This window comes from Mycobacterium lehmannii, assembly GCF_001499925.1.
In the GTDB taxonomy this organism is placed as follows: domain Bacteria; phylum Actinomycetota; class Actinomycetes; order Mycobacteriales; family Mycobacteriaceae; genus Mycobacterium; species Mycobacterium lehmannii.
The window spans coordinates 1-57,671 of sequence record NZ_LQIR01000023.1 but is presented as its reverse complement, the minus strand read 5'-3'; the positions used below and the strand labels follow the sequence as shown (position 1 = coordinate 57,671).

At 68.5% G+C, this 57,671-nt stretch carries 47 protein-coding genes (1 of these 47 running past the window's edge); 34 read left to right on the top strand and 13 right to left on the bottom strand.

Features of this window, described 5'->3' with window-relative positions; translation table 11 throughout:
- From octT to AU192_RS13180, 5 genes are all read left to right on the top strand, one after another.
- On the top strand, window positions 1-581 hold the 3' portion of the coding sequence (gene octT / locus AU192_RS13200) for a diglucosylglycerate octanoyltransferase (RefSeq protein WP_064396803.1). The gene continues 142 nt to the left of window position 1, outside the view; only the last 581 of its 723 coding nucleotides appear in the window; its start codon lies beyond the left edge, outside the window; it ends in the stop codon at window positions 579-581.
- Complete coding sequence (locus AU192_RS13195) at window positions 572-1,408, top strand: DegV family protein (protein WP_064396801.1); 837 nt, start codon at window positions 572-574, stop codon at window positions 1,406-1,408. The genes octT and AU192_RS13195 overlap by 10 nt, the downstream gene beginning before the upstream one ends.
- 134 nt (window positions 1,409-1,542) lie before the next feature.
- A complete protein-coding gene (locus tag AU192_RS13190; RefSeq protein WP_064397379.1) occupies window positions 1,543-1,827 on the top strand; it encodes an ArsR/SmtB family transcription factor in 285 nt (94 codons plus the stop codon).
- Window positions 1,824-2,309 carry an SRPBCC family protein gene (locus tag AU192_RS13185; RefSeq protein WP_064396799.1) on the top strand — a complete coding sequence of 162 codons (486 nt, stop codon included), beginning with the start codon at window positions 1,824-1,826 and terminating at the stop codon, window positions 2,307-2,309. The genes AU192_RS13190 and AU192_RS13185 overlap by 4 nt, the downstream gene beginning before the upstream one ends.
- On the top strand, window positions 2,306-2,926 hold the full coding sequence (locus AU192_RS13180; RefSeq protein WP_064396797.1) for a maleylpyruvate isomerase family mycothiol-dependent enzyme: 621 nt from the start codon (window positions 2,306-2,308) through the stop codon (window positions 2,924-2,926). Before AU192_RS13185 ends, AU192_RS13180 begins: the two co-directional genes overlap by 4 nt.
- A 19-nt stretch (window positions 2,927-2,945) precedes the next feature.
- On the opposite strand, the gene AU192_RS13175 is transcribed toward AU192_RS13180, so the two are convergent.
- Genes AU192_RS13175 through AU192_RS13165 form a run of 3 tightly spaced genes read right to left on the bottom strand, consistent with a single transcriptional unit; the run spans window position 2,946 to window position 5,600 of the window.
- Complete coding sequence (locus AU192_RS13175) at window positions 2,946-3,998, bottom strand: NAD(P)H-dependent amine dehydrogenase family protein (RefSeq protein ID WP_064396795.1); 1,053 nt, start codon at window positions 3,996-3,998, stop codon at window positions 2,946-2,948.
- 23 nt (window positions 3,999-4,021) lie between these two features.
- Window positions 4,022-4,828 carry an SDR family NAD(P)-dependent oxidoreductase gene (locus AU192_RS13170; protein WP_082695011.1) on the bottom strand — a complete coding sequence of 269 codons (807 nt, stop codon included), beginning with the start codon at window positions 4,826-4,828 and terminating at the stop codon, window positions 4,022-4,024.
- A 37-nt stretch (window positions 4,829-4,865) separates the two neighbouring features.
- Window positions 4,866-5,600: a hypothetical protein gene (locus tag AU192_RS13165; protein ID WP_064396794.1), complete on the bottom strand. Its 735-nt coding sequence runs from the start codon at window positions 5,598-5,600 to the stop codon at window positions 4,866-4,868.
- A 112-nt stretch (window positions 5,601-5,712) separates the two neighbouring features.
- Between AU192_RS13165 and AU192_RS13160 the strand changes: the two genes are divergently transcribed.
- From AU192_RS13160 to holA, 3 genes are read left to right on the top strand one after another with little or no spacing between them, the layout of a single operon-like run.
- Window positions 5,713-6,534 (top strand): ComEA family DNA-binding protein, encoded by an 822-nt coding sequence (locus AU192_RS13160; RefSeq protein WP_064396791.1) that lies wholly within the window; start codon window positions 5,713-5,715, stop codon window positions 6,532-6,534.
- Between the two features lie 5 nt (window positions 6,535-6,539).
- Window positions 6,540-8,084, top strand: a complete 1,545-nt coding sequence (locus tag AU192_RS13155; protein ID WP_064397374.1) for a ComEC/Rec2 family competence protein — start codon at window positions 6,540-6,542, stop codon at window positions 8,082-8,084.
- 5 nt (window positions 8,085-8,089) lie between these two features.
- Entirely contained in the window at window positions 8,090-9,040 is a 951-nt protein-coding gene (holA, locus tag AU192_RS13150; protein WP_423202689.1) for a DNA polymerase III subunit delta, read from the top strand.
- A gap of 16 nt (window positions 9,041-9,056) precedes the next feature.
- On the opposite strand, the gene rpsT is transcribed toward holA, so the two are convergent.
- On the bottom strand, window positions 9,057-9,317 hold the full coding sequence (gene rpsT, locus AU192_RS13145; protein WP_064396786.1) for a 30S ribosomal protein S20: 261 nt from the start codon (window positions 9,315-9,317) through the stop codon (window positions 9,057-9,059).
- Between the two features lie 157 nt (window positions 9,318-9,474).
- Here rpsT and AU192_RS13140 point away from each other — a divergent pair, with 157 nt between their 5' ends.
- Genes AU192_RS13140 through AU192_RS13130 form a run of 3 tightly spaced genes read left to right on the top strand, consistent with a single transcriptional unit; the run spans window position 9,475 to window position 12,937 of the window.
- Complete coding sequence (locus tag AU192_RS13140) at window positions 9,475-11,112, top strand: circularly permuted type 2 ATP-grasp protein (protein WP_174522784.1); 1,638 nt, start codon at window positions 9,475-9,477, stop codon at window positions 11,110-11,112.
- Between the two features lie 14 nt (window positions 11,113-11,126).
- A complete protein-coding gene (locus AU192_RS13135; RefSeq protein WP_064396784.1) occupies window positions 11,127-12,098 on the top strand; it encodes an alpha-E domain-containing protein in 972 nt (323 codons plus the stop codon).
- Window positions 12,098-12,937, top strand: coding sequence for a transglutaminase family protein (locus tag AU192_RS13130; RefSeq protein WP_064396783.1), 840 nt, complete (start codon window positions 12,098-12,100; stop codon window positions 12,935-12,937). The genes AU192_RS13135 and AU192_RS13130 overlap by 1 nt, the downstream gene beginning before the upstream one ends.
- Window positions 12,938-12,941: 4 nt before the next feature.
- On the opposite strand, the gene AU192_RS13125 is transcribed toward AU192_RS13130, so the two are convergent.
- Entirely contained in the window at window positions 12,942-13,802 is an 861-nt protein-coding gene (locus AU192_RS13125) for a ribonuclease Z (RefSeq protein WP_064396781.1), read from the bottom strand.
- A gap of 198 nt (window positions 13,803-14,000) precedes the next feature.
- Between AU192_RS13125 and AU192_RS13120 the strand changes: the two genes are divergently transcribed.
- Together AU192_RS13120 and AU192_RS13115 are read left to right on the top strand one after the other, a co-directional pair.
- Window positions 14,001-14,429, top strand: a complete 429-nt coding sequence (locus tag AU192_RS13120) for a CBS domain-containing protein (RefSeq protein ID WP_064396778.1) — start codon at window positions 14,001-14,003, stop codon at window positions 14,427-14,429.
- Window positions 14,422-15,027 carry a GNAT family N-acetyltransferase gene (locus AU192_RS13115; protein WP_064396777.1) on the top strand — a complete coding sequence of 202 codons (606 nt, stop codon included), beginning with the start codon at window positions 14,422-14,424 and terminating at the stop codon, window positions 15,025-15,027. Before AU192_RS13120 ends, AU192_RS13115 begins: the two co-directional genes overlap by 8 nt.
- Window positions 15,028-15,106: 79 nt before the next feature.
- Here AU192_RS13115 and AU192_RS13110 read toward each other — a convergent pair whose 3' ends face one another.
- A complete protein-coding gene (locus tag AU192_RS13110) occupies window positions 15,107-15,718 on the bottom strand; it encodes a type II toxin-antitoxin system PemK/MazF family toxin (RefSeq protein WP_064396775.1) in 612 nt (203 codons plus the stop codon).
- A gap of 21 nt (window positions 15,719-15,739) precedes the next feature.
- Between AU192_RS13110 and lepA the strand changes: the two genes are divergently transcribed.
- From lepA to AU192_RS13095, 3 genes are all read left to right on the top strand, one after another.
- Window positions 15,740-17,653, top strand: coding sequence for a translation elongation factor 4 (gene lepA, locus AU192_RS13105; protein WP_233151300.1), 1,914 nt, complete (start codon window positions 15,740-15,742; stop codon window positions 17,651-17,653).
- Window positions 17,654-17,659: 6 nt separating this feature from the next.
- A complete protein-coding gene (locus AU192_RS13100; protein ID WP_066808373.1) occupies window positions 17,660-18,379 on the top strand; it encodes a sensor domain-containing protein in 720 nt (239 codons plus the stop codon).
- Between the two features lie 61 nt (window positions 18,380-18,440).
- The gene (locus tag AU192_RS13095; RefSeq protein ID WP_233151297.1) at window positions 18,441-19,142 is read left to right on the top strand and encodes a sensor domain-containing protein; all 702 of its coding nucleotides are present in this window, start codon (window positions 18,441-18,443) and stop codon (window positions 19,140-19,142) included.
- Window positions 19,143-19,241: 99 nt separating this feature from the next.
- Here AU192_RS13095 and AU192_RS13090 read toward each other — a convergent pair whose 3' ends face one another.
- Window positions 19,242-21,278, bottom strand: a complete 2,037-nt coding sequence (locus tag AU192_RS13090) for a glycoside hydrolase family 15 protein (protein ID WP_064396771.1) — start codon at window positions 21,276-21,278, stop codon at window positions 19,242-19,244.
- 57 nt (window positions 21,279-21,335) lie between these two features.
- Window positions 21,336-22,577: an FAD-dependent oxidoreductase gene (locus AU192_RS13085; RefSeq protein WP_278183966.1), complete on the bottom strand. Its 1,242-nt coding sequence runs from the start codon at window positions 22,575-22,577 to the stop codon at window positions 21,336-21,338.
- Window positions 22,578-22,609: 32 nt separating this feature from the next.
- Here AU192_RS13085 and AU192_RS13080 point away from each other — a divergent pair, with 32 nt between their 5' ends.
- The 7 genes from AU192_RS13080 to AU192_RS13055 all read left to right on the top strand — a co-directional run bounded on the left by AU192_RS13080 (window position 22,610) and on the right by AU192_RS13055 (window position 28,051).
- On the top strand, window positions 22,610-22,807 hold the full coding sequence (locus AU192_RS13080) for a hypothetical protein (protein WP_064396769.1): 198 nt from the start codon (window positions 22,610-22,612) through the stop codon (window positions 22,805-22,807).
- A 140-nt stretch (window positions 22,808-22,947) separates the two neighbouring features.
- Entirely contained in the window at window positions 22,948-23,040 is a 93-nt protein-coding gene (locus tag AU192_RS26280; protein WP_353612094.1) for an Ms4533A family Cys-rich leader peptide, read from the top strand.
- A gap of 117 nt (window positions 23,041-23,157) precedes the next feature.
- Window positions 23,158-24,171 (top strand): sulfate ABC transporter substrate-binding protein, encoded by a 1,014-nt coding sequence (locus AU192_RS13075; RefSeq protein WP_064396767.1) that lies wholly within the window; start codon window positions 23,158-23,160, stop codon window positions 24,169-24,171.
- On the top strand, window positions 24,168-25,034 hold the full coding sequence (gene cysT, locus AU192_RS13070) for a sulfate ABC transporter permease subunit CysT (RefSeq protein ID WP_064396766.1): 867 nt from the start codon (window positions 24,168-24,170) through the stop codon (window positions 25,032-25,034). Before AU192_RS13075 ends, cysT begins: the two co-directional genes overlap by 4 nt.
- Window positions 25,031-25,843: a sulfate ABC transporter permease subunit CysW gene (gene cysW, locus AU192_RS13065; protein ID WP_064396763.1), complete on the top strand. Its 813-nt coding sequence runs from the start codon at window positions 25,031-25,033 to the stop codon at window positions 25,841-25,843. Before cysT ends, cysW begins: the two co-directional genes overlap by 4 nt.
- A gap of 15 nt (window positions 25,844-25,858) precedes the next feature.
- Window positions 25,859-26,914, top strand: a complete 1,056-nt coding sequence (locus AU192_RS13060; RefSeq protein WP_064396761.1) for a sulfate/molybdate ABC transporter ATP-binding protein — start codon at window positions 25,859-25,861, stop codon at window positions 26,912-26,914.
- Window positions 26,915-26,983: 69 nt separating this feature from the next.
- The gene (locus tag AU192_RS13055; RefSeq protein WP_064396760.1) at window positions 26,984-28,051 is read left to right on the top strand and encodes a class I SAM-dependent methyltransferase; all 1,068 of its coding nucleotides are present in this window, start codon (window positions 26,984-26,986) and stop codon (window positions 28,049-28,051) included.
- Between the two features lie 3 nt (window positions 28,052-28,054).
- On the opposite strand, the gene AU192_RS13050 is transcribed toward AU192_RS13055, so the two are convergent.
- Genes AU192_RS13050 through AU192_RS13040 form a run of 3 tightly spaced genes read right to left on the bottom strand, consistent with a single transcriptional unit; the run spans window position 28,055 to window position 31,153 of the window.
- Window positions 28,055-28,762 (bottom strand): sirohydrochlorin chelatase, encoded by a 708-nt coding sequence (locus AU192_RS13050; RefSeq protein WP_064396758.1) that lies wholly within the window; start codon window positions 28,760-28,762, stop codon window positions 28,055-28,057.
- A gap of 7 nt (window positions 28,763-28,769) precedes the next feature.
- The gene (locus AU192_RS13045) at window positions 28,770-29,474 is read right to left on the bottom strand and encodes a phosphoadenylyl-sulfate reductase (protein WP_064396756.1); all 705 of its coding nucleotides are present in this window, start codon (window positions 29,472-29,474) and stop codon (window positions 28,770-28,772) included.
- Entirely contained in the window at window positions 29,471-31,153 is a 1,683-nt protein-coding gene (locus tag AU192_RS13040; RefSeq protein ID WP_064396755.1) for a nitrite/sulfite reductase, read from the bottom strand. The genes AU192_RS13045 and AU192_RS13040 overlap by 4 nt, the downstream gene beginning before the upstream one ends.
- Window positions 31,154-31,561: 408 nt before the next feature.
- Here AU192_RS13040 and hemW point away from each other — a divergent pair, with 408 nt between their 5' ends.
- The 4 genes from hemW to AU192_RS13020 all read left to right on the top strand — a co-directional run bounded on the left by hemW (window position 31,562) and on the right by AU192_RS13020 (window position 39,403).
- Entirely contained in the window at window positions 31,562-32,701 is a 1,140-nt protein-coding gene (hemW, locus tag AU192_RS13035; protein ID WP_242656952.1) for a radical SAM family heme chaperone HemW, read from the top strand.
- 118 nt (window positions 32,702-32,819) lie between these two features.
- Complete coding sequence (locus AU192_RS13030) at window positions 32,820-33,335, top strand: sigma-70 family RNA polymerase sigma factor (protein ID WP_064396751.1); 516 nt, start codon at window positions 32,820-32,822, stop codon at window positions 33,333-33,335.
- Window positions 33,332-34,039, top strand: a complete 708-nt coding sequence (locus tag AU192_RS13025) for an anti-sigma factor family protein (protein WP_064396748.1) — start codon at window positions 33,332-33,334, stop codon at window positions 34,037-34,039. Before AU192_RS13030 ends, AU192_RS13025 begins: the two co-directional genes overlap by 4 nt.
- 180 nt (window positions 34,040-34,219) lie before the next feature.
- Entirely contained in the window at window positions 34,220-39,403 is a 5,184-nt protein-coding gene (locus AU192_RS13020) for a type I polyketide synthase (protein ID WP_064396745.1), read from the top strand.
- 20 nt (window positions 39,404-39,423) lie between these two features.
- On the opposite strand, the gene AU192_RS13015 is transcribed toward AU192_RS13020, so the two are convergent.
- Window positions 39,424-41,106 (bottom strand): (2,3-dihydroxybenzoyl)adenylate synthase, encoded by a 1,683-nt coding sequence (locus AU192_RS13015; protein WP_064396744.1) that lies wholly within the window; start codon window positions 41,104-41,106, stop codon window positions 39,424-39,426.
- A gap of 102 nt (window positions 41,107-41,208) precedes the next feature.
- Between AU192_RS13015 and AU192_RS13010 the strand changes: the two genes are divergently transcribed.
- Window positions 41,209-44,694: a non-ribosomal peptide synthetase gene (locus tag AU192_RS13010; RefSeq protein WP_064396742.1), complete on the top strand. Its 3,486-nt coding sequence runs from the start codon at window positions 41,209-41,211 to the stop codon at window positions 44,692-44,694.
- Window positions 44,695-44,698: 4 nt separating this feature from the next.
- On the opposite strand, the gene AU192_RS13005 is transcribed toward AU192_RS13010, so the two are convergent.
- Window positions 44,699-45,559, bottom strand: a complete 861-nt coding sequence (locus AU192_RS13005; protein ID WP_064396739.1) for an LLM class F420-dependent oxidoreductase — start codon at window positions 45,557-45,559, stop codon at window positions 44,699-44,701.
- A 122-nt stretch (window positions 45,560-45,681) separates the two neighbouring features.
- Between AU192_RS13005 and AU192_RS13000 the strand changes: the two genes are divergently transcribed.
- From AU192_RS13000 to AU192_RS12975, 6 genes are all read left to right on the top strand, one after another.
- Entirely contained in the window at window positions 45,682-47,508 is a 1,827-nt protein-coding gene (locus tag AU192_RS13000) for an ABC transporter ATP-binding protein (protein ID WP_064396738.1), read from the top strand.
- The gene (locus AU192_RS12995; protein WP_064397364.1) at window positions 47,505-49,241 is read left to right on the top strand and encodes an ABC transporter ATP-binding protein; all 1,737 of its coding nucleotides are present in this window, start codon (window positions 47,505-47,507) and stop codon (window positions 49,239-49,241) included. Before AU192_RS13000 ends, AU192_RS12995 begins: the two co-directional genes overlap by 4 nt.
- Window positions 49,242-49,489: 248 nt before the next feature.
- A complete protein-coding gene (locus AU192_RS12990; protein ID WP_064396736.1) occupies window positions 49,490-50,236 on the top strand; it encodes a thioesterase II family protein in 747 nt (248 codons plus the stop codon).
- On the top strand, window positions 50,226-51,557 hold the full coding sequence (locus tag AU192_RS12985) for a beta-ketoacyl [acyl carrier protein] synthase domain-containing protein (RefSeq protein ID WP_064396734.1): 1,332 nt from the start codon (window positions 50,226-50,228) through the stop codon (window positions 51,555-51,557). The genes AU192_RS12990 and AU192_RS12985 overlap by 11 nt, the downstream gene beginning before the upstream one ends.
- Window positions 51,554-54,496 carry a mycobactin polyketide synthase MbtD gene (gene mbtD, locus AU192_RS12980; protein ID WP_064396733.1) on the top strand — a complete coding sequence of 981 codons (2,943 nt, stop codon included), beginning with the start codon at window positions 51,554-51,556 and terminating at the stop codon, window positions 54,494-54,496. Before AU192_RS12985 ends, mbtD begins: the two co-directional genes overlap by 4 nt.
- On the top strand, window positions 54,493-57,671 hold a 3,179-nt coding region (locus AU192_RS12975; RefSeq protein ID WP_120275620.1), incomplete at its 3' end, for a non-ribosomal peptide synthetase. The genes mbtD and AU192_RS12975, both read left to right, overlap by 4 nt.

Genomic DNA, 57,671 nt, shown 5'->3' with positions numbered 1-57,671 from the left:
GACGGATCGGCTGGACGTGTCGCGACGTGTGGTGGGCGGCCACACAGGATCCGCGGGCCTGGGCGGCGCTGCCACGGGCCGGTGCGGTCGTGTTCGCCACGGGCGGGATGGATTCGCTGCCATCGCCGCTGCCGACCGCGCTGCGCGAACTCATCCGCTACGTGCGCCCGCCGTTGCTGCGGCGCTGGGTGCGTGACGGGTACTGCTGGGTGCAGCCGCGCCTGTCGCCGGTGGCGCGAGCGGCGCTGCCCCCGCACCTGTCCGCCGAGTACCTCGAGATGACGCGTGGCGCGATCGACTTCAACCGCCCCGGGATTCCCGTCGTCGCGTGCCTGCCCTCGGTGCACATCGCCGACACGTACGGCAGGGCGCACCACGGTCGCGCGGGCACGGTCAAGGCGCTCACCGAATGGGCTGGGCAGCATGATGTTCCGCTCGTCGACCTCAAGGCGGCGGTCGGTGAGTACGTCATGAGCGGACAGGGCAACCCCGACGGGATCCACTGGAACTTCGAAGCCCATCAGGCCGTCGCGGACTCGATGCTCAAAGCGCTCGCCGAAGCCGGCGTGCCATGTCGGTGATCGTGGTGACCGACTCGTCGTCGCGGTTGGCGCCCGACGAGTTGAAACAGTGGGACATCCGGCAGGTGCCGTTGCATGTGCTGGTCGATGTGATCGATCTGCGGGACGGGATCGACGAGGTGCCCTACGACATCCACGACGTACCGCGCGCCAGCACCGCCGGGGCGGCGCCCGCCGACCTCGTCGACACTTACCGGCAAGCGCTTCGGGACAGTGGCGGCGACGGCGTGGTCGCGGTGCACCTGTCGTCGGCGCTGTCGAGCAGTTACAGTTCGGCGGTCCAGGCGGCCCGCGAGTTCGGATCGTTGGTGCGGGTGGTGAACTCGCGGTCGGCGGCGATGGGGGTGGGCTTCACGGCCGTGGCGGCGGCCAAGGCCGCGGTGTCCGGCTCGGACTTGGATTCGGTTGAGGCCGTTGCTCGTTCGGCGGCTCAGCGCACCCATGCGTTCATCGTGGTGCACCGGCTGGACAACCTGCGGCGAAGCGGGCGGATCGGGACCGCGGCGTCGTGGTTGGGGACTGCGCTGTCGCTCAAACCGCTGCTGCGCCTCGATGTCGACGGCCGGCTCGTACTCGATCAGCGGATCCGGACGATCACCAAGGCACACGCCGCGATGGTGGACCGCATCGCCGAGCTCGTCGGTGAGCGTCAGGCCTCGATCGCCGTGCACCATGTCGACAACCACGACGGCGCCGACCAGGTCGGCGCCGCGCTGACCGATCGGCTTCCGCAGCTCCAATCGCTCACCGTCACCGATATGGGGCCGGTGCTGGCGATTCATCTCGGCGCCGGTGCGATCGGCGTCGTCGTCCAACTGGCCGAATAACGTCCGCCGAGCGCACGCTTTCCACCTGTGTTTCGCGTACACAACCGTGCGCGCGACGGGCCTTGTGAGACAGATTGGTAAGTGGTAGCTTACCGTTCGTGCTGGCTTACCAAGAGGGTGACGCTTGGGTGGCGATGGCCGACCGCACCCGGCGGTCGATCGTCGAACGCCTCGCGCACCGGCCGATGGCGGTGGGCGAACTGGCGCGCGAACTTCCGGTCAGCAGGCCGGCGGTGTCGCAGCACCTCAAGGTGCTCAAGCTCGCGGGCTTGGTGTGCGACCACGCCGACGGCACCCGCCGCGTCTATCAACTGGAGCCCGCGGGCTTGGCCGCGATGCGGGCCGAACTCGATCGGTTCTGGATGCAGGCGTTGGCCGGTTTCAAGGAGATAGTCGAGAGCGAAGGAGATCCACCATGACCTCAGCCCGGTCCGCGGTCATCCGCCACGACATCACGGTCAAAGCTCCTCTGGCGCGAGCGTTTCAGGTGTTCACCGAGAGATTCGGCGACTTCAAGCCCCGCGAGCACAACCTGCTGGGCGTGCCGATCGCGGAGACGGTGTTGGAACCCCGCGCCGGCGGTCGCATCTACGACCGCGGTGTCGACGACAGCGTGTGCGTGTGGGCGCGGGTGCTCGTCGTCGAGCCTCCGCGCCGCCTCGTCTTCTCGTGGGACATCGGCGCGACGTGGCAGGTCGAATCGGATCCGACGCGGTGCAGCGAGGTGGAGGTGCTGTTCACCGCCGAGGCGGACGGTGGCACGCGCGTCACCCTCGAGCATCGCCACATCGAACGGCACGGTGACGGTTGGGATTCCGTGGCTTCCGGTGTCGGCGGGGATGCGGGTTGGCCGTTGTACCTGCGCCGGTTCGGTGAGCTGCTGGAGGGCGAGGCGCAATGACGGCCCCAATGCAGATGGCACGCGAGGAGCGCGAGGATTTCGCCGCGCTGCTCGACCAGTTGACCCCGGAGCAATGGGATCAGCCGAGTTTGTGCACGGACTGGCGGGTTCGCGATGTGGTCGCCCACGTCATCAGTTACGAGGATCTGAGCCGGCCCCAAGCAGTGGCCCGCATGGCATTGGGCCTACTGCGCCACAGGAATCCGAACGCGATCGGGGTCGCGCTGAACGCGGACAAGTCTCCGTCCGAACTCACCGCGCTGATGCGCAAGTACGCCCGGCCGCGCGGCAGCACGGCCGGATTCGACGGACGGATCGCGCTCACCGACGGGATGGTCCACCAACAGGACATCCGGCGACCGCTCGACATGCCCCGCCTGATCAAACCCGAAAGACTGGTCGTTGCATTGGAATTCACCAAGTACGCGCCCTTCTTGAGGGGAGCGTGGCGGGCGCGCGGGCTACGACTCGTCGCGACGGATCTCGACTGGACTCACGGCAGCGGCCCGGAGGTGCGGGGTAGCGGGGAGGCGCTGCTGATGGCGATGGCTGGGCGAGGCGCTGCGCTCAGCGATCTCGACGGACCCGGCAAAGCGAGACTGGCGCAGCGGCTCTGAGCGTGCGGCACCGTTGAGTTCACACCGCCGCGCGCCCGGTGATCGGCGGAAGGTCCTTGAGCGTCACGATGCCGGCCGGCGCCGCCACCACTGCGGGTACGGCGTTGGTCACCGGCAGCGCGGTGTAGATCATGCCCAGGCCCATGAAGCCGGGTTCGGTCCAGTCCCTGGGCGGCAGGCAATGCAGCACCGTGCGCATATTGGGCAGTCCGAACACCTGGATCACATGGCCGTGTTCGAGGGGCTTCGGCGGGGTGACGTGCTCGCCCATGATCCAGTTGAATCCGACGCTGACGACGTTCTTTTCACCCACCCAACCGCGGTGGTAACCGTGGACCCCGGCGACCGTGCCCTCGGGAATCCGCATGAACCCGAGATCGGAATCGCCGGTGGCCGCGGTGAACGTGACGTCGAAGGTCATCCGGTCGAGCGTTGCGCCGATCGCGTCGGCCATCATCGCCGCCGACTCGGCGAACACCTCGCTTTCGCGCCGCACGCTCTCGGCCAGCCCGGGGGTGGCCGGATCCTGCGAAAAGCCCATCGCGGTCTGCGTTCCCGCCGACTCATAGGTCGAACAATCCACCGACTCGGTGATACGGATCTCGTCGACGCGTTCGCAGGCGCCCGAGAGCACCATCCCCACCATGTTGCTCATACCGGGATGCGCACCGCTGCCGAAGATCGTCGAATTGCCTTTTTCGCAGGCCTTTCGAATCCGGTCGAGGTCCTCGGGCGACTGCTTGCCGCCGGTGATCCACGCCGCGCTCGAGCAGACGTTGACGCCTGCCTCGAGAAGCCGGGCCAACTCGTCGATGTCGGGCCACAACGGGTTGTAGCAGCAGGCGTCGGGCCGTTGGGCCAGAAGCGCATCGATGTCGTTGGTAGCCGTCACTCCGGTGGGTTCGGGCCAGCCGGCCAGTTCCGCCGCGTCGACGCCGACCTTGTCGGCGCCGTGGGCGTAGACACCGACGAGCTCCATATCGTCTCGCCCGATGATCGCGTGCAGCGACCGGCGGCCGATGTTGCCGGTCGTCCACTGGATGACCCGCAGCGGCCGGTCAGCTGTCGTCACGAAAACTCCTCGGTGTCGGCGATTCACATGTGGGTGCCGCCGTCGACGCGGACCTCGGTACCGGTGACGAAGTAGGCCTCCGGCGCAGCGAGCATGGCGACGACGGCCGCGACGGCGTCGGGTTTGGCGAACATCCCGTCACCGTCGACGGGCAGTGTCGGCATGATCTTGCCGAACAGCGTGTAGTCGGCGTCCTCCGGCAGGCCGGGTCCGACGCTCTGGCCGGATCGCCCTGTGCCATCGGTCATTCCCGATGAGATCGACCCCGGCTGGACGCAGTTGAACCTGATGCCCTGCTTGCTGAACTCCAGTGCCAACGTGTGCGTCATCGCCTGGATGCCGCCCTTGGACGCCGCGTAGGCCGACATGTAGGGATGTGCGAAGCTCGCCGACGTCGAGCTGAAGTTGACCACTGCCGGGGCAGTGCCGATGCGCAGCGCGGGCAGGGCCTCGCGGGTGACCAGAAACGTCCCGATGAGGTTGATGCGCAAAACCTGTTCGAAGTCGGCAAGCGTGGTGTCGGCAAAGTGAGACGACCGGAGGATGCCCGCGGCGTTGACGAGCGCATCGAGACCGCCCATCGCGGCGACGGCGCGTGCGACCCCGGCTTGCACCGAATCCTCGCTGCCGACGTCCATCACCACGGTGGTGAGCCCGGCGGTCGTCTCACCGGCCTTGGCCTCGGTGTCGGCCAACCCGGCCTCGCTGACGTCGGCGGCGACCACGGTGCCGCCCTCGTCGAGGATCCGCAGGACCGTCGCCTGACCGATACCGGATCCCCCTCCGGTGATCAGCACCCGACGGTCGGTGAACCGCTGCAACGTCGCCACCGGGGGAATGCTAGTGCGTTGGCGCGGCGCGGCTGGGCTATTCCGGGTCGCGCTCGGCGGGGTCTTCGGAGGCGGATGCGTCGGCGTCGTCGGCAGGCCCGCTGGCGACGGTATCGGCCCCGGCAGGCAACGCCGGAGTTTCGGGTTCGTCGGGCAACGACAGCGCCACCCCGAGCGCGAGGAAGAACAGGATGAACAACGGCCCGCCGAGGTACGTGTTCATCGGGCCTCCCGGGGAGATGAAGCTTCCCGGCGGCCCGATGATCGTGATGGTCTCGATCAGCTGCTCGACGGCGAAGACCGCGGCGACGATGCCGAGCCAACGGGGGAAGCGTCCCTCGTTGGCCGCCAACAGGATCGGGGCGGCGACCATGATGTTCGCCACGGTCAGCAGGGGTCCGAACATCGTGACCACGTCGGCGAGTGCCCGCGCGGTTCCGGAGCCGAGATCGCCGGGATGCAGCGATAACCCTGCGGTGAACCAGGTCGCGATGCTGATCTGGACGAGGGCGACGGCCGACCCGATGGTGAACACGAACGCGTACGGTCCCGCGAGTCGGTCGCGGGCATGGCCGAGCACCACCACCAGAGCCAGCGCGCCGAACGCCAGCAACAGCGCCTGGGTGCGCATCGCGCCGGAGTGTTCGTTGAGATGGGTGACGATGTCGAGGCCCGGGTGGTCGATGCCGGGCAGCGCCGGAACCGTCAGCAGCGCAACGGCGTACAGCACCGCGAACGCGATGGCCGCGACCATCGGCACTCGACGATCCACAGCAACACTGTAGACATCGGCCCTATCCCCAACGCTCATTTCATCCACAGGGCGAGTCGCCGGCCGCCGCTGGCGAGTCCCGCGGTCGGTTCCCGCACCTAGCTTCACATGCATGCGGACTGAATTGCCTGCCGAGCGCGTGCAGCGCAGGCTGAGTGGGGAAGTGGAGCCCGAACCGGGCGATGAGGATCGGCGACCGGACACGTCGTTGACGCGCTGGTTGCCGGAATCCGCAGGCAGCGGCGCGGCCGGTTGGATCGCCGCGGTCCGCGCAGATCCCGGTCGCGCCGGGGTTATGGCGCTCGGTGGTGTCGGTCTCATTGCCGTGCTGGTGACGGTGTTCGTGCTGCTGCGCGACGACAACCCAGCGGTGGCGGCGGCCAAACTGCCGCCGGTGCAGATGGTTTCGTCGGCCAGCCCGACACCCGATGGCGCGCCGCCGGAGCCGGGAGCCCCCGTCGTCGTCAGCGTCGTGGGCCTGGTCCACAAGCCGGGACTGGTCACGCTGGCTCAAGGCGCTCGGATCGCCGACGCGCTCACCGCGGCGGGCGGGCCGCTGGACGGCGCCGACCTGGTGGGGCTCAACATGGCCAGACGGATCGCCGACGGTGAACAGATCGTCGTGGGCATCGCGCCTGCGGCGGGTGAACCGGCCGCCATGGGGAGCTCGGTCAGCACGGGCGTCGCGGCGCCCGCGTCGACGAACACGCCGTCGACGGGGGACGGCGGTGCACCGGCGGGCGGCACGGTGGACCTGAACACCGCGACCGTCGAGCAGCTCGACACGCTGCCCGGCATCGGGCCGGTGACCGCCGCGGCGATCGTGGCCTGGCGCGACGCCAACGGCCGGTTCACCAGCGTCGACCAGCTCGGCGACGTCGACGGCATCGGACCGGCGCGGCTGGAGAAGCTGCGTGACCTCGTGCATGTGTGACTCCGGTGGCGGACGCCGACGCGGCCCCACTGGATCTGCGCCTGGTCCCGGCGGCGCTGACCGGCTGGGCGGTGACCGGCGCCGGAATCCTGTGGCCGGTCGGGGGTTCGGCAATCGCCGCCGTCGGCGCGGTGGCGGCCACCGCGGCGCTGGGGTGGTGGGGTAGTGGACGGCGAGCGGCGACCGACGGCAATGGTGTCGGCGCGAGCCTGCTGGCGGTCGGGTTGGTGGCGGCGGGTTTCGCGATCGCGATCGGTTTGCGGGTCGACGAGGTGCGCGAGCATCCGGTCACCCAGCGTTACGGCACGGCCGCCGCCGTCGTGGTCACCCCGACGGAAAGTCCGCGTGCGCTCAGCGGCAACCGGACGATGTTCCGTGGGGCCCTCGTGGTGCTGGATGGACACGAGATATCTGGCCGCGTCGTGGTTTTCGCGTCGACCAGTCGCATCGGCGAGCTGACCGCAGGCACACCGGTGGCGTTTCGGGCTCGCATCGGGCGGCCCACGCGGCGCGATCTCAGCGTGGCGGTGCTGTCGGCGATCGGCGGTCCCACCTACGGCGAGGCGTCCGCCGTCCAACGTGCGGCCGCTGAGGTCCGCGCCGGATTCGCCGAGGCCGCGCGCCGGTCGCTGCCCGCCGATCAGGCGGCGATGCTGCCCGCGCTCGTGCTCGGCGACACGTCGAGTGTGCCTCGCCAGACGACGGCCGACTTTCGTGCAGCGGGCTTGACCCATCTCACCGCGGTGTCCGGGGCGAACGTGACGATCGTGTGCGGCGCCGTGCTGTTGACCGCGGGTCTCGTCGGGCCACGGGCGGCCGTCGGCCTTGCGGCGGTCGCACTACTGGCGTTCGTGGTGGTGGTGCAGCCGACCGCCAGCGTGCTGCGCGCCGCGGTGATGGGGGCGATCACGTTGTTGGCGGTGTTGTCGCACCGGCGCCGCCAGGCCATTCCCGCGTTGTCGGCCAGCGTGCTGGCGTTGATGATCGGATCGCCGGAGTTGGCCGTCGACGTCGGGTTCGCGCTGTCGGTGTCGGCGACGGCGGCCCTCGTCGTGGTCGCGCCGGTGTGGTCGCGGCGCCTCGTCGGTAGGGGCTGGCCCAAGCCCGCCGCCGACGCGCTCAGCGTGGCCGCCGCCGCGCAACTGGTCACCGCACCGCTGGTGGCCGGGATGGCCGGGACGTTCAGCGTCGTATCGGTGGCCGCCAATGTCGCGGTGGCTCCGGTGATTCCACCGATCACCGTGCTCGGCACCGCCGCCGCCGCGCTGGGTGGGATCTGGCCCACAGGCGCCGACCTGCTGATCCGGTTCACCGGCCCGGAGGTGTGGTGGCTACTGCACGTGGCTCGCTGGGCGGCGGGTATGCCGGCGTCGACGGTTTCGGTGCCGTCCGGGCTACCGGGCGTGGCGCTGACCGCGGGCGTAGGAGTCGCGGTCGTCCTCGCGTGGCGCTTCCGCTTCGTGCGGATCGCGGCGGGCGCCGCCGCGGTGTGCCTGCTGGCGTGGACGGTGTCGGGGCTGTCGGCTGGCCGTGACACGATCGTGGGGTGAGCGAAGTGTCGCAGTTGCATCTGGTGCTCGGGGACGAGGAGTTGCTGGTCGAACGGGCGGTGGCGGCGGTTCTTCGGGATGTGCGCAAACAGGCGGATGTCCATGACATTCCGGTCGATCGCCTGCGTGCCGGTGAGGTCAGCACCAGCGAACTGGCCGAATTGTTGAGCCCGTCGCTGTTCGCCGAGGAGCGGGTGGTGGTGTTGGAGGCGGCGGCCGAGGCGGGCAAGGATGCGGCCGCGCTCATCGCCGAGTCTGCGGCGGACCTGCCGCCGGGCACCATGCTCGTCGTCGTGCATTCGGGTGGTGGGCGCGCCAAGGCGCTGGCCGATCAGCTCAAGAAGCTCGGCGCGCAAGTGCATCCATGCGCGCGTATCACCAAGGCCGCCGACCGTGCCGACTTCGTCCGCCGCGAGTTCCGCGCGTTGAAGGTGAAGGTCGGCGAGGACACCGTCACCGCGGTGCTGGACGCGATCGGCTCCGACATCCGGGAGCTGGCGGCGGCCTGTTCGCAGTTGGTGACCGATACCGGCGGGGCGGTCGACGCGGAGGCGGTGCGCCGCTACCACTCGGGCAAGGCCGAGGTGAAGGGGTTCGACGTCGCCGACAAGGCGGTCGTCGGAGATGTGGCCGGGGCGGCCGAGGCGCTGCGGTGGGCGATGATGCGCGGCGAACCACACGTCGTGCTGGCCGACGCCCTCGCCGAAGCGGTGCACACCATCGCGCGGGTGCGGCCGCTGTCGGGGGACCCTTACCGGCTGGCGTCAGAGCTGGGCATGCCGCCGTGGCGGGTGCAGAAGGCGCAGAAGCAGGCGCGACGATGGTCGACCACCACCGTCGCCGAGGCGATGCGGTTGGTGGCCGCGCTCAATGCGGATGTCAAAGGTGCCGCAGCGGACGCGGACTACGCATTGGAGGCGACGGTGCGGCGCGTCGCCGAGCTCATAGAAGACTGAGCGAAGTCGAACGAACTCAGAGCTTGTTGAACGCGGAAGCCAGCCCCGACTTGCGGTTCGCGGCCTGGTTCTTGTGGATGACGCCCTTGCTGGCAGCCTTGTCCAGCTGACGGCTGGTCGACGCCAGCAGCTCCTGGGCCTTGTCCTTGTCGCCGGCCTCCACGGCCGCCCGGAAGCCGCGCACCGCCGTGTGGAGCGACGACTTGACCGACTTGTTGCGCAACCTGCGGCGCTCGTTGGTCCGGTTGCGCTTCTCCTGCGACTTGATGTTGGCCACGCGTGTAGTCCTTCGTAAATCCTGTAGGGGTTTCTCAAAGTCTGATAGGCGCCCGGCACGCGGGCAGCGAGGGTTCAGGTTACCAGCGGAGTGGGTAAATGCCCAAAGTGAGTCCTCTGGCCTGCCGAAACGTCCGAAGTGTTGCAGCATGGCAGGGATGAGCCTGCGTACCCTGCCGACCGAGTCTGCGCGACAATCGCGGAGCCCACGTAGGCAGGACAAGCGATATCAGGGCGTCTTCGCCGGATACAGCGACCTCGGTAGCTACGCCGAAGCCTTCGACGAGATGTTCGACGCCCAGGGCAACGTGCGGGGCCCCTACAAGGGCATCTACACCGAGCTCGCCCCGTCGGACGCCTCCGAGCTCGAAGCTCGCGCCGAGGCGCTCGGCCGCGCCTTCATCGACCAGGGCATCACGTTCTCGCTGTCGGGCCAGGAACGTCCCTTTCCGCTCGACCTGGTTCCGCGAGTCATCTCCGCGGCGGAGTGGACGCGCCTGGAACGCGGCATCATCCAGCGCGTGAAGGCGCTCGAGCTCTACCTCGACGACATCTACGGCGAGCAGGAGATCCTGCGCGACGGCGTCATCCCGCGCCGGCTGATCACCTCCTGCGAGCACTTCCACCGCGAGGCCGCGGGCATCGTTCCGCCCAACGGCGTGCGCATCCACGTCGCGGGCATCGACCTCATCCGCGACGCCAAGGGTGACTTCCGCGTGCTTGAGGACAACCTGCGCTCACCGTCCGGGGTGTCGTACGTGATGGAGAACCGCCGCACCATGGCGCGGGTGTTTCCGAACCTGTTCGCCACCCATCGGGTGCGCGCCGTCGGCGACTACTCGTCGCATCTGCTGCGGTCGCTGCGCAACGCCGCGGCCAACAACGTCGCCGACCCGACCGTCGTCGTGCTCACACCGGGCGTCTACAACTCGGCGTACTTCGAGCATTCGTTGCTGGCCCGGCAGATGGGTGTTGAGCTGGTGGAGGGCCGCGACCTGTTCTGTCGCGACAACGCCGTCTACATGCGCACCACCGAGGGGGAGCGGCAGGTCGACGTCATCTACCGCCGCATCGACGACGCGTTCCTCGACCCGATGCAGTTCCGGCCGGACTCGGTGCTCGGCGTCGCCGGGCTTCTCAATGCGGCCAGGGCCGGCAACGTCGTGATCTCCAGTGCCGTCGGCAACGGCATCGGCGACGACAAACTCGTCTACACCTACGTGCCGACGATCATCGAGTACTACCTCGGCGAGAAACCTCTGCTGGGTAACGTCGACACGTTTCGGTGCTGGCTCGACGACGAACGCGAGGAAGTGCTCGACCGCATCGACGAACTCGTCATCAAACCGGTCGAGGGCTCCGGCGGCTACGGCATCGTGTTCGGTCCGGACGCCTCGGAAAAAGAGCTCGCCGCCGTCGCCAAGAAGATCCGCAACGACCCGCGCGGCTGGATCGCCCAGCCCGTCATGCAGCTCTCGACCGTGCCCACCCAGATCGGCGACCAGCTGGTGCCGCGGCACGTCGACCTGCGCCCGTTCGCGGTCAACGACGGCGACGACGTGTGGGTGCTGCCCGGCGGACTCACCCGCGTCGCGCTGCCCGAGGGCTCGCTGGTGGTCAACTCGAGTCAGGGCGGCGGGTCGAAGGACACCTGGGTGCTGGCCTCGCGCACCTCGGTCGCCGACCGCGAGCTCGGCGCCGCCGAAGTGGTGCGCAAGCTGCCCAAGTCCGCGCGTGGGCCCAAGGCCGAAAGCAGCGACGGGCAGACCCAAGACCAACAGCAACAGCAGCAGTAAGGGGTGGTGCGCTGATGTTGGCCCGCAACGCCGAATCCTTGTACTGGATCGGACGGTACGTCGAACGCGCGGACGACACCGCCCGCATCCTCGACGTGACCGTGCATCAACTGCTCGAGGACTCCAGCGTCGACCCCGACCAGGCTTCGCGGACGCTGCTGCGGGTGCTGGGGATGGAGGCTCCCGACGCACCGCTGGATGTGTGGTCGCTGACCGACATCGTCGCCTTCAGCCGAGGCACCCAGGGGTCAATCGTCGACGCTATCTCGGCGGCCCGCGAAAACGCCCGCGGCGCACGCGAAGTCACGTCCACCGAGATCTGGGAATGCCTCAACACCACATACAACGCGCTGGCCGAGCGGGAACGAGCCGCCAAACGTCTCGGACCGCACGAGTTTCTCTCGTTCGTCGAGGGCCGCGCCGCGATGTTCGCCGGGTTGGCCGACTCGACGCTGTCGCGCGATGACGGTTACCGCTTCATGGTGCTCGGCCGGGCCATCGAACGGGTGGACATGACTGTGCGACTGCTGCTTTCGCGGGTCGGGGACAGCGCGTCGTCACCGGCGTGGGTGACGTTGCTGCGGTCGGCAGGCGCACACGACACCTATCTGCGCACCTACCGCGGTGTGCTCGACGCCGGTCGCGTGGTCGAATTCATGCTGCTGGACCGGCTTTTCCCCCGGTCGATCTTCTATTCGCTGCGGCTTGCCGAACACAGCCTCGACGAGTTGATGAACCGACCCCACAGTCGCCTCGGCGCCACGGCCGAGGCGCAGCGGCTACTCGGCAGGGCCCGCAGCGAGCTGGAGTTCCTGCGCCCCGGTGTGCTGCTCGAGTCGCTGGAACAGCGGCTGGCCGGCCTGCAGAAGACCTGCTTCGATGTCGGTGAAGCGTTGGCGCTGCAGTACTTTCACTCCGCACCGTGGGTGGCGTGGCACGACGCGGGTCACAACGGCACGCTCGTCGTCGAAGAAGGTGAACTCTGATGTGGCGGATGCGGGTCGTGCATTCGACCGGATACGCATACAAGTCGCCGGTCACGGCGTCGTTCAACGAGGCGCGGCTGACGCCGCGATCGGACTCGCGGCAGAACGTGATCCTCAATCGCGTGGAAACCGTCCCGGCCACCCGCAACTACCGCTACGTCGACTACTGGGGGACGGCGGTCACGGCGTTCGACCTGCACGCACCGCACACCGAGTTGGAGGTGACGTCGTCGTCGGTCGTGGAGACCGACGTCGACCAAATGTCCGAACGCGAAGTGACATGGGAGGACTTGGACTCCGAGGCCGTCGTCGACAGGTTCGACGAGGTCCTTGCGCCCACTCACTACACGCCCGCGAGCAAGCGCATCCGCCGGGTCGGTCAGCGCATCATCAAGGACCACGCGCCGCACGAGGCCGTCACCGCCGCCGCGTCGTGGGTGAGCAGCGAGTTGGCGTACGTCGCGGGCACCACCGGAGTGCACTCGTCGGGGCTGGACGCGTTGCGCGAGGGCAAGGGCGTCTGTCAGGACTTCGCCCACCTGACGCTGATCCTGTTGCGCTCCATGGGCATTCCCGCTCGCTACGTGTCGGGGTATCTGCATCCCAACCACAAGGCGGTGATCGGCGACACAATCGACGGACAGAGCCATGCCTGGGTGCAGGCCTGGACCGGCGGTTGGTGGAATTACGACCCCACCAACGACGTCCCGATCAACGAGCAGTACATCAGCGTGGGTGTGGGCCGGGACTACTCCGATGTCACCCCGCTGAAGGGGATCTACTCCGGAGAGGGCTCGACCGACCTCGACGTCGTCGTCGAGATCACCCGGTTGGCCTGACCGGTCAGCCGGCCGGCTTCGCCGAGATGCCGGGATGCACCTCGACGCGCAGCAGATCGTCACCGAGTTCGATCTGCCGGTCGAAGACCGACGCGGCGAGTGCGCGCCAGTCCTCTTGTTGTCCGGGTTCGATTGCGGGCACGTAGTGGGTGAGGATCAAGATCCCCACTCCCGCGCGCGCCGCGGTCTCCGCCGCTTCCTCGACCGAGGAGTGGTAGTCGCAGATGTCGCGGATGCGCTGCATCGGCATCCTGTCGACGAGATCCTTGCGGATCACGGTGTGCACCAACGCCCCTGCGCCTGCCGCCAGTTGGTCGAGGCTCTCGCACGGGACGGTATCGCCGGCCAGCACCACCGAAGCGTCGGCGTGCTCGACGCGGAAGCCGATCGTCGGGGCGACCGGGCGGTGGTCGGTGGGCGCGACCCGGATCGTCACGCCGTCGCGGTTCCACACCTCACCGTCGGTGTACTCGTGCACCTCCACCGGGGGCGGGGCCGTCAGGTCGGCGTGGTGGGCGATGCGGTATCCGATGTCGAAGCCGAACGCCTTGAGGGTGTGCTCGACCACCTCGGCGGTGCCCGGCGGCCCGATGATCTGCAGCGGCGTCTGCTCGGGCGTGAACGTCGACACCCAACGGCTGATGATCACGTCACCCAAATCCGCGATGTGGTCGCTGTGCAGATGTGTCAACAGCAGCGCCGATAATCCGTTCGCCGGCGCTCCCGCGGCCGTCAGACGTTGCTGTACACCTCGACCGCAGTCGATCAGAAACGTCTGCCCGCCCGCGCGCACGAGCGTCGACGGGCCCGCCCGGCGGGCGTCGGGGATGGGACTTCCAGTGCCAAGCAGTGTGACCTCGATCATGGCCCCACATATACCCGAGGGCCTCGTCGAATTGGCTCCGAAACGGTATTCCGACAGTCGTGTACTCGACTTTGCGCTGCTGAAATGCCGTTTTCGCGACGTTGCGCCCCGAGTGTGACCGGGTTGCAACATGGCAAAGCCTTCCGCGGCGAGTCAGTCCAACCTAGCCTGTGAGGAAGATCACGAGCGGAGGCAAGGATGCGGATCGCGGACGTGTTGCGGAGCAAGGGCGCCGCGGTGGCCACGATAACTCCGGAGACGTCGGTCTCGGGATTGCTCACCGAACTGGCGGTGCACAACATCGGCGCCATGCTCGTGGTGTCGCCCGACGGTCTGATGGGTATCGTCTCCGAGCGCGACGTCGTGCGCGCGCTGCACCGACGGGGCGGCGAACTGCTCACCAAGCCGGTGTCGGAGATCATGACCACGCTGGTGGCGACCTGCGCTCCGGACGATTCGGTCGACAGCCTGAGCGCCCTGATGACGACGAATCGGGTGCGGCACGTGCCGGTGATGGAGAACGGCAGGCTGGTCGGCATCGTCAGCATCGGCGACGTCGTCAAGACCCGGATGGAAGAGCTCGAAACGCAGCAGGAGCAGCTGCAGGCCTACATCACCCGTGGCTGACGTCGAGGTCGCTCCGGCTGCGCGGCAGCACGTGCGCCAGATGTCGGGGGTGCTGGCGCGCGCGTTCTACGACGATCCGGTGATGAAGTGGATGCTGCCGAACGACGCCGCGCGGGAGCGAGCCCTGTCGCGGGTGTTCGCCACAATGATCCGCCACCACTTCCTGCGCACCGAAGGAGTCGAGGTGGCGGGCGGCCAGCGCATCGGGGCCGCCGCGCTGTGGGACCCGCCCGGCGAGTGGCGGCAGACCGGGCTCCAAGAGTTGCGGATGATGCCCGCGTTCATCCGGGCGATGGGAGCCAATGTGCGGCGCGGCCAGGCGATGGCCGAGCTGATGAAGCAGCACCACCCCGAGGAGCCGCACTGGTATCTGGGGGTGATCGGCAGCGATCCGACGGTGCGCGGCACCGGATACGGGCAGGCGCTGATGCGCTCGCGCCTGGACCGCTGCGACGCCGAGCACGCGCCCGCGTACCTCGAGTCCAGCAACCCCGACAACATCGCCTACTACCGGCGCTTCGGGTTCGACGTCACCGGCGAGATCGCATTGCCCGACGGCGGCCCGCCCATGTGGCCGATGTGGCGCCAACCGCGTTGACTGTTCGGCCGAGTGTGGGCTTGATGTGCGCTCAACTGCGCGAACGCGTGTGGGTAACCCACGTTCGGCGGAGGGAAAGTCAGCTCCAGGAGTATTCGGCACGTAGCCGCGCGGCCACAACCTCGAACTTCTCGCGGGCCAGGATCGCGCCTTCGCGGCGGATTCCGTCTTCGGGCACGTCGAGCACCCGGTCCAGGCGCACCCAACTCGCTCGCCCCTCGTAATCCCAGGTGCCCGAGCCGATGGCCACCCAGTCCGGGTCGTCTCGATGGTGATCCTGGCTGGACAGCATCAGGCCGAGCAGCGTGGACCGGTCGCGGCCCACCACCAGCACCGGCCGGTCCTTGCCCTGCGTCGGGTCGTCCTCGTAGACCACCCACGTCCACACGATCTCGCCCGGGTCGGCGCGCCCGTCGAGGTCGGGGGCGTACACCACCTTGCGGGCGCGGTGGGCGGTGGGCACGAAGTGCCGGCTGACCGGTCGTCCGGCGGTGATCGCGGGCGCCTCGTCTCCGGATGCGCCGGCGATCGCGTCCAGACCGATCCGGATACCCTGCTGGATGCCGCGCTGCACGGTCTCGGACTGACCGATCTGCCGGATGATCTTCGGCGCCTCGTTGAACACCAGATTCTCGGCAAACCTCTGGAATGTCTGCAGTGGTCTCCAGGGCGCAGGCATATTTCCGAGCATAAGCGAGCGCCGCCCAGCACGATTGTGTGCTTACGGCGCAGCCTGGATACGCTGGTGGCACCCGAAGTCCGCGTTCACCAGGAGATTCCCATCAGCACTTTCGCCGATCAGACCTTCACGGCGCCGGCGCAGATCCGGAACTTCTGCATCATCGCCCATATCGATCACGGCAAGTCGACGCTGGCCGACCGGATGCTGCAACTCACCGGTGTGGTCGCAGATCGCGATATGCGCGCGCAGTACCTCGACCGGATGGACATCGAGCGCGAGCGCGGTATCACGATCAAGGCGCAGAACGTCCGGCTGCCCTGGAAATTGGGGGACCAGGAGTTCGTCCTGCATCTCATCGATACCCCCGGCCACGTCGACTTCACCTACGAGGTGTCGCGCGCGCTGGAGGCGTGCGAAGGTGCGGTGCTGCTCGTCGACGCCGCCCAGGGCATCGAGGCCCAGACGCTGGCGAACCTCTACCTGGCCCTGGATCGCGACCTGCACATCATCCCGGTGCTCAACAAAATCGACCTGCCCGCGGCCGACCCCGACCGGTACGCCGCCGAGCTCGCCCACATCATCGGCTGTGAACCCGAGGACGTGCTGCGGGTCTCTGGGAAGACCGGCGCGGGCGTAGCCGACCTGCTCGACCACGTCGTGCGTGAGGTGCCACCGCCGGTCGGCGACGCCGACGCGCCCGCGCGGGCGATGATCTTCGACTCGGTCTATGACACCTACCGCGGCGTGGTGACCTACGTCCGCGTCGTCGACGGCAAGATCGTCCCGCGCGAACGCATCAAGATGATGTCCACCGGCGCGCATCACGAACTGCTGGAAGTGGGCATCGTCTCGCCCGAGCCCAAGGCCTCCGCGGGTCTCGGCGTCGGCGAGGTCGGATACCTGATTACCGGCGTGAAAGACGTGCGCCAGTCCAAGGTCGGCGACACCGTGACGACCGCCCGCCACGGCGCCGCCGAACCGCTCACCGGGTACCGGGAGCCGCGACCGATGGTGTACTCGGGGCTGTATCCCGTTGACGGCTCGGACTATCCGGACCTGCGCGATGCGCTGGACAAGCTGCAACTCAACGATGCGGCGCTGACGTATGAGCCGGAAACGTCGGTGGCGCTCGGATTCGGTTTCCGCAGCGGCTTTCTGGGCCTTCTGCACATGGAGATCACCCGCGAGCGCCTCGAGCGCGAGTTCAACCTCGACCTGATCTCCACCTCGCCCAACGTGGTGTATCGCGTTGTGCAGGAAGATGGTTCGGAGATTACTGTCACCAACCCGTCGGACTGGCCCGACGGCAAGATCCGCACCGTCTATGAGCCGATCGTCAAGACCACGATCATCGCGCCCAGCGAGTTCATCGGGACCATCATGGAGCTGTGCCAGTCGCGGCGCGGCGAGCTCGGCGGAATGGACTATCTGTCGCCGGAACGGGTGGAGTTGCGCTACACGTTGCCGCTGGGCGAGATCATCTTCGACTTCTTCGACGCGCTCAAATCGCGCACCCGCGGCTACGCCAGCCTGGACTACGAGGAGGCCGGTGAGCAGGAAGCCGACCTGGTCAAGGTCGACATCCTGCTGCAGGGCGAGCCGGTCGATGCGTTCAGCGCGATCGTGCACAAGGAGTCGGCGTACGCCTACGGCAACAAGATGACCACCAAGCTCAAGGAGCTGATTCCGCGCCAGCAGTTCGAGGTTCCGGTGCAGGCGGCGATCGGTTCGAAGATCATAGCTCGCGAAAACATCCGCGCGATCCGCAAAGACGTGCTATCGAAGTGCTATGGCGGGGACATCACCCGCAAGCGCAAGCTGCTCGAGAAGCAAAAGGAAGGCAAGAAGCGGATGAAGACCATCGGCCGGGTCGAGGTGCCACAGGAGGCGTTCGTCGCCGCCCTGTCCACCGACTCGTCGGCCGCCGACAAGGCCAAGAAGTAGGTCGGCGTGCGCTCGGCGGCGATGACGGCGGCGGCCGTGGGCGCATGCGCGATCCTCGCCGGCTGTTCGGCGCCCGCCGGTGATGCCCCGGCCCCACGGATCGCCGAGGTGGCCAAACCGTCGCCGAACCGGATGCTGGACCAGGCCCTCCCCACGGCCGAGGAGCTGACCACGATGTTCGGGGCCAGCGGCTTCATGGGCCAGGTCGTCGAAGGTGGCGCCGACATGCTGCTGCAGGGCGTGCGGGAGGCCGAGGCGAGTCCGCCCGACTGTGTGAGCACCGGTTACCGGCTGGAGAAGGTGGTGTATCAAGCCAGCCCGGTGCGGTCGGTGGTCAGCCAGTCGTGGGCCGGCGGTGACGCCAACGGCCCCACCGTCACCGGATTCTTCGGGGTGGTCGAGTTCATCGACGCCGATGCCGCGCAGGAGTTCTTCGCCTCATCGGCCGACAAGTGGCACCGATGCAACGGCCAAACGCTGGTGTTGAGCCAACCCGACCGCGGCGCACAGGGATCGAGCCGGATCACCGAGGTCGGCGTCGACGACGAGATCGTCTCGGCGGTGGTGATGCAGGACGCCGGATCGACGGTCCAGCGGGCCCTCGGTGTGGCAGGCGATTGCATCGTGGAGGTGGAGATCACCGACGTCGCCGGCCCCAGCCCGACCGGCGCCCGACACGCGACCGCGGTCGCCGACCTGATGATGGACAAGATCGCCCACTCCTGAGCGTTCGGTCGAGATTGTCGGCTACGCCGCGAATGTGCCGAAAGTCGGTCACAATAACGCGGTGACCCGTTTCGGCACCGTGTCGCGGCTGTGCGCCGCGGGTGTCGTCCTGGTGACGTCGGCCGTGCTGGCGGGCTGTGTGAGCACCGTGGCGGGCGTCGCGATGCGCGGCGGGGCGGTCGACGTGCCGGAGCTGACCGCGGCGACGCTCGACGACGTGTTGCTCACCATCGGCGAACTGAACGGCATCATGGGCTCGACGACGATGAAAGTCACAAGCGAACTCGAGGAGATGACCGATCATTCCGACGACGTGTCGGATCCCGAGTGCCTCGGCGCCATGTACGGCGCCGAGGGTCCGGTGTATGCGGGCAGCGGATGGACCGACGTGCGCGACCAGGTGGCGCGCGAACCCGACGACCACAACAACCACTGGGTCGAGCAGACCGCGGTGCTGTACACGTCGGCCGATGAGGCGCAGCGGTTCTTCGACAAGTCGAGGGCGGCGTGGGATGGGTGCGCCAATTCCACGGTGGTCGTGGGTAATTCGGGAGACGTGTTCCTGTGGGAACTCGGTGAGGTCCGCGCCGACGGCAAGATGATCACTCAGGTCACGACGCAGCAGGATGCCGACGGCTGGGCCTGCCAACATGCGCTGTCGACCGCGTCGAACCTGACCGTCGAGGCGTGGGCGTGCAGTTATTCGATCGGCGACGAGGCGGCCACCATCGCACAGGACATGCTCACCAACGCGGCCAAGTAGCGAAGAGCGCGCCGAGACAACGGTTTCTGACGAGAATCGGCCGATTCTCATCAGAAACCGTAGTCTCGACGACTCCGTTGCGCGCGCCGAAAAAGCGGTCTACATCGGGGCGTTGGCCGGGACGAAGACGCCGGAGCTGTCGGCTTCCTCCTCCGCCCGGATCACGTGCACGACCGCGTTGATCAACGCCAGGTGGGTGAACGCCTGCGGGAAGTTGCCGAGATGGCGGCCGGTGCGCGGCTCGATCTCCTCGGCGTACAGGTGCAGCGGGCTGGCGAACGACAACAGCCGTTCACACAGGTGTTTGGCGCGGCTGATCTCGCCGATCTCCACCAGCGCCGACACCAGCCAGAACGAGCAGATCGTGAAGGTGCCCTCCTCGCCGGACAGCCCGTCATCGGTCTCGTCGACCCGGTAGCGCAGCACCAGGCCTTCCTCGGTGAGCTCGTCGGCGATCGCCAGCACGGTCGCGCGCACCCGCGGATCGTCGGGCGGTAGGAACCGCGTCAGCACGGCCAGCAGCAGCGAGGCGTCGAGCGCGTCGTCGCCGTACCGCTGCGTCAGCACACCGCGGGAGTCGACGCCGTGTTTGAGCACGTCGGCCTTGATCTCCTCGGCGGTCGCGCGCCACTGCTGGGCGTAGGACTTCTCGCCCTGGAACTCGGCGAGTTTCGAGCCGCGGTCCAGCGCCACCCAGCACATGATCTTGCTGCTGGTGAAGTGTTGCGGATCGCCGCGCACCTCCCATATCCCGCGGTCGGGCTCCTTCCAGTGCTTGATCGCCTCTTCGACCTGCTGCTTGAGCACCGGCCACAGCGTGTCGGAGATCTGCTCGCGCGACTTGGCGTGCAGATACACCGAATCGAGCATGGTGCCCCAGATGTCGTGCTGCATCTGGTTGTACGCGCCGTTGCCGATGCGCACCGGCCGCGCCCCGTCGTATCCGGACAGGTGGCGCAGTTCCTCCTCGACCAGCGTGCGCTCGCCACCGACGGCGTACATCACCTGAAGTGGGTGTCGCTCACCGTTGTTGGCGCCGGACACATCGGCGATGAACGCGAAGAAGTCGTCGGCCTCGCGGTCCAGGCCCAATGTGTAGAGACCCCACAGCGCGAACGTCGAATCGCGCACCCACGCATAGCGGTAGTCCCAGTTGCGTTCGCCCTGAGGCGTTTCCGGCAGCGACGTGGTGGGCGCGGCCAACAGCGCGCCGGTCGGGGAGTAGGTCAGCCCCTTGAGTGTCAGCGCGCTGCGCTGGAGGTAGGCCCGCCACGGGTGGTCGGGGAAGTCGCCGATGTTGATCCACTGGCGCCAGGCCTCGCTGGTCTGCCACATCTTGTCGGCGGCCTCTTCGTAGGTCTGTGGCGCCGGATGCTTGGACCACGACAGCGCGACGAACGCCTGGTCGCCTTCCTTCATCCGGGTCCGGGCCCGAGCCTCGTGGCCCTCCAGGCCGAGCCGCAGGTTCGTGGTGAGCCGAAGCGTGGGGTGCGCGTCGGCGTCGCGGCTGGCCCGCGCGATCGCCTCGCCGTACGCCTGCGCGGAGTACTCCCATGTCGCGGGGATCCGGTGGTAGTCGAACGCCGGCTCGCAGTTCATCACCAGTTCGACGGTGCCGCTCACGCATCGCACGGTGCGCAGCAGGATGTGCTCGGCATCCCAGTCCATCGGTGTGCGGCGATGGGTGCGCGAACGGGTCTCGAGGTCATGCCAGGGACCCATCACCAACGCCTCGCGCACGATCAGCCACCCGGTGTGGGTCTGCCACGTCGTCTCCAGGATCAGGCTGCCGGGCAGGTAGCGCCGGGCCGAAGGCACCGTCACCCCGTAGGGCCCCAACCGGAAATGGCCGGCGCCGCGATCGAGAATGGCGCCGAACACGCTCGGCGAGTCGGGCCGCGGCACGCACATCCACTCGACCGACCCGGCCGATGAGATCAGGCAGGTGTTCTCGCAGTCGGACAGGAAGCCGTAGTCGGCGATGGGCGGAAAGGGGTTTCGCAACGCTCCGGTGGGCGCGTACGGCGTCGGTGCGGTCACGGTCAGCGGGGTGTTGTCCGTGACGGCCTGAGCCGGCTTCGCCCCGTTCTCGGTCTCCGTTGACCCGTCCGACGGCCCGGTTTGTTGCAGAACCATGCCGCCATCATCGACTGCCGACGCGCTCGCCGTCTACTTGTTGGCCGTAACGGCGCGTCAGCGGCGGGCGAAGGCCGGAATGTGTTCCGGTAGGGGACCGATCGCCACACCGTAGGCCGCCAAACGGCGCAGCAGCGGAAGCCCGGCGGCCACCCGCACGAAGCCGGGCGCCTCGGCCTGGCCGGTCGAAGCGACGGCGACCGCGATGACACGGCGGTGGATCAGCCTTTGCACCGACTGGATCAGCGTGGCGGGCAGCCAGCGCCGCGCCTGCACCCGGGCCAGATGCCTTGTCGACAGGCTGCCCGAGCGCAACGGATCCGCCAGAATCCGGCCTGCGGCGACGGCGTCGGCCACCGCGAGGTTGATCCCGACACCGCCGACCGGCGACATCGCGTGGGCGGCGTCGCCGATGAGCAGCAGGCCGTCGCCGTACCAGCGCCTGAGCCGGTTCAACTGCACGTCGAGCAGCTTCACGTCGTCGAACGACGTCACAGCCCCGATGCGGTCGGCCAGCCACGGCACCAGCGCCACCACACCGCGATGCAGCGACCCGATTCCCTGCGCCCGCAACTCCTGGTCGCGGCCCTTGGGGATGACGTAGGCGCACTGGTAGTAGTCGCCACGGTCGATGACGATCTGCGCGTGCCCGGCCCCGAGGACACCGGCGAGCCCGTGCGGGTCGTCGGGATCGCGGGGCAGCCGGAACCACCAGACGTCCATCGGCACACCGAAGTCCTTCGGCTTGAGCCCCATCTCGGTGCGCAGCGTCGATGACCGCCCATCGCAGGCGACGGTCAACGTCGCGCGCATCTCGCGCTCCTCACCGTCGGCGCCGCGGTAGCGGACACCGACCACCCTGTCACCGTGACGGATCGGGCCGAGCACCTCGGTGCTGCGCAGCAAGGTGAACGACGGCTCCCGCTTAGCTGCAGTGGCCAGCAGCTCCAGGAAATCCCACTGCGGGACCAGCGCAATGTGTTTGTGCGGACCGGGAATTCGCCGCAGATCCATGGTGACCGGGGTGTCCTGCACCGTCATCGACAGCGTGTCGATCTCTCGGTGCGGAATCGCCGCGAACTCATCGGACAGCCCCAACTCGTCGAGCAGCCGCAGCGTGCTGGCATGCACGGTGTCACCGCGGAAATCACGGAGGAAGTCGGCGTGCTTCTCCATCACCGTGACGTCGACCCCGGCGCGGGCCAGCACCAACGCGAGCATCATGCCCGCCGGACCGCCGCCTGCCACGATGCAGGTGGTGTTCCCGGCACGCAGGGCGGGGCGGGAGTCGGCGGCCACGCGCCCATCTTCGCATCGCCTAGGCTGGCCGCGTGGGTGGCTTTCTGAGTTGGTGGGACGGTGTCGAGCTCTGGCTCACCGGCCTGCCGTTCGTCGCCCAGACCGCGGTGGTGATGCCGGTGGTGCTCGCGTTGGCGTACGGCACCGCGGTCGTGCTCGACGGCGCCCTCGGTAACGGGATCAGGTTGTGGCGCCATGTTCGCCATGACGAGCGGGATGCCGACCGATGAGCGGCGGGATGCCGCGGTCGCGGGTGACGTTGGTGCTCGTCCTCCTGGTGATCCTGGTGATCGTCATGTGGCTGTTCACTCGTTGAGGCCGCCGAATCCCTCACCGAGCAGGTTGCCCGAACTCTGTTAGGCTTCGCGCCATGCAAACAGCGTCCGGCAACAAGAGCGGCCATGTTCTGGCCCTCATTGCCGTGAGTTTCAGCGCTGTTGCCGATGTCTGTTGTTGTTGCTGACTCCTCCGCCCGTCCGCGGTTCGGTGTCGGTAACGGCTGTCAGATGACGCCTCGCGCTGATCCATCGCCTTCCCGTCGGGTCGGGTTCCACCGAAGTCCCCCAACGAAAGGTCCCCGATGGTCAACATCCGCAGAACCTGGCGCGCCGCGGCGGCGCTGGCCACCACCGCCACAGTGCTCGCCGCATGCGCAGGCGGCTCGAGCGATGTGGTCGGTGACAGCGGTGGGGACAGCGCCGACACGACGCTGACGCTGGTCGCCTACGCGGTGCCCGAGCCCGGCTGGAGCAAGGTCATTCCCGCGTTCGCCGCGACACCGGAAGGTAAAGGTGTCGGCGTCACGACGTCGTACGGCGCCTCGGGCGACCAGTCGCGCGCCGTCGTCGACGGTAAGCCCGCCGACATCGTGAACTTCTCCGTCGAGCCGGACATCACCCGGCTCGTCAAGGCCGACAAGGTCACCGAGGACTGGAACGCCGACGCCACCAAGGGCATCCCGTTCGGATCCGTGGTGAGCTTCGCTGTGCGGCCCGGCAACCCCAAGAACATCAGGGACTGGCCCGATCTGCTCAAGCCCGGCGTCGAGGTCATCACGCCGAGCCCGCTGAGCTCCGGGTCGGCCAAGTGGAACCTGTTGGCGCCGTACGCATGGGCCAGCAAGGGCGGTCAGGATCCGCAGGCCGGTCTCGACTACGTCACCGAACTGGTGACCCAGCACATCAAGCTGCGCCCGAGTTCGGGCCGCGAGGCCACCGACGTGTTCCGGCAGGGCAGTGGCGACGTGCTGCTGGCCTACGAGAACGAGGCGCTGCACTTCGACCTGGAGTACGTGAACCCTCCGGAAACCTTCAAGATCGAGAACCCGGTCGCCGTGGTGACGTCGAGCAGGCATCTGGACAAGGCGAACGCGCTGAAGAACTTCATCTACACCCCCGAGGCGCAGAAGCTGTGGGCCGAAGCCGGTTTCCGGCCCGTCGATCCCGCGGTGCTCGAGGAGTTCCGGGGCAAGTTCCCCGCACCGGCAAAACTTTGGACCGTTGACGACCTCGGAGGCTGGGAGACGCTTGATCCCGAGCTGTTCGACAAGGACAACGGCACGATCACCAAGATCTACACCCAGGCGACGGGATGACCTCTTCCGTGGTGTCCCGGCCCGAGTTCACCGGTGGTGAGCCGGGCCGGGCGTCCCGACTGCTCGAGCGTCGTCATGGGACGACGTCGCTGCGGGTGGGGGCCGCGTCGATTTGGTTGAGCCTGATCGTGCTGCTGCCGCTGGCCGCGATCCTCTGGCAGTCGGCCGGCGGCGGATGGCAGGCGTTCTGGTTCGCGGTCACCTCGAACGCTGCCGTCGCGTCGTTCAAGGTGACGCTGACCGTGTCGTTCGGGGTGACGGCGGTCAATTTGGTGTTCGGGCTGCTGGTGGCGTGGGTGCTGACCCGCGACGACTTCGTCGGCAAGCGGCTCGTCGACTCGGTGATCGACCTGCCGTTCGCGTTGCCGACGATCGTCGCCAGCCTGGTGATGCTGGCGCTCTACGGCCCCGCCAGCCCGGTCGGGCTGCATCTGCAGCACACCAAGTGGGGCATCGGGGTGGCGTTGCTGTTCGTCACCCTGCCGTTCGTCGTGCGGTCGGTGCAGCCGGTGCTGCTGGAACTGGACCGCGAAATCGAGGAAGCCGCGGCATCGTTGGGCGCCAACAACTGGGTCATCTTCACCCGCGTGATGTTGCCCGCACTTCTGCCGTCGCTGCTGTCGGGCGCCGGTCTGGCGTTCTCCCGCGCGATCGGCGAGTTCGGCTCGGTGGTGCTGATCGGCGGCGCCGTGCCCGGTGAGACCGAGGTCTCCTCGCAGTGGATCCGAACCCTGATCGAGAACGACGACCGCACCGGCGCCGCCGCTATTTCGATTGTGCTGCTGGCCATCTCGTTTGTCGTGCTGTTGATTCTGCGTGCGATCGGATCGCGCGCCGCCCGACGGGACGCGATGGAGCAGTGATTCTTTCGCCTGCGGTCAAACACCTGCTGCGCTATCTTGCGCTGGCCTACATCACGATCCTGGTCGTGGTGCCGGTGGGGCTGATCCTGTGGCGCACTTTCTCGCCGGGCATCGGCGCCTTCATTGGGTCGATCAGCACACCGGCGGCGATTTCGGCTCTGAACCTGTCGCTGCTGGTGGTCGCGATCGTGGTGCCGCTCAACGTGCTGTTCGGTGTACCGACGGCACTGGTGTTGGCGCGCAACAAGTTCCGTGGCAAAAGCGTGATGCAGGCCATCATCGACCTGCCGTTCGCAGTGTCGCCGGTGGTGGTCGGCGTCGCGCTGATCCTGTTGTGGGGATCGGCGGGTCTGTTCGGGTTCGTCGAGAACAGCCTCGGGTTCAAGATCATCTTCGGGATTCCCGGCATCGTGCTGGCCAGCATCTTCGTCACCGTGCCGTTCGTGATTCGTGAGGTCGAACCGGTGCTGCACGAGATCGGCACCGATCAGGAAGAGGCCGCGGCAACGCTGGGTTCGCAGTGGTGGCAGACGTTCTGGCGGGTCACGCTGCCGTCGATCCGGTGGGGTCTGACCTACGGCATCGTGCTGACGATCGCGCGCACCCTCGGCGAATACGGCGCGGTGTTGATGGTGTCGTCCAACCTGCCGGGAAGCTCGCAGACGCTCACACTGTTGGTGTCGGACCGCTACACGCGCGGTGCCGAGCACGGCGCCTATGCGGTGTCGACGTTGCTGATGGCGGTGGCGGTGGTGGTGTTGGTCGCGCAGGTGATCCTCGACGCGCGGCGGGTCCGGGCGGGCAAGTAGGCGTAGGGAGAAAAGATGACGAACGCGATCGTCGTGCGCGGCGCGAACAAGCACTACGGTGACTTCGCCGCGCTGGACAACGTCGACTTCGAGGTGCCGTCCGGTTCGCTGACCGCGCTGCTCGGACCCAGCGGGTCGGGTAAGTCGACGCTGCTGCGGGCCATCGCCGGGCTGGATCAGCCCGATTCCGGCACCGTGACGATCAACGGCCGCGACGTCACCGACGTGCCACCGCAGCGGCGCGGTATCGGGTTCGTGTTCCAGCACTATGCGGCGTTCAAGCACCTGACAGTGCGCGACAACGTCGCGTTCGGGCTGAAGATCCGCAAGCGGCCCAAGTCCGAAATCAAACAGAAGGTCGACAATCTCCTCGAAGTGGTGGGGCTGGCCGGTTTCCAGACCCGCTACCCGAACCAACTTTCCGGCGGCCAGCGCCAGCGCATGGCGCTGGCCCGCGCGCTGGCCGTCGACCCGCAAGTGCTGTTGCTGGACGAACCGTTCGGGGCGCTGGACGCCAAAGTGCGCGAGGACCTTCGGGCCTGGCTGCGTCGGCTGCATGAAGAGGTGCACGTCACCACGGTGCTGGTGACGCACGATCAGTCCGAGGCGCTCGACGTCGCCGACCGGATCGCGGTGCTCAACAAGGGCCGCATCGAGCAGGTCGGTTCTCCCGAAGAGGTTTACGACTCACCGGCCAACGCGTTCGTGATGTCGTTTCTCGGTGCGGTTTCCTCGCTGAATGGTGCGCTGGTTCGGCCGCACGACATCCGCGTCGGCCGCAACCCGGACATGGCGATCGGCTCCAGCGATGACTCGGTGAAGTCCACGGGTGTGTTGCGCGCGACCATCGACCGAATCGTCATGCTGGGCTTCGAAGTTCGTGTCGAGTTGCACAGCGCTACCGACCAGACGCCGTTCACCGCGCAGATCACCCGTGGTGACGCCGAGGCGCTCGCCCTCAAGGAGGGGGACACCGTCTACGTCCGCGCCACCCGGGTGCCGCCGTTGCCGGGCGGGCCGCACGTCCCGCCGAGCGACGATGCCGACGACGAGGCGTTGACAAAGGCCTGATTCAGCTGGGCCCAAGAATGGGGCAATTGCCCCATTCCGCGGGTCTGATTTCCTGGTTGTGTTGCTCGCATGGACACCAGCACCCCGACCCAGGTCGATCCGGACAAACTGATGGAATTCGTCTTCCGCGCGGTCGAGGAGGCCGGCGCGGCACTCAACTGCGCCCTCGTCGTGATGGGCGACCGCCTCGGGTACTACCGGTCGCTTGTCGAGCACGGGCCGAGTACCCCCGCCGAGATGGCCGAACGCACCGGCACCGACGAGCACTACGCCAGGGAGTGGCTCAACGCCCAAACCGCAGGCGCCTTCGTCGAATACCACTCGGCGACCGGTCGCTATCGATTGCCGGCCGAGCAAGCCGTCGCGCTCACCGACGAAACAAGCCCGGCCTTCGTCGGCGGTCTCTTCCAGATCGCGCACGGAACCGCATCGGATGCCGGACGCATCTTCGAGGCGGCCCGCGCAGGCGTCGGCGTCGCTTGGGGGGATCACAATTCCGACGTCCACGTCGGGTGCGAACGGTTCTTCCGCCCGACCTACGCCGCACATCTGGTCGATGACTGGATCCCGGCGTTGGACGGTGTCGTCGAAAAACTCAGGAGCGGCGCCCGTGTCGCCGATGTCGGTTGTGGACACGGAGCGTCGACGCTGCTGATGGCCGAAGGCTTTCCCGCCTCGACGTTCGTCGGCGTGGACGGCCATGCGGAATCCATCGAGGTGGCCCGCGAGCGAAACGGGATGCCGGGAGCGGTCAGCTTCCAGACCGCGGCCGCGGACGCGTTCGCGGGTGGGCCGTACGACCTGGTCACGATGTTCGACTGCTTGCACGACATGGGCGATCCGATCGGCGCCGCACGCCACGTGCGGGAGGTCATCGCTGAGGACGGCACATGGATGGTGGTCGAGCCGGCCGCCGGCGACAGGGTGGAAGACAACCTCAACCCGATCGGGCGCGCGTACTACGGCTTTTCCACGTTGCTGTGCACACCGTCGTCATTGGCTCAACCGGTCGGGACGGCGCTCGGCACTCAGGCCGGCCCGGCCCGCATTCGAGATGTCGTGACAGCGGCCGGATTCCGACGTTTCCGGCTGGCCGCGCAGACGCCGTTCAACAACGTATTCGAGGTCCGGCCCTGAGGACTACGCAGCGACGGTCTGAGTGGCGGTGATCGCGTCGTACCGGTCCATCACCGTCGCCGCGACGAGGTTGTGCGAGCCGAGCGGTTCGGCCATCGCAATACCTTGAGCCCCAGCGTATTCGGCGACGCGATCGGTGATCCGGCCGTGCGCCAGAAACCACGGGGCGATGACCAGGCGTCGGGCCCCGCGGGCACGCAGGTGGGCGGCGGTCTCCGGGATACTCGCATACGGTCCGGTGGCGAACGCGACTTCGGCTCCCGCCCAGCGCGTTCCAGAGCGCAGGGACTGAGCGACCGTGGCGGTCCTGGCGTTCGCGGCGGGATGTGACGAGCCGACCGCGACGACGAGGACGCCAAGGCCGTCGTCGTCGGGGGAGACCCCGAGCTCGGCCAGTCGCTGCCGCAGCACGCTCAACAGCGCCGGGTCCTCGCCGAGCACCTCGGCCCGATCGACCACCGCGCCCGACTGCTCGACGACCGAAGGGATGTCGACCCGCGCGTGAAAAGCGCTGGCCAACAGGAAGGGTACGACCACGGCCGGGGCGTGCAGCCCGCTCAGGGTGTCGAGCAGGCTGGGGCCGTTCTGTTCCAGGAACGCCGGACGCACGTCGAGCCACGGACGCAGACGCCGAATCCGGCCTGCCACCGCATGCGTCACCGCCGCCGAGCGTGGGTCGGCGCTGCCGTGCGCGGTCAGCACGAGGGTCACAGTGACCTCACGATGCGTGCAGCCCGCATTCGATCTTGCCGGTGCCTGCCCAGCGGCCGCTGCGCGGATCGGCGCCTTCGACGGGCTTGGCCGTGCACGGTGCGCAGCCGATCGACGGATAGCCCTCGTAGACGAGCGGATTGACGAGCACGCCGCGGGTGTCGATGTAGTTCTGCATGTCCTCGTCGGTCCAGGCCGCCAACGGATTGATCTTCACCAGCCCGAAAGCCTTGTCCCAGCTGATGAACGGCGCGTTGGCGCGCGTGGGCGCCTCGACGCGGCGGATGCCGGTCACCCAGGCCGAGTAACCGCGCAGCGCCGCCGAAAGCGGCTCGACCTTGCGCATGCGGCAGCACTCGTTGGGCTCGCGCGCGAACAGGTCCTTGCCGAACAACTCGTTCTGCTCGGCCACGCTCTTCTCGGCGGTGACGTTGACGATGTTGACGTCGTAGACCGCCTCGACGGCGTCGCGGGTACCGATCGTCTCGACGAAGTGGTACCCCGTGTCGAGGAAGAGGATGTCCACGCCGGGCCGCACCTTTGCAGCCAGATCGATCAACACGGCGTCCTGCATGTTCGACGCCACCACGTAACTCCCGCCGAAATTCTCGTCGGTCCAGCGCAGCAGCTCCTCTGCGCTTGCACCCTCGAGTTCGCCCGCGGCGCGCTCGGCGAGCGCCTGCAGATCGGCCTCCGTGGTCAAATCGGTCACCTCAAGTCCGCCTCGTCTGCTCGTATGGCCCACGTAGCGAAACGCTCGCCCTGCTCTCGTTGTTTCACGAAGTTGCGAACGACCCGGTCGATATAGTCGCCGAGCTCACTGGACAGCACCTTGTGTTGGCGCAGCTTGCGGCCGAACCCGCTGTCCAAACCGAGGCTTCCGCCCAGGTGTACCTGGAAACCCTCGACCGAGTTGCCGTCACCGTCGTCGACCATCTGGCCCTTGAACCCGATGTCGGCGACCTGGATGCGCGCGCACGAGTTCGGGCAGCCGTTGATATTCACGGTGATCGGCACGTCGAGCTGCGCGTTGATGTCCTCGAGCCGCTTCTCCAGCTCGGGGACCAGAACCTGCGCGCGGGTCCGCGTCTCGGTGAACGACAACTTGCAGAACTCGATACCCGTGCAGGCCATCAGGTTCTTGCGCCAATGCGACGGCTCCGGCGGCAGCCCGAGTGCCTCGAGGCCCGCGGTCAGCTCGGCGAGCTTGTCATCGGCCACGTCGAGGATGATCAGCTTCTGGTAAGGGGTGAACCGGATGCGGTCCGACCCCGCCGCCTCGGCGAGATCGGCCACCTTGGTCAGGATGGTGCCGGAGACCCTGCCCGCGATGGGTGCGACGCCGACGGCGTTGCGCCCGTTCTTCAGTTTCTGGATGCCGACATGGTCGATCGGGTGTTTGACCGGTTCGGGTGCGGGCCCGTCGATCAGCTTGCGACCCAGGTACTCGTCCTCGAGCACCTGGCGGAACTTTTCGACGCCCCAGTCCTTGATCAGGAACTTGAGCCGGGCCTTGGACCGCAGCCGCCGATACCCGTAGTCGCGGAAAACCGCAGTGACCGCCTCCCACACGTCGGCCACCTCGTCAAGCGGAACCCACGCCCCGAGCCGCTGCGCCAGCATCGGGTTGGTTGACAGACCGCCACCCACCCACAGATCCAGCCCTGGGCCGTGTTCGGGGTGGTTCACCCCGATGAAGGAGATGTCGTTGACCTCGTGGGCGACGTCCTGCAGACCCGAGATCGCGGTCTTGTACTTGCGCGGCAGGTTGGAGTACTCGGGGTTGCCGATGTAGCGCCGCACGATCTCGTCGAGGGCGGGTGTCGGATCGAGCACTTCCTCCAGCGATTCGCCGGCCAGCGGTGAGCCCAGCATTCCGCGGGGGCAGTCGCCGCACGCCTCGGTGGTCTGCAGACCGTGCGCGGCCAGCCGGTCCCAGATCTCGGGCACGTTCTCGACCTCGAGCCAGTGGTACTGCAGGTTCATCCGGTCGGAGATGTCGGCGGTGTCGCGGGCGAAGTCGATGGAGATCTGGCCCAGTGTGCGTAGCGCGGCGGCCGACAACGCCTTGCCGTCGCAGCGCACCCGCATCATGAAGTACTTGGCTTCGAGCAGGTCGGCGTTCTCGTCACCGGTCCACGTGCCGTCGTAGCCCTGCTCACGCTGGGTGTACAGGCCCATCCAGCGGAACCGGCCGCGCAGGTCCTGCTTGTCGATGCCGTCGAAACCGGTCTTGGAGTAGATGTCGATGATGCGGGCGCGCACGTTGAGTGCGTCGTCGTCCTTTTTGAACTGCTCGTTGGCGTTGAGCGGCTCGCGGTAACCGTGGGCCCACTGGCCCTCGGCGCGGGGCTTTTTCGCGGGTTTCGGCTTGGATTCCGCTGTGGTCATGGTTTGGCTCCTTTGAGGAGCCGGATCGCGCGTCATCGCCGGGGCTGTCCGGCGGCGCAGATCCGGCGGCCAGCTGAAGTACGGATGGGCTGGGTCTAGATCAAGCGCGTCAAGGCAGACAGCAACACGTACACACGCGCTTGAAGTCGACGTGCCGACGCACCACCAGCGATACACGCTTGGGGAAGATGCGGGGGGCAGTCACGTCGGCCATTGTGCCACGAATCGCCGCACCTGCCCTAACCGGGCGAGATTTGCGCTCACGGCGAGCAGAACCTCGTCGAGATTGCATCCACGCATCAGAAGTTCGAGAGCACGCCTGCCTGAGTGCAATCTCGCGGCAGGCGGACAATTGCTGACATGGCCCGAACCGTAGCTGCCGAGAACCGTGCGCGGGTGCTGCCGGCGATGACCCCCGCGCGGGGGCGGCCGTTCGGCATCTACATCCACGTGCCGTTCTGCGCGACCCGCTGCGGCTACTGCGACTTCAACACCTACACACCCGGCGAGCTGGGCGGCGCGAATCCGGACGGGTGGCTTGCGGCGCTGCGGATCGAGTTGGCGCAGGCGGCCGCGCACCTGGGCCGCATCCCACAGGTCGACAGCGTGTTCGTCGGCGGGGGCACACCGTCGCTGCTGGGCGGGCCCGGCCTGGCCGCGGTTCTCGACGCCGTGCGCGCGCACTTCCCACTGGCGCCGGGTGCCGAGGTCACCACGGAAGCCAACCCGGAATCGACGTCTCCGCAGCTGTTCGACCAGCTGCTGGCGGCCGGATACACCCGGGTCTCGCTGGGCATGCAGTCGGCGGCTGCCCATGTGTTGGCGGCCCTCGACCGCGCACACTCGCCGGGCCGGGCGCTCGCCGCGGCGCGGGAGGCCCGCGCGGCCGGGTTCGACCACGTCAACCTCGACCTGATCTACGGCACGCCGGGGGAGTCCGACGACGACCTGCTGCGCTCGGTCGACACCGTCGTCGAGGCCGGCGTCGACCACGTCTCGGCCTACGCACTGGTCATCGAGGACGGGACGGCGATGGCCCGGCGGGTGCGCCGCGGCGAGCTCGAACCGACCGACGACGACGTGCTGGCCCGCCGCTACGAGCTGCTCGACGCGCGTCTGGCCGGCGCCGGTTTCGCCTGGTACGAGGTGTCGAACTGGAGCAGGCCCGGCGGTGAGTGCCGACACAACATCGGCTACTGGAACGGCGGCCAGTGGTGGGGTGCCGGACCGGGTGCGCACGGTTTCGTCGACTCCGTGCGCTGGTGGAACGTCAAGCATCCGAGCGCGTACGCCCAAACGTTGACCGATGGTCGACTGCCGGTCGCCGATTACGAGCACCTCGACGCCGGCACGCTGCACATCGAGGACGTGATGCTGCGGGTGCGGTTGCGTGACGGGCTGCCGGCGAGCGTGCTCAGTGCGCCCGAACGGGAGCGCGCCGACGTCGCGGTCGCCGACGGGCTGTTGAGCCGCGCCGGGGACCGTCTGGTGCTCACCGACCGCGGCAGGCTGCTGGCCGACGCGGTGGTCCGCGACCTGCTGGACTGACCGCCGGGGAGCTTCGGCTCCAAAATTCGCCCATAAGCTCACGTTCGCGCGCCGGACATTGAACGATTCTCTGGTGGACGTCGTAGTGATCAGCGATGACGACTGCGGTGGATGAGCGATGACTCCCGACCCCGCGCGGGCCGAGTTGCTGCGCGCGATTCACGACGAGCACAGCCAGGCGCTGCTGCGATACGTGCTGCGGCTGACCCGCGGCGATACGCCGTTCGCCGAGGACGTGGTGCAGGAAGCGCTGCTGAGGCTGTGGCGCAAACCCGAGATCCTGCAACAGCCGGGCGACGCCGCGCGGGCATGGCTGTTCACCGTCGCACGCAACCTCGTCATCGACGACCGACGCAGCGCTCGGTTCAGCCGGGAACTGCAGACCGACGACCTGCCCGAGCGGCCGTCACTCGACGCGATCGGTCCCGCGGTCGACAAGTGGGTGCTGGCCGAGGCGCTGAAATCGCTCAGCGCCGACCACCGCACCGCCATAGTGCGCGCCTACTATTTCGGGCAAACTGTCGCCGACATCGCCGCACACGAGCGGATCGCCCCGGGCACCGTCAAGTCCAGGCTCCATTACGGGTTGCGGGCGTTGCGGATGGCGCTGCAGGAAAGGGGGGTGGTCCAATGAGCGACAAGTTCGACCGGACACCCGTCGCCGACCTCGCCGAATGGGATGCGGCCTACGTGCTCGGCGCGCTGAGCCCGGAGGACCGTCGCGCCTACGAGGACTACCTCGCCGCGAACCCGGCGCGTGCCGCCGAGGTGGCCGGCCTGGCCGAGATGCCCGCGATGCTGGCCGCGCTCAGCCGCGAGGAGGCCGCGGCACTGATCGATGCGGACGAGGGGTCCGCTGTCGATCACTCAGCTGACGTCGCCTCACTGGCGCAGGCCGCCGCCAAGCGGCAACGGCGCTCACGGCGCACGATGCTCGCGGCGACCATCGCGGTTGCGGCGGCTCTGGCGGTCCTCGGCGGCGTCGTGGGCGCGACGGTCTTTCCCCGCACGTCGTCGGTGCAGACGGTGGCGATGGAGCCGATGCAGCCGGGTCAGCGTCAGGGCCTGACCGCGCAGCTGGCGGTCACCGAGAAGAAGTGGGGCACCGAGCTCAACTGGGCCTGTGAGTACACCAAGGACTGGGCGCGCGACGTCGACAGCTACGACATCGTGGTGACCACGCGCGACGGCGTCCAGACGACCGTGGGTTCGTGGCGTCCGGCCGGAGACGAGGCGACCGGGCTGTCGGCGGCGACAAGCATCCCCACCGCGGAGATCCGCAGCATCGACATCCGGGTGTCGGGCAGCGACCAACCGCTCGCCGTCCGCACCTTGTGACGTTTCGTACGTGCCTCGACCGTCGGCGGATTGACGTCGCGGCAAGCTAATTCGAACGTGATCGGCACCACGTTCGGCAGGCCTGCGTAGGTTCCACAAATGAGCCCGGTTATGCCAGTATTGCGGCCATGGCGTGTGGCTTCTTAGGCAAGGCTATCCAGGCTTCGGGACAAAGCTGACGTGACCGATACCGCCCCATCCGAGGATTCCGCACGCCCCGACGCGGTCGCGATCATCGGGATCGGCTGCCGCGTTGCCGGTGCGATCGGCACGCCGGAACAGTTCTGGACCTTCCTGCTCGACGGCGGCAGCGACGTGCGCGAAGTTCCGCCGGAGCGCTGGGAGCCATACCTTCAGCGGGATCCCCGCAATGCGGCGGTGCTCAAGGATGTCACCCGGTGGGGAACGTTCCTCGACGACCTGGCCGGGTTCGACGCCGAGTTCTTCGGCGTCTCACCGCGCGAGGCCGAGCTGATGGACCCCCAGCAGCGGTTGGCGCTCGAGGTGAGCTGGGAGGCGCTCGAGCACGCCGGCGTTCCGCCGAAGTCGTTGGCGGGCAGCGACACCGCGGTGCTGATGGGCGTCAACTCCGACGACTACGGCAAGCTGATCATGGAAGACCTGCCGGGCATCGAAGCCTGGACCGGCATCGGCACGTCGCTGTGCGGCATCGCCAACCGCGTCTCACACCTGCTCGACCTGCGCGGCCCCAGCGTCGCTCTCGACGCGGCGTGCGCGGCCTCGCTGGTCGCGGTGCACCAGGCGTGCCAGATGCTCAATGCCGGTGAGACGTCGCTGGCGCTGGCCGGCGGGGTCAGCGCACTGATCGGACCGGGTCTGACCCGGGTGCTCGACGTGGCGGGCGCGACCGCGCCCGACGGCAGATGCAAGACCTTCGACGCCTCGGCCGACGGCTACGGGCGTGGCGAAGGCGCAGGCGTGGTGGTGCTCAAGCGCCTCGCCGACGCCATGCGCGACGGCGACCACGTCTACGCGGTGGTGCGGGGCGGCGCGGTGGCGCAGGACGGGCGCACCGTCGGCATCATGTCGCCCAACGGCGACGCGCAGGCCGACATGTTCCGGCGCGCATGCCACTTCGCCGGCATCGCGCCCGCGAGCGTCGGCTTCGTCGAAGCGCACGGCACCGGCACTCCCTCCGGCGACCCCACCGAGGTCGGGGCGCTCGCGTCGGTCTACGGCGCCGACCGGCCCGCCGACGCGCCGTGCCGGATCGGGTCGGTGAAGCCCAACGTCGGCCACCTCGAGGGCGGCGCCGGCGTGGTGGGGCTCATCAAAGCCGCACTGGCACTGCATCATCGGACCATTCCCCCGACGGCGGGCATCACCTCGCTGACGCCGGCCGTCGACTGGGCCAACAGCGGCCTGCGGGTCCCGACGCGGGTCGAGCCCTGGGACAGTTCCGACGGTGCGCCGCGGCGGGCCGCGGTGTGCAGTTACGGCTACGGCGGGACCATTGCCCACGTGCTCCTGGAGGAAGCGCCCGATGCGCCACCGTCCACGCAAGATGAACCCGCACAACGACTTCCGGCGATCATTCCCGTCTCGGCGCGCAACGTCGCCCGGGTGCGCACCCAGGCGGGTGCGCTGGCCGAATACCTGCGAGACCATCCCGTCCCGATCGACGACGTCGCGACGACGCTGTGGACGCGACGTTCGCACGAACCGGCCAGGGCGGCCGTCGTTGCCGACGACGCCAACGGTGCGGCGGCCGCGCTGACCGCACTGGCCGACGACGTCCCCGACCCCTCGGTGGTCACCGGTACCGTGCTGCCGGCCGCGGCCAACGGCGCGGTCTGGGTGTTCTCCGGCCACGGCTCGCACTGGGCCGGTATGGGTGGCGAACTGCTCATGGCGGCACCGGAATTCGCCGCTGTGATCGACGCGATCGATCCGGTGTTCACCGCGGAGCTGGGATTCTCGGCGCGCCAGGCGCTGACCACCGGAGAGCTCGGCGGGACCGACCAGGTGCAGGCGCTGACGTTCGCGATGCAGGTGGGTCTGGCCGCGATGCTGCGCTCGCGCGGCGTCACCCCGGCCGCGGTCATCGGACACTCAGTCGGCGAGGTCGCGGCCTGCGTCACGGCGGGGGTTTTCGACCTCACCGGCGGCGCCGCGGTGGCGGGTTACCGCGCCCGCGGCTTCCGGTCGGTGATGGGCAAGGGCGCGATGGCGCTCGTGCGGCTCCCGTTCGCCGAAGCCGAACGGCGGCTGGCCGGCCAGACCGACGTGGTGGCGGCGATCAGCGCGTCGCTGGAGTCGACAGTGATATCCGGCACGGTCGATGCGGTCGAGGACGTCTGCCAGGAGTGGACCGAGCAAGGCTTCATGGTGCGTCGCGTCAACACCGACGTCGCCTTCCACAGCCCCGCGATGGACGCGCTGACCGGCGAGCTCGGACGCCTCACCGCTTTGCTTCCGCCGTCACGCACACCTGAGATTCCGCTGTACACAACGGCGTTGGCTGATCCCCGCTCGGCGGCGCCACGCGATCAGCACTATTGGGTGGCCAACCTGCGCGACCGGGTGCGGTTCGCTGAAGCCGTTTCGGCGGCCATCGAGGACGGGCATCGGCTGTTCCTCGAGGTGTCGGCGCACCCGGTGGTGGCGCACTCGATCGTCGAGACGCTCACGACAGCCGGCGCCGACCAGCACGCGGTCGTGCCGCTGTTACGTCGTGAGCGCCCCCAGATGCATTCGGTGGCAACCGCGGTCGCCGCACTGCACTGCCACGGCGCGCCGATCGAGCACCAGCTGTCGTCGGCGTCCTGGGTGGCAGATCTCCCGGTGACGCAGTGGCACCACCGCCACTTCTGGCGCACTCCCACCTCTCCGCCAGGCGGGCGAGGTGTGCACGACGTCGACACCCACACCCTGCTCGGCGGCCGGATCGAGGTGACCGGCGCGGTCGCTTCCAAGATGTGGCAGACGCGCGTGGACCTGGACTCCCGCCCGTATCCGGGCGACCACCCGGTGAAGGGCACCGAAATCGTGCCCGCCGCCGTCATCGTCAATACCTTTCTCGGTGCCGCCAACGAGCTGGACACGCGCTGCGACCGCGCGGGCAGGGACCTCGTCGACGTCCGGCTGCGCACCCCGGTGGCGCCGGGACGCGCCCGCGACGTGCAGGTGGTCCTGCAGGACCACGGGCTGACGTTGGCCACACGCCTCGTCGACGACGACGAGGACACCGTCGACGGCGGCTGGTTGACCCACAGCAGCGCGGTGGTCGCAGCCGACGACGACATCGAAGACCTCCTCGGGGAGGTACTCGACGAGTCGTCCGCACGCGACGGCTGCCGTGATCTACTGCCGTCGAACCACGTGGTGGACACGCTGGCGACGCTGGGTGTGGCCGCGATGGGCTTCGACTGGGAGATCCTCGAACTGCACGGCGGCGACGGCGAACTGCTCGCCAAGGTCGCCGCGCGCGGGGACCGTACGACACCGGACACCTGGGCCCCGCTGCTGGACGCGGCGACCTCGGCGGCCTCCACGGTGTTCGACGGGCCACCGCGACTGCGGATGCCCGCCCACATCGACCGCGTGCAGGTGCACGGCCGACCGCCGGCGGTGGCGCTGCTGCACGTTCGGCGCAGGCGCGGAACCACCACGACCGATGTCTTACTCGCCGAAGAGTCCGGCAAGGTCCTCGCCTCGCTGACTGGCATGTCGTTCGAGGAGCTGGAAAACCCGTCCGGCAGCGATGTTTCCCGGATGCTGCACCGGCTCTCGTGGCAGCCGGTGCCGTGGCAGCCCGACAGCCGGCCCGGGGCGGTCGTGATCGTCGGCGGAGACGCCGCCATCCGCGAGTTCGTGACGCGGGACCTGTCGGCTGCCGAGGTGCCGCATGCGCTTTACCGCGATGCGGCCGAGATCACCTCTGCGGCTGAGTCGTTCGGCCGCGACACCGTCGTGCTGGTGCTCCCGAACGCGCACGACACACCGGAACAGTCGGTCGCTGTGGTGACGCAGACGCTGCGCGGGTTGCTCGACCACGGCGCCAAGGCGAGGATGTGGGTGCTCACGCAGGGCGTGTACGAGGGCGCGAACGTGGCGCACGCACCGCTGTGGGGTCTGGCAAGGGTCGCTGCCGCCGAACACCCGAAGACCTTCGGCGGTGTGATCGACGTGGCCGCAGCCGAACTGCCGGTCGGAGTCCTCTCATCGGTGCAGGGCCATCCGGTCGTGGCCTTCCGCGACGGTGCGGCCCAATCGGCTCGGCTGTCCGCGGCGGGGCGGGGGACCGGAGCGCCGATGCAATGCTCGGCAGGCGGCACCTATGTCATCACCGGCGGCACCGGTGCGCTCGGCTTGCGGATGGCGCAGCGGCTTGCTGACATCGGCGCGCGGCGACTGGTGTTGCTCTCCCGCACCGGCATGCCCGATCGTTCGCAGTGGCAACCGGATTCGGATCTGGTCCACACGGTCACCGCACTCGAGGAGCGCGGTGTGTCCGTGCGCGTGGTGGCGTTGGACATCGCCGCGGCAGGGGCGGCCGCCGCGCTGCGCGCCGCGCTGCGCGACCTGCCTCCGGTGCGCGGGGTGATCCACGCCGCCGGTGTCGAAGCGGGTGCGCTGTTGGTCAACACGACGCCCGAGGACTTCACCGCGGCGATGCGTCCCAAGGTCGACGGGACGCTGACCCTTCACGAAGTCTTCCCACCCGAACAGTTGGACTGGCTGGTGCTGTTCTCGTCGTGCGGCTACCTCGCCGGCTTCCCCGGCCAGGGCGCCTACGCATGCGCGAACTCGTTCCTCGACGGAATGGCGCGCCACCGGCGGGCGCTCGGTGACCGCACCGTCAGCGTCGCCTGGACCGCGTGGCGTGGCCTGGGCATGGGCTCGACGTCCGGGTTCGTGGCGGCGCAACTGGACGCGCTGGGCATGGACACCATCGGGGCGGATGAGGCGATGCGCGCACTCGACCTGGCGATGCGCCACGACGATCCGAACGTCGTTGTGCTGCCGCTCCTTTCGGCGGCGGCGTCGGTGCCGATGCTGGCCGATGTGGCCCCGACCGAACTCGATGCCCCCGGAGGCGACGATGCGCCGGAGGCGAGCCTGGTGGACGCCGATCCCGAACGCGTCGCCCAGGTCGTCACCGCCGCGGTGGCCGCACAGCTGGGCGTGGCCGAGGCCGACGTCGACACCGGTTTGCCGCTGGTGGAGGTCGGCGTGGACTCGATCATGACGGTCGGGTTGCTCAAGCAGCTGGAGAAGCAGACCGGGTTGTCGTTACCGCCGACGCTGCTGTGGGAGTACCCGACGGCGGCGGCGGTCTCCGAACGCCTCGTCGAGCTGCTCGGCGCACCGGAGGGTGCGGAGACGGTCGAGGTGTCCTGACCGGCGCCGCCCGCGCGGGGTCATGACGTCAGCGCAGCGACGACCTTCTTCTTGTCGACCTTGCCGACCGCGGTCTTGGGCAGCGTGGGTAGCGGTGCCAGCACGTCGGGCCTGCAGTGCGCCGAGACCCCCCGCTCGTCGAGGAACTTGTTGAGCTCGGCCAGGGTGATCGGGGCGCCCTTGAACACGACTGCGGCGCAGATCTTCTCGCCGAGAAACTCGTCGGGCAGTGCCACCGCCGCGGCGGTGTAGACCGCCGGGTGGGCGAACAGATGCTCTTCGAGGTCCGACGCCGACACCGTCTCACCGCCGCGGTGGATGACGTCCTTGATGCGGCCGGTCACCTCGACGTAGCCGGCGCGCGGGCCGTCGGGGAAGATCCGGACGCGGTCGCCGCTGCGGTAGAAGCCGTCCGGAGTGAACGAGCGCGCGTTCGCCTCCTCGGCGCGGTAGTAGCCGTTGAGCGTGTAGGGGCCGCGCACCAGCAGCTCGCCCTCTTGACCGGGCACCACCTGCGCGCCGGACTCGTCGACCACGCGCATCTCGTCGTGCGGCGACATCGGCCTGCCCTGGGTGTTGACCACGACGTCGACCGGATCGCCGGGACGGGTGAAGTTGAGCATGCCCTCGGCCATGCCGAAGATCTGCTGCAGCCCGGGCGTGAGCCCGGACAGGATGTACTCGGCCTCCTGCGGTGTCATCCGCGAACCGCCGACCTGGACGAGCCGCAGCCCCGTCGGAAGCACCGGCTCCCACTCGCACGCCTGGGTCCACACCTTGGCCAGCGCGTTGACCAGCGCGGTGACCGTGACCCTGTGCCGGTCGATCAGCGCGAACGCGGCCTCCGGACTGGCGTCGGTGGTGAAAACCGATGTCGCTCCGACGGTCATCGACCCCAGCAGTCCCGGGCAAGCCAGCGGGAAATTGTGCCCGGCGGGCAATACCACGAGGTAGACGTCATCGCCGGTCAGGTGGCACTCCTGCGCGCTCGTCCTGGCGGTGTAGAGGTAGTCGTTGTGGGTGCGGGCGATGAGCTTCGGCAGTCCGGTGGTGCCACCCGACACGAGAAGGAGGGCGGGCGCGTCGGGGTCGGCCGGCGGTCGCTCGGCCAGAGGACCGTCGAAATCGGCCAGCGTGGAACAGGATTGGAACCGGCCCGGGTCGCCGTGGACGAACACGTGCCGTAGCGCCGGGTTGTTTCTGACGAGTTCGTCGGCGAGTTCGCGGTAGTCGAACCCGCCGACCGAATCTGGCACGATCAGGCCCACCGCACCGCTGACCGCGGCGAAATGGTTCAGCTCCGCCGACCTGTGCCCCGGCAGGCACATCACCGGGACGACGCCGGCCCGCAGCACACCGAACAACGCAACGGCGAACTCGCAGGTGTTCGGCAACTGCAGCAGCATGCGGTCGCCGGGGAGGATGCCGTACTCGGCCAGCGCCGCCGCGATCCGCTCGGCGCGCTCATCGAGTTCGGCGAACGTGTAGCTGACGTGGTCGTCGATGACGGCGGTCCGATCGGGCCACGCCGCGACCGCATCTTTGAGGATCGACTCGAGTGGTTCATCGGTCCAGTAGCCCGCGCGACGGTACTCGTCGGCGCGGTCTGCGGGGAACGGCACGAAACCCGTCATGAGGTCGCCGAGCCCGCCTTTCTGAAGCGGTTGATCTGCCTGCGGGCGCTGCTCGAAACCGGTGCTCATGAAGGATGCGACCCCTTGGGGTAGGTGTGTTCGGTAGGTCGCATATAAGGTAGCGTGCCCCGCGTTAGTTAGGGCAGCCTGTACTAATCCGGAGGACACGTCGTGGGTGTGGGTGAGACTGGATCGTCGACAGAGCGAACGACCGATCGCACCGTCCGCGAGGAGGTCGCCGAGCTCCTCGGGGTGAGTCCCGACGAGGTCGACCCGCACGCCGACCTGATCGCCTCCGGGCTCGACTCGATCCGCATGATGTCGCTGTCGGGCCGGTGGCGCAAACAGGGCATGGACATCAACTTCGCCGCTCTCGCGGAGAACCCGACCGTGGCGGCGTGGTCGGCACTGGTGGCCGAGCGGTCCGGTGGCGGCGGCGCCGAACCGGCGGCCGAGCCCGCGCAGACCGGCGACGAGGACCAACCCTTCCCGTTGGCGCCGATGCAGCACGCGATGTGGTTGGGCCGCAACGACGATCAGCAGCTCGGCGGCGTTGCGGCGCACCTGTACGTCGAATTCGACGGTGCCGGCGTCGACCCCGAGCGGTTGCAGCACGCGGCCACCAAACTCATTGCGCGCCATCCGATGTTGCGCGTCGAGATCCTTCCCGACGGGACGCAGCGCATCGGTGACCGCGGCTTGCCCGTGACGGTCCACGACCTGCGTGACCTCGACGCCGAGGCCGCCGAGCAGCGACTCGAGTCCATCCGGCACGAGAAATCGCACCAGATCCTCGACGGTGACGTGCTGGAGTTGAGCTTGTCGCTGCGTCCCGACGGTCGCACCCGGCTGCACGTCGACATGGACATGAACGCCGCCGACGCGGTGAGCTACCGCAAGTTCATGGCCGACCTCGCGGTGTTCTACCTCGGCGGTGATCTTCCCGATCTGGGTTACACCTACCGGGAGTACCGCGCCGCACTGGCCGCGTCCGATCCGGGCCCCTCGGACGAGGATGTGCGGTGGTGGGCCGAGCGCATCCCCGACCTTCCCGAATCGCCCGCGCTGCCGCTGATTCCGCCTGCCGAACAGGACAACCCCCGGCGCAGCGTGCGGCTCTGGCACATCTTCGACGTCCCGACCCGCGACGCCTTGTTCGCCGCCGCGCACCGTCGTGGCATCACGCCCGCGATGGCCGTCGCGGCGTCGTATTCCCATGCGCTGGCGCGCTGGTCGAGCGGTTCGCGGTTCCTGCTGAACCTGCCGATGTTCGGCCGTGAGCCGTTCCATCCCGACGTCGAGAGACTCGTCGGCTGCTTCACGTCCTCCTTGATGCTCGACATCGACCTCACCGAAGCCCGCACGCCCGCACAGCGGGCACGCGCCGTGCAGGAGACCCTGCACAACACCGCACGGCACTCGAGGTACTCGGGCCTGTCGGTGTTGCGCGACCTCGGCCGCCACCGCGGCCACCAGGTGCTGGCGCCGATCGTCTACACCAGCGCACTGGGGCTCGGCGACCTGTTCGCCGGCGAGGTCACCGACCAGTTCGGGGCACCGGTCTGGACGATCTCGCAAGGCCCGCAGGTGCTCATCGACGCGCAGGCCACCCCGCTCGCCGACGGCCTGATGATCAACTGGGATGTGCGCGTCGACGCGTTCCGGGCCGGCGTGGCCGAGGAGATGTTCGCCTACCACCTCGCCGAGCTGACCCGGCTCGCGACCGACGACGCCGCCTGGGACGCACCCGATCCGCCCGCGGTGCCCGAGGCGCAGCGAGCCGTGCGGCAGGCGGTCAACAGCACCACCGCGCCGCCGAGCGGTGAGGCGATCCACGACGGGTTCTTCAACCGAGCGCTCGCCGACCCCGAGGCCCCGGCGGTGTTCAGCAGCGACGGCGAGCTGACCTATGGAGGACTTCGCGTCCGGGCCCTGAGCGTGGCGGCGACGTTGCGCGACAACGGGGTTCGGCCCGGTGATCTCGTCGCGCTGATCGGTCCCAAGTGTGCCGAACAGATTCCTGCGGTGCTCGGCATCCTCGCGGCGGGCGCCGCCTATCTCCCGATCGGTGCGGACCAACCCGCTGAGCGCACCGCCCGGATTCTCGAGTCGAGCACGGTGGCCGCGGTCCTGGTATGCGGCGGCGCGCAGACGAACCACACGGGCGTGCCGGTCATCGCCGTCGCCGACGCGGTCACCCGCGGCGCCGACGCGCAACCTGTCCAGACCGACCCGAATTCGCTTGCCTACGTGCTGTTCACCTCGGGTTCGACCGGCGAGCCCAAGGGTGTGGAGCTCACCCACGACGCGGTGATGAACACCATCGAGTTCGTCTCCGAGCACTTCGGGTTGCACCGGGGCGATCGCAGCCTGGCGCTGGCCTCGTTGGAGGCCGACATGTCGGTGCTGGAAATCTTCGCGCTGCTGCGCGCGGGCGGTGCGGTCGTTGTGGTCGACGAGGATCAACGCCGCGATCCGGACGCCTGGGCGCGGTTGATCCAGCAGCACGGGGTGACATTCCTGAACTGGATGCCCGGATGGCTCGACATGCTGCTCGAGGTCGGCGGTGACCGCCTGACGAGTTTGCGGGTTGTGCTGCTCGGCGGCGACTGGGTGCGACCGGAACTGATTCGAGCCCTGCGCGACTCGGCTCCGGGCGTTCGCGCCGCCGGTTTGGGCGGGGCGACCGAGACCGCGGTGCACGGCACGATCTGCGAGGTCGACGATCCGTCCGCGCACTGGACGTCGGTGCCCTACGGGACCCCGTTCCCGAACAACGCCTGCCGCGTGGTGGCCGCCGACGGGTCGGACTGCCCCGACTGGGTGCCCGGCGAACTGTGGTTCACCGGCCGCGGCATTGCGCGTGGATACCGCGGGCGACCCGACCTGACGGCCGAGAAGTTCGTCGAGCACGACGGCCGAACCTGGTACCGCACCGGCGATCTCGTCCGCTATCTTCCCGACGGGACGCTGGAGTTCGTCGGCCGTGTCGACCACCGGGTCAAGATCAGCGGATACCGCATCGAACTCGGTGAGGTCGAGGCCGCCCTCAAGCGGGTCGCCGGAATCGACGCCGCGGTCGCCGCCGTCATTCCCGGCGAACGCGATGTGCTCGCGGCGTTGGTACGCACCGACGACCCCGCAGTCGATGCGCGGACGGTCACCGAGGCCATGACCGATCTCGTGCCCGCCCACATGATCCCGAAGATCATCGCGGTGTCCGACCGAATCCCGTTCACCGTCAACGGCAAGATCGACCGCAAGGCCGTGGCGCGGCTGCTCGCTGACGTGGAACCGCCTGCGGCACAGGAGTACCGGGCGCCGGCCACACCATTGGAGTCGGCGTTGGTGGCGATCGTCGAAGACGTGCTCGATGTCGACGACGACGTCCGCGTGGGTACCGACGACGACTTCTTCTCCCTCGGAGGGGATTCCGTGCTGGCCACCCAGGTGATCGCCCGGGTGCGCGACTGGCTGGACACCCCGACGGTGTTGGTCACCGACATGTTCGCCGCCCGGTGCGTCGCCAAACTCGCCGAACGACTCCTGGGCCGCGAACCCGATGACGAGCGGCTCAACGCCGTCGCCGACGTGTACCTGGAGGTCGCGCAGATGGACAGCGCCGCGGTGCTGTCAGAGCTCGAGTCGTCCGCCTAGGGCCTCAGCGAAGGGCGCTGGCCAGCCGTCGCCACTGCTCGCGCGGGAACTCGCGCGGATCGGCGGTCAGCACCTGCACGCACACGTGGTCGGCGCCGGCGTCGTGATGCTGCTGAACGCGCTCCAGCACGGTCTGTTCGTCGCCCCAGGCGATGATCGCGTCGAACAACCGGTCGCTGACCGTCGCCACGTCCTCTTCGGTGAAGCCCGACCGCAACAGGTTGTTGGCGTAGTTGGGCAGCGCCAGATACGAACGCAGCCAATCGGTTCCGAGCGCGCGGGCCTCGTCGGCGTCGGTGGTGAGCAGCACCGTCTGCTCGGGGAGCAGCAGCGGACCCTCGCCGAGCTGCTCGCGGGCGTAGCGCGTGTGATCCGGGGTGACCAGATAGGGGTGAGCGCCGCGCGCCCTGGTCGCGGAGAGTGCGAGCATCTTGGGGCCCAGGGCCGCGAGCACCCGGTTGGCGACCGGGACCGGCTGGGGAGTCGCATCGATGTCGTCGAGGTACTTGCGGGTCGCCGCGAGTGGCTTGCGGTAGAGCCCCGGTTCCTTCGAATCGATCAGCGGGGCATGGCTGACCCCGATGCCCAACAGGAAGCGCTCGCCGTGCGTGTCGATCAGCGAGGCGTAGCGAGCGGCCACGTCGGCGGGCTCGTGCATCCAGAGGTTGAGGATTCCGGTGGCGATCACCACCTGCCTCGTCGCCGAGAGCAGGTGGTCCACCGAATCGAGGACCGGCCCGCCGACGTCGGGGATCCACAGGGCCGAGAAGCCGAGATCCTCCAGCTCCGCGGCGGCCTCGGCCGCTTCACCCTGATCGCCGTAACGCAACTGCGAACTCCAGATACCGACGCCTGCCAGGTCCATGAACGATCCCTTCGAAAGGTGTGAGCCCGTACTCGACGCCTTCACGTTACGTAGCGGCCGCCGCCTCATAGGCGACCGGTAGGGTTAGGCGACCCTTACCCACCGCTATACCTGGAGGGTGCATGACCGCTGTGCAACCCGCGCCCGCCATCGAGACGGGTCCCCCCGAAACCGCGGCCGATGCGGCCAAGCGCGCAGCCACCTACGACAAGCTCGCGCTGCAGCAGCTGCTCGCCCCCACCCGGGCGCGCTCGTCGCGCGCGCAGCGGTACCAGCTGCTGGCCTCGGCGGCGACGATCGTGCCGTTCATCGGCATCGTGGAGATCGGCCGTGAACTGCTCGCCGACGGACCGCCGGACACCGCAAGGCTCTGGACCGTCGTTGCCATCGTCGTCGTCGCGCTGCTGGTGCGCACGCTCGCCGGCGGTGCCGCGCTCACGATCACCCACTTCGCCGACGTCGATCTGCAGCGGTCGTTGCGGCTGCGGATCGTCGACAAGCTGGGCCGGTTGCCGCTGGGCTGGTTCGGCAGCAAGTCGTCGGGCGAGGTGAACAAGGCCGTCCAGAACGACGTCGGCGAACTGCACTTCCTGGTCGCCCATTCGGCGGTGGAGAACACCGGAGCGCTGGCCACCCCGCTGTTCGGCCTCATCTACTGCTTCTACCTCGACTGGCGGCTGGGCCTGCTGGCAATGGCCACCGTGCCGTTCTACATCGGCATCTACCTCGCGCTGGGGCGTGACTCCCGAACGCAGATGGAACGGCTCGACCGGGGCGTCGAACGGATCAGCGCCACCATCGTCGAGTTCATCGCCGGGGTGTCGGTGGTCAAGACGTTCGGCCAGGCCGGCAAGGCGCACAAGCGTTTCGCCGACGCCGCCGACGAGTTCAACGAGAGCTTCGCGGGATGGATCGGACCGCTGGTCCGGGTCAAGGCGGTGTCGTCGGTCTTCATCGACACCCCGGTCCTGCTGCTGGCCAACCTGGCCGGCGGATACTGGTTCGTCCGCAGCGGCTGGGTCAGCCCGATCGAGGTGCTGGGCTCGACGCTGGTCGCGGTGACCATCCCGGCGGCCGTGCTGACCGTCGGCTACTCCACGCACATCAAACGCCAGGCCGCGGCCGCCGCCGGGCGCCTGCAGCGCCTGCTGGACACACCAGTGCTGCCCGTCGCGCGCGAACCGCAGGTACCGCAGGACAATTCGATCCGATTCGAGGATGTCCGGTTCTCCTACGACGGCGAGAACACCGTCCTGCACGACGTGTCGCTCACACTTGAAGCCGGGACCATCACCGCGCTGGTCGGGCCGTCGGGCAGCGGCAAGTCCACGCTGGCCACGCTCGTGCCGCGCTTTCACGATGTCACCGCGGGCGCGGTGCGCGTCGGTGGTGTCGACGTACGCGACATCGCGCCCGCCGAGCTGTACCGGCACGTCGGGTTCGTGCTGCAGGACGTGCAACTGCTCGGCATCAGCGTCGCCGACAACATCCGCCTCGGCCGCGCCGACGCCACCGACGAGGACGTCGTCGCCGCGGCCAAGGCCGCCCGAATCCACGACCGGATCTTGCAGCTGCCAAGAGGATATGACTCCGTCATCGACGAGGACGCGCACTTCTCCGGTGGTGAGGCTCAGCGCGTGAGCATCGCGCGCGCCGTGCTGGCCGATACGCCGATCCTGGTGCTCGACGAGGCGACCGCCTTCGCCGACCCCGATTCGGAGGCCCAGATCCAAGAGGCGTTGTCGCGGCTGATCGTCGGGCGCACCGTGCTGGTCATCGCCCACCGGCTCGGCTCGATCGTGTCCGCCGACAACGTGGTCGTGCTGGATCACGGGCGCGTCGCCGAACAAGGCAGCCATGACGAACTGCTCGCCGTGGGCGGGCAGTACGCGCGCATGTGGCAGTCCTACACGGCAGGGCACGCACGGGAATGGGAGGTGGCCCGATGATCCGGGGCTTTCTGCAGATCCTCGGCCCGCAGCGGGGCCGGATGTTCAGTTTCCTCGCGGTGGTGACCGCCTACGGCATCCTGCACGGGCTGGTGATGCTGCTCCTGGTGCCTGTCACGGAGTCGCTGTTCGACGGCGACTACGCCGCCACCGGCCGCTGGCTGGGCCTGATGGCGATCACCGTGCTGGTCGCGTCGGTGCTCAGCTACGTTCAAGCCAAGCTCGCGATCCGCATGGCGCTGACCACGATGCGGCTGCTGCACCACCGGCTCGGTGACCACATGGTGACCCTGCCGTTGGGGTGGTTCAGCCGCGAGACGGTCGGCAAGGTGTCCCAGATCGCAGTCAAGGGAACGGTTTTCGTCGGCACAAGCGGCGGAAACCTGGTCACCCCGCTGGTGGTCAACACCGTCAGCGCGGTGACCGTAGTGGCCGGCCTGTTCTACTTCGACTGGCGGATCGGACTCGTCGCATTGGTCGGCGGGGCGCTGCTGGTGATGTGCGGGCGGTTCGCCTCCCGTCTGATCGCAGGCGCCGAGGTGCGCACCCACGATGCGGCGATCGAGGTCAACAACCGGGTGATCGAGTTCGCGCGCTACCAACCCGTGCTGCGGGCCTTCGGACGCACCGGGGCCGACTACACGCCGCTTGGCGACGCGCTGCAGACGCAGCATCGCGCCGGACGTGCCGCCCTGTGGCAGTCGGTGACCGGGCTCCTTCTGAACGGCGTTGCGGTGCAGGCGGTTTTCTCGGCGCTGATCGCGGCGGGTGTGTGGATCGCGGTCCAGGGCGACATCAACCCCGTCACGCTGGTGGCCATCCTCGGGCTCGCCGCCCGGTTCGCCTCACCGCTGTCGCAGCTGGCCGAACTCGGGTCCGCGGTCAGGCTGGCGACCGCGGAGCTTCAGCGCATCACCTCCATTTTGGACACCCCGTCGTTGGCCGAGCCGGCCACCGCGAGCGCGCTTCCGGCGCCCGGCCGCGTCGAGCTCGACCGTGTCGCGTTCGGCTACTCGGATCGCAAGGTGCTCACGGACGTCAGTTTCGTCGCCGAACCGGGCACGATGACCGCGCTGGTCGGCCCGTCGGGCTCGGGGAAGTCGACGATCACCAAGCTGATCGCGCGCTTCTACGACGTCGACGGCGGCGTGGTCCGGGTCGGGGGCGTCGACGTGCGCGACCAGCTGACCGCGGACCTGATGGCGCAACTGTCTCTGGTCTTCCAGGACGTGTACCTGTTCGACGACACGCTGTGGGAGAACATCCGCATCGGTCGGCCCGACGCCGACGATGCCGCCATCGTGGAGGCGGCTCGCACCGCGGGCCTGTTGTCGGTCGTCGAGCGCCTGCCCGACGGCTGGCAGACCCCGGTCGGTGAAGGCGGTTCGGCACTCTCGGGCGGCGAACGGCAGCGGGTGTCGATCGCGCGGGCACTGGTCAAGAACGCGCCCATCGTGCTGTTCGACGAGGCGACCAGCGCGCTGGACCCGGAGAACGAACATCACGTCGCCGAGTCCATCCGAACGCTGGCCCAACACAGCACCGTCGTCGTGATCGCACACAAGCTGTCCACGGTCACCGCCGCCGACAACATCGTCGTGCTGTCCGCCGACGGCTCGGTCGAGGACCAGGGCAGCCATGCCGAGCTGATGGCCCGCGGCGGCCAGTACGCGCAGTTCTGGAATCAACGCGTCGCCGCCAGCGGGTGGGTGATGGCCGCCGCGGAAGGATAACTGCGTTCGCGCACGTCAGAACCGGTAGAGCTACGCGGAGCGGCGAAGCGGACGGACCGGGATGCCCCTTAGCGGAGGGGCGACGTAGGCGTGTCCGGGGCGCGAAGGATAGGGTAACCTCACTTCCGATTTAGGACAGCCTGCGCTAATCACACGGAGGAATTCATGAGTGTTTTCACCGCGGAATCGCAGGCCCGCTCATCGCACCTGTCCGGTCTTCGACGCCGCCCCGACGCGACTCCGACGCGATGATCGACGAACGGAGCCAGCTAACCTTCGCGCCCTGGATCAAACGTTCCGCGGGACAGTCGTCCGACGGTGCGACCATCGTCTTCCCGCACGCCGGCGGCGCGGCCGCGGCCTACCGCGCGTTCGCCTCGGCGCTGGCCCGCACCGGTGACGACGCGTACGTGGTCCAGTACCCGCAGCGCGCGGACCGGCTCCGCCATCCCGCACCGGAGACGGTGCAGGATCTGGCCGCCGACCTGTTCGCCGCGGGCGACTGGTCCGAACTGGGACCGCTGCGCTTGTTCGGCCACTGCATGGGTGCGGTGATCGCATTCGAGTTCGGCCGCGTGGCCGAGCGCAACGGCGTTCCCGTCCGCCAGCTGTGGGTCTCGGCGAGCCAGGCCCCCTCGACCATCGCCACCTCACCGCGCCTGCCGACGGCCGCGACCGAAGTCGTCGCCAACATGGTCGACCTCGGCGGGACCGACCCCCGCCTGTTGGCCGACGAGGACTTCATCGAACTGCTCGTTCGCGCGGTGCGTGCGGACTACGAGGCGTTCAACCGCTACGCGTGTGAACCCGACGTCCGCCTCGCCGCCGACATACACACCATCGGTGGCCGCAACGATCACCGAATCAGCCCAGACATGTTGCGCGGATGGGAGACTCACACCCAGGGCACTTTCACGCTGTCGTTGTTCGACGGCGGCCACTTCTACATCAACGACCATCTCGACGCCGTCGCGGAGTTGGTCAATGCCGGTTAGCGCGCCCGACGGCGTCGGCGACGATCCGATCGTCATCGTGGGGATGGCGATCGAGGCGCCGGGAGGAATCGACACCGTCGAGGACTACTGGGATCTGCTGGTCAACCGCCGCGAGGGCCTGTGCCCGTTCCCGCGGGACCGCGGCTGGTCGGTCCGCGACATCCTCGACGGGTCGGCGCGCGACGGGTTCAAGCGCATCCACGATCTCGGCGGATTCCTCGCTACCGCAGCCGAATTCGATCCGGAGTTCTTCGGAATCTCCCCGCGGGAAGCGGTCGCGATGGATCCGCAGCAGCGGGTCGCGCTCCGGGTGGCGTGGCGGGCACTGGAGAACAGCGGCATCAACCCCGACGACCTCGCGGGCCACGACGCCGGCTGCTATGTGGGCGCTTCGGTGATGGGCTACGGTCCCGACCTTGCCGAATTCTCCAATCTGACCGGGCATTTGATGTCGGGCACCGCGCTCGGCGTGATCTCGGGGCGCATCGCTTACACCCTCGGTCTGGCAGGTCCCGCGTTGACCATCGACACCTCGTGTTCGTCGACGCTGACCGCGATCCACACCGCTTCACAGTCGCTGCGGTCGGGAGACTGCGACCTGGCGCTGGCCGGCGGTGTCTGCGTGATGGGCTCAGCCGGCTTCTTCGTCGAATTCTCCAAACAACACGCGCTGTCCGACGACGGTCACTGCCGGCCCTACAGCGCGCAAGCCAGCGGAACCGTATGGGCCGAGGGCGCGGTCATGTTCGTCCTGCAGCGCCGGTCGCGGGCGCTGCGCGACGGACGCCACGTTCTCGCCGAGTTGCGGGCGACCTGCCTCAACCAGGACGGCCGCTCGGTCGGGCTGACGGCACCGAGCGGCCCGGCGCAGGCGCGGTTGTTCGCACGGGCCCTCGAACAGAGTGGACTGCGCCCGCACGACATCGGGATGGTCGAGGGGCACGGCACCGGCACCCGGCTCGGGGACCGCACCGAGCTTATCTCGCTCGCCGGGACCTACGGCGCCACCGAACCCGGCCGGGGACCGCTGCTCGGCTCGGTGAAGTCCAACCTCGGCCACACCCAGGCCGCCGCCGGGGGACTCGGCCTGGCCAAAGCCCTGATCGCCGCCGAACACGGCGCCATCCCCGCCAGCTTGCACACCGATGAGGCAAGCCGCGAAATCGACTGGGAAAGCCAAGGATTGCGCCTGGCATCGGAGCTGACGCCCTGGCCCGCCACCAACGGTGAGCGGTTCGCGGCGGTCACCGCGTTCGGCATGAGCGGCACCAATGCCCACGTGATCGTGTCGGTTCCGTCGCGCCGTCCCGAGGCGGCATGATGGTCACTGGTTTCCCCGACGGCCGGGTGCCCGTCGTGTTGAGTGCGCACGCCGAGGAACTGCTGGCGGCCGACGCCGAGGCGATACTGCGCTACCTCGATCGCGAGCCCGACGTGGCGGCGGTGGCCTCGACCTTGCTGCGCACCCGGCGCATACGCAGGCACCGCGCGGTCGTGCGCGCCGCCGACACCGCCGAACTGGCCGAGGGGCTCCGAGCGATCGCCGACGGCGGTACGCACCCGCTGACGGTCCGCTCGTCGCAATCAACTGCGGCGCGAACGGTTTTCGTCTTCCCCGGACAGGGCAACCAGTGGCCGTCCATGGGGGCGGACGCCTACCGGCGGTCCACGGTGTATCGCACGCACGTCGACCAATGCGCCGAGGCGTTCGTCGCCGCGGGCGAGCCGTCACCGCTGCCGTACCTGACCGCGGAGACCAACGGCGGTTCCTGGTCGCAGACACAGATCCAGTCGGCGCAGTTCACCCATGCCGTCGCGCTTGCCCAGATGTGGCGCTCATGCGGAATCGCACCCGACATGGTGGTCGGGCACAGCCTCGGTGAGGTCGCGGCCGCCTACGTCGCCGGGAGCATCGCGCTGCCCGACGCGGCCGCTGTGGTCATCGCCCGAGCCAGGGCAGTCGAGCGGCTTTCCGGTGACTACGGCATGGCCGCGCTGGGGGTTTCACTCGCCGACGCCGAGCGGTTGATCGAATCGACGCCCGGGTGGCTCGAGGTGTCGGCGGTCAACGCCGCCGCGTCGGTGGCGGTGGCGGGGGAGCGCGCAGCGATCAGCGCGCTCGTCGCGACCGCGACCGAACATGGCCTGTTCGCCCGCGAACTGGACGTGAACTATCCGGGACACACCAGTGCGCTGGAGCGGGTGCGCGAGGACCTGCTCGCGATGCTTCCCGACACCGAGTTCGGCGACGCCCCAGTCGAGTTCATCGGCTCCACCACTACCGACGTGGTGCCCGCGGGCACCACGTTCACCTCCTACTGGTACCAGAACCTGCGCAACACCGTGCGATTCGACCGGGCCGTTGCGGCCGCGGCCCGCCGCGGTGCCACGGCGTACATCGAGATGTCGGCGCATCCGGCCCTGCTGTTCGCGCTTGGCGACCTGCTGGCCGACGAGGACCCACTGGTTATCGGATCGGGGCATCGCGACCTTTGCGCCATCGACGCGATGTCGACCAGCATCGCCACCGCCGCGGTGGCCAACCCCGAATTTCGCTGGGCCGATTTGGTCGACGTCACTGCGCATCCCCAGCTGCGCGGCTTCCCGAACGCGCCGATGCGGGCGGTGCGACTGTGGGCACAACCACAGCCGCTGGCCCCGGTCTACGGTCTCACCGTCGCCCATGAGAAATGGGACGCCAACGCCGCGCGACCAGACCAGATCGCGCGGCGCGTCGCCGTCGTCGAGCTTGCCGGCCCGCGCGGGCCGCTCGGTGAACAGCTGCGCTCGGCGTTGCGGGACAACGGATCTGACATGGTCGAGCCGTCCGACGCTGAGCTCGTCGTCGCCGTGGCACCCCTACTCGACCATCCCGACGCCGAACGCGCGGCCCACGACATCTCCCAGCTCGTCGGCGAGGGCCTGCTTGATTACGTCGACGCGTCGGGACCGCACTGCCGCGCGGTGTGCCTGGTGACGGTCGGCGGTGAGCACGTCCAGCCGGGGGAGCCGGTCGCGTTGCCCGCGCAGACCGCCCTGGCGGCGATGCACCGCAGTCTCGGCTTCGAGCGACCCGAGCAGGCGTTCAGGCATCTCGACCTGCCCTCCTGGGAACCCGACAACACCCTCACCGCCGCGGCGGTCAGCGCACTTCTGTCCGGCGGCGACGAGGTTGCCGTGCGCGACAATGGTTCGGGTCCAAAGGTTTTCCTCCGCTCCGTCGCGGAGGCGATGGAACCCGCACCCTCGTGGCTCTCGGCGCCCGGCGCGTTCGACGACGTCGTGATCACCGGCGGTAACGGCGCGGTGGCATTGCATTTCGCCCGGTATCTGGCCGCCCACGGGGCACGCCGCATCGTGCTGCTCAGCCGCCGCGGTGTCGACGCCGCCACCGAGGCCGAACTCGCCGCGACCGCACCGGGCCTCGACGTGGTCGCGCCGCGGTGTGACATCACCTCCGCCGAGGAGGTGGCCGCGGCGGCCGAGGAGTTCGGCGGCGACGGTGCGTCTCTGCTCATCCATGCGGCGGGCGCGGCGGCCTTCGCCGATCGGGACGAGCTCACATCGGAGACGTTCGCCGAGGCGGCGGCCGCGAAGATCGGCGGGCTGGCCAGGGCGGCCGAGCTCTGGCCGATGCGCTGTGATGGTCGAATCCTGGTGTGCTCCTCGGTGTCCGGAGTGTGGGGTGGCCGCGCACACGCCGCATACTCGGCCGCCAACCGGATGCTCGACGTGATGGCGGGCCAGTTGCGGGCCAAGGGGCAGCACTGCGTGGCCGCCAGGTACGGATTGTGGCGCGGCAGCGGCATCGCCGACGCAGACGAGGTGACCAAGATCGAGCGCTCCGGGCTGCTGGCGATGTCCCCGGACGCCGCCGTCGAGGCCAGCCTGCGCGACCACGGCGAGGATCCGCTGCTGTTCAGCGCGGACCAGGCTCGGTTGCGGGTGTTCTTGGAGAGCCGGACGGCAGAGCACCACGAAACAGCCGTGGCCGCACCGGAACCCGCGGGCGACACCACGGCGGTGGTGACGTCGGAGCTGGGTGCGGTGCTCAACATCGAGGCGAGCTCGATAGACCTCGAGACGTCGTTGCTCGACCTGGGGGTCGACTCGCTCCTGGCTTTGGATCTGCGTAAACGGCTGCAACGGGCGACCGGACACAAGGTGTCGCTGGCGGTCCTGCTCGGCGGCGTTACCGGCGGCGAACTCATCGCCGACCTCGACAGCAAAGAACGATCAGAGAAGGTGGACAACGCGTGACTGACACGGTCGATATTCGCGAGCAGGTGGAGGACCGCCGGCTGGAGCTGTTGCGCCGCAAGCTCGCCGAGCGGGGTCTGCGCGGTGAGAACACCTCGACCGACCAACAAGACGGACTGTCCGACGGCCAGCGCCGCATGTGGTTCGTCCAAGCGGCCGACCCGACCGGGGCGATCCTCAACATCAGCCTGTCCTACCGACTCACCGGCCACCTCGATGTCGCCCGGTTGCACGACGCCGTCAAAGCAGTCGCCGCGCGTCACGCCGCGCTGCGCACCACCTACGGCGTCGACGAAGACGGCGAACCACAACCGACCGTCCACGACGACCTGATGCCGGGCTGGACCGTGCACGACCTGACCGAGCTGTCCGAGCATGCGCGCCGGCTGCGCCTGGAGGTGCTGGCCCAGCGCGAGTTCTGCGCCCCCTTCGATCTGAGCACCGACTCGCCGCTGCGGCTCACCGTTGTGCGCACCGCGCCCGACGAACACGTCATGCTGCTCGTGGCGCACCACATCGCCTGGGACGACGGCTGCTGGCAGGTCTTCTTCGGCGATCTCACGCGCGCGTACGCGGGTGAGGCCTTGGCGCCCGCGGTAACACCACCGTCGCACGCGCTGGGCCCGGTCGACGAGGACCTGGACTATTGGCGCGACACGCTCGCCGACCCGCCCGAGCCGCTGGAGCTGCCCGGGCCGAACGGTTCTGCGGTGCCGACGAACTGGCGTTCGCAGCGGTTGACGCTGCGATTGCCGGACGCAACGGTCGAGCGGGTCGCCGCGCTGGCCAAGGAGGCAGGTGCCACGCCGTACATGGTGCTGCTGGCCGCCTTCGGGGTACTGCTGCAGCGCTACACCCATGCCGATGACTTCCTGGTCGCCACACCGGTGCTCAACCGCACCGCCGACGTCGAGGACGTGATCGGGTACTACGGCAACACGGTGGCGCTGCGCCTGCGGCCCGGCGCCCATGAGAGCTTCCGCGACGTCCTCGCACACGCCCGCGACACCGCGGTCGGTGCGTTCGCTCATCAGCGCGTCAACCTCGACAGGGTGGTACGCAAACTGAACCCCGACCGCCGCCACGGCGTGGAGCGGATGACGCGGGTGACCTTCGGTGCGCGCGGCGCCGACGGGCAGGGCTTCAACCCGCCCGGAATCATCTGCCGCCGAGCCGAATTACGCGGCCATCTCACCCAGCTGCCGCTGGGCTTCATGGTGGAGTTCGACGCACCCGGGATCGTTGTGGAGGCCGAGTACCTCGTCGAGATCCTCGAGGCGCCGCTGGTGCGCCAGCTGCTCGAGCACTACGCGGTGCTGCTCGATGACGCGCTTCAGCGCCCCGACCTTCCCGTCAATGAGCTCGAACTGATGGCGCCCGAGGACATCGAATGGTTGCGCCGGGTCTCGGCGGGAGAAGAATTCGACACCGCACCGTCGACCATGACGGCACTGGTGGAGGCGCAGGCGGCGCGCACACCCGACACCGTCGCCGTGGTCTACGAGGGACGCAACTACACCTACCGGGAACTCAACGAGTCTGCGAACCGGTTGGCGCACTGGCTGATCGAACGCGGTATCGGCACCGAGGACCGCGTGGCGGTGCTGCTGGACCGCTCACCGGAGCTGGTGATCACCGCGCTCGGCGTGATCAAGGCCGGCGCGGTGTATCAGCCTGTCGACCCGACGTACCCCGAAGACCGGCTGACGTTCATCCTGTCGGACTCCGATCCGAAAATGGCCATCCGCGAACCGATCACCGATCTCGACCGGTTCCCGACCACCAACCCCACCGAAGCCGAGCGCGTCCGCCCGCTGTACCCGGAGAGCACCGCCTACCTGATCTACACCTCGGGTTCGACCGGTCTGCCCAAGGGTGTCCCGGTGGCCCACAAGCCGGTCGCCGAGTATTTCGTCTGGTTCAAGGGCGATTACGGGATCGATGACAGCGAGCGGCTGCTGCAGGTCGCCTCACCGAGCTTCGACGTCTCGATCGCCGAGATCTTCGGCATGCTCGCGTGCGGCGGCCGGCTGGTCATTCCGCGCCCGGACGGTCTCCGCGACGTCGGCTACCTCACCGACTTGCTGCACGACGAAGGCATCACCTCAATGCATTTCGTGCCCTCGCTGCTGGGCCTGTTCCTGTCACTGCCCGGCGTCAACCAGTGGCGGACACTGCAACGGGTGCCCATCGGCGGCGAGGCGCTGCCCGGTGAGCTGGCCGACAAGTTCCACGCCACATTCGATGCGCTGCTGCATAACTTCTACGGACCGACCGAGACCGTCATCAACGCGAGTCGGTACAAGGTCGAGGGTAAGCAGGGCACCCGGATCGTGCCGATCGGCAAGCCCAAGATCAACACCCAGATCCACCTGCTCGACGACGCCCTGCGGCCGGTCCCGGTCGGTGTGATCGGCGAGATCTACATCGGCGGAACACATGTCGCGCACGGTTATCACGACCGGCCCAAGCTGACCGCGGAGCGGTTCGTCGCCGACCCGTTCAACCCCGGCGGCCGGCTCTACCGATCGGGGGATCTGGCCCGTCGCAACGCAGACGGCGACATCGAGTTCGTCGGCCGTGCCGATGAGCAGGTCAAGATCCGCGGATTCCGCATCGAACTCGGCGAGGTGGCCGCGGCGATCTCCGTCGACCCGAGCGTCGGTCAGGCGGTCGTGGTGGTCAGCGACCTGACCGGTGTGGGCAAAAGCCTCGTCGGCTACGTCACGCCGGCCGAAGACATCGAATCGGTGGATGTCGAGCGGATCCGCAACCGGGTCGCCGCCGCTCTGCCGGAGTACATGACCCCGGCGGCCTACGTCGTGCTCGACGAGATCCCGATCACCGCGCACGGCAAGATCGACCGGGCGGCGCTACCCGAACCCGACATCGACTCCGGTGCAGTGTTCCGCGAGCCGGCCGACGGTACCGAACGCCGGATCGCCGACCTGTTCGCCGAACTTCTGGAACGAGACCGCATCGGCGCCGACGACTCGTTCTTCGACCTCGGCGGCCACTCGCTGCTGGCCACCAAACTCGTTGCCGGGGTGCGCAGTGCGTTCAACGTCGACATCGGCGTGCGCGAGGTCTTCGAACTGGGCACCGTGGCCGCCCTGGCGCAACGGATCGACTCGTCATCGACCGACGGCGGTCCCACCCGCCCCAGACTGGTCCC

Coding starts and splice junctions, on each gene's coding strand:
- AU192_RS13140 (WP_174522784.1), top strand. CDS start 9,475: ATGAGCCTGCGTACCCTGCCGACCGAGTCTGCGCGACAATCGCGGAGC.
- AU192_RS13130 (WP_064396783.1), top strand. CDS start 12,098: ATGTGGCGGATGCGGGTCGTGCATTCGACCGGATACGCATACAAGTCG.
- AU192_RS13120 (WP_064396778.1), top strand. CDS start 14,001: ATGCGGATCGCGGACGTGTTGCGGAGCAAGGGCGCCGCGGTGGCCACG.
- AU192_RS13090 (WP_064396771.1), bottom strand. CDS start 21,278: ATGGTTCTGCAACAAACCGGGCCGTCGGACGGGTCAACGGAGACCGAG.
- AU192_RS13160 (WP_064396791.1), top strand. CDS start 5,713: ATGCGGACTGAATTGCCTGCCGAGCGCGTGCAGCGCAGGCTGAGTGGG.
- AU192_RS13110 (WP_064396775.1), bottom strand. CDS start 15,718: ATGCTCGGAAATATGCCTGCGCCCTGGAGACCACTGCAGACATTCCAG.
- mbtD (WP_064396733.1), top strand. CDS start 51,554: ATGATGGTCACTGGTTTCCCCGACGGCCGGGTGCCCGTCGTGTTGAGT.
- AU192_RS13005 (WP_064396739.1), bottom strand. CDS start 45,559: ATGGACCTGGCAGGCGTCGGTATCTGGAGTTCGCAGTTGCGTTACGGC.
- AU192_RS13075 (WP_064396767.1), top strand. CDS start 23,158: ATGGTCAACATCCGCAGAACCTGGCGCGCCGCGGCGGCGCTGGCCACC.
- AU192_RS13000 (WP_064396738.1), top strand. CDS start 45,682: ATGACCGCTGTGCAACCCGCGCCCGCCATCGAGACGGGTCCCCCCGAA.
- AU192_RS13125 (WP_064396781.1), bottom strand. CDS start 13,802: ATGATCGAGGTCACACTGCTTGGCACTGGAAGTCCCATCCCCGACGCC.
- AU192_RS13030 (WP_064396751.1), top strand. CDS start 32,820: ATGACTCCCGACCCCGCGCGGGCCGAGTTGCTGCGCGCGATTCACGAC.
- AU192_RS13180 (WP_064396797.1), top strand. CDS start 2,306: ATGACGGCCCCAATGCAGATGGCACGCGAGGAGCGCGAGGATTTCGCC.
- AU192_RS13060 (WP_064396761.1), top strand. CDS start 25,859: ATGACGAACGCGATCGTCGTGCGCGGCGCGAACAAGCACTACGGTGAC.
- AU192_RS13040 (WP_064396755.1), bottom strand. CDS start 31,153: ATGACCACAGCGGAATCCAAGCCGAAACCCGCGAAAAAGCCCCGCGCC.
- AU192_RS13055 (WP_064396760.1), top strand. CDS start 26,984: ATGGACACCAGCACCCCGACCCAGGTCGATCCGGACAAACTGATGGAA.
- AU192_RS12985 (WP_064396734.1), top strand. CDS start 50,226: ATGCCGGTTAGCGCGCCCGACGGCGTCGGCGACGATCCGATCGTCATC.
- AU192_RS26280 (WP_353612094.1), top strand. CDS start 22,948: ATGCAAACAGCGTCCGGCAACAAGAGCGGCCATGTTCTGGCCCTCATT.
- AU192_RS13015 (WP_064396744.1), bottom strand. CDS start 41,106: ATGAGCACCGGTTTCGAGCAGCGCCCGCAGGCAGATCAACCGCTTCAG.
- hemW (WP_242656952.1), top strand. CDS start 31,562: ATGACCCCCGCGCGGGGGCGGCCGTTCGGCATCTACATCCACGTGCCG.
- AU192_RS13185 (WP_064396799.1), top strand. CDS start 1,824: ATGACCTCAGCCCGGTCCGCGGTCATCCGCCACGACATCACGGTCAAA.
- AU192_RS13190 (WP_064397379.1), top strand. CDS start 1,543: ATGGCCGACCGCACCCGGCGGTCGATCGTCGAACGCCTCGCGCACCGG.
- AU192_RS12995 (WP_064397364.1), top strand. CDS start 47,505: ATGATCCGGGGCTTTCTGCAGATCCTCGGCCCGCAGCGGGGCCGGATG.
- AU192_RS13025 (WP_064396748.1), top strand. CDS start 33,332: ATGAGCGACAAGTTCGACCGGACACCCGTCGCCGACCTCGCCGAATGG.
- AU192_RS13195 (WP_064396801.1), top strand. CDS start 572: ATGTCGGTGATCGTGGTGACCGACTCGTCGTCGCGGTTGGCGCCCGAC.
- cysT (WP_064396766.1), top strand. CDS start 24,168: ATGACCTCTTCCGTGGTGTCCCGGCCCGAGTTCACCGGTGGTGAGCCG.
- AU192_RS12990 (WP_064396736.1), top strand. CDS start 49,490: ATGATCGACGAACGGAGCCAGCTAACCTTCGCGCCCTGGATCAAACGT.
- AU192_RS13135 (WP_064396784.1), top strand. CDS start 11,127: ATGTTGGCCCGCAACGCCGAATCCTTGTACTGGATCGGACGGTACGTC.